General features: G+C 41.0%; 56 protein-coding genes, 1 other RNA gene and 5 pseudogenes (2 of these 62 running past the window's edge). 19 read left to right on the forward strand and 43 right to left on the reverse strand.

Annotated elements, in window-relative coordinates; genetic code table 11:
• Positions 1-807, forward strand: partial view of a M23 family metallopeptidase gene (locus NNJ85_RS07000; RefSeq protein ID WP_254474730.1) — the final stretch only. Its footprint begins 1,173 nt before the window's first position; only the last 807 of its 1,980 coding nucleotides appear in the window; the start codon falls outside the window, past its left edge; the stop codon is at positions 805-807.
• Positions 808-1,769: 962 nt separating this feature from the next.
• The gene (locus NNJ85_RS07005) at positions 1,770-2,960 is read left to right on the forward strand and encodes a metallophosphoesterase (protein ID WP_254474906.1); all 1,191 of its coding nucleotides are present in this window, start codon (positions 1,770-1,772) and stop codon (positions 2,958-2,960) included.
• A 500-nt stretch (positions 2,961-3,460) separates the two neighbouring features.
• Here NNJ85_RS07005 and NNJ85_RS07015 read toward each other — a convergent pair whose 3' ends face one another.
• From NNJ85_RS07015 to NNJ85_RS07025, 3 genes are all read right to left on the reverse strand, one after another.
• Entirely contained in the window at positions 3,461-4,885 is a 1,425-nt protein-coding gene (locus tag NNJ85_RS07015; RefSeq protein WP_254474732.1) for a sensor histidine kinase, read from the reverse strand.
• A 225-nt stretch (positions 4,886-5,110) separates the two neighbouring features.
• On the reverse strand, positions 5,111-5,665 hold the full coding sequence (locus NNJ85_RS07020; protein WP_254474734.1) for an RNA polymerase sigma factor: 555 nt from the start codon (positions 5,663-5,665) through the stop codon (positions 5,111-5,113).
• Positions 5,666-5,672: 7 nt separating this feature from the next.
• Positions 5,673-5,876 carry a NepR family anti-sigma factor gene (locus NNJ85_RS07025; protein ID WP_254474736.1) on the reverse strand — a complete coding sequence of 68 codons (204 nt, stop codon included), beginning with the start codon at positions 5,874-5,876 and terminating at the stop codon, positions 5,673-5,675.
• A 166-nt stretch (positions 5,877-6,042) separates the two neighbouring features.
• On the opposite strand from NNJ85_RS07025, the gene NNJ85_RS07030 reads away from it, so the two are divergent.
• From NNJ85_RS07030 to NNJ85_RS07045, 4 genes are all read left to right on the forward strand, one after another.
• Positions 6,043-6,837, forward strand: a complete 795-nt coding sequence (locus NNJ85_RS07030; RefSeq protein WP_254474737.1) for a response regulator — start codon at positions 6,043-6,045, stop codon at positions 6,835-6,837.
• A gap of 22 nt (positions 6,838-6,859) precedes the next feature.
• Positions 6,860-7,873: a sensor histidine kinase gene (locus NNJ85_RS07035; RefSeq protein WP_254474739.1), complete on the forward strand. Its 1,014-nt coding sequence runs from the start codon at positions 6,860-6,862 to the stop codon at positions 7,871-7,873.
• 909 nt (positions 7,874-8,782) lie between these two features.
• The gene (locus NNJ85_RS07040; RefSeq protein WP_254474741.1) at positions 8,783-9,148 is read left to right on the forward strand and encodes a hypothetical protein; all 366 of its coding nucleotides are present in this window, start codon (positions 8,783-8,785) and stop codon (positions 9,146-9,148) included.
• A gap of 36 nt (positions 9,149-9,184) precedes the next feature.
• On the forward strand, positions 9,185-9,643 hold the full coding sequence (locus NNJ85_RS07045; RefSeq protein WP_254474743.1) for a hypothetical protein: 459 nt from the start codon (positions 9,185-9,187) through the stop codon (positions 9,641-9,643).
• An 847-nt stretch (positions 9,644-10,490) separates the two neighbouring features.
• Here NNJ85_RS07045 and NNJ85_RS07050 read toward each other — a convergent pair.
• The 18 genes from NNJ85_RS07050 to NNJ85_RS07135 all read right to left on the reverse strand — a co-directional run bounded on the left by NNJ85_RS07050 (position 10,491) and on the right by NNJ85_RS07135 (position 29,654).
• Entirely contained in the window at positions 10,491-11,273 is a 783-nt protein-coding gene (locus NNJ85_RS07050) for a DUF4167 domain-containing protein (protein WP_254474746.1), read from the reverse strand.
• Between the two features lie 1,791 nt (positions 11,274-13,064).
• Positions 13,065-13,508, reverse strand: coding sequence for a hypothetical protein (locus NNJ85_RS07055; protein ID WP_254474748.1), 444 nt, complete (start codon positions 13,506-13,508; stop codon positions 13,065-13,067).
• A 2,167-nt stretch (positions 13,509-15,675) separates the two neighbouring features.
• Complete coding sequence (locus NNJ85_RS07060) at positions 15,676-15,876, reverse strand: hypothetical protein (RefSeq protein WP_254474750.1); 201 nt, start codon at positions 15,874-15,876, stop codon at positions 15,676-15,678.
• A 924-nt stretch (positions 15,877-16,800) separates the two neighbouring features.
• The gene (locus NNJ85_RS07065) at positions 16,801-17,805 is read right to left on the reverse strand and encodes a phage tail protein (RefSeq protein ID WP_254474752.1); all 1,005 of its coding nucleotides are present in this window, start codon (positions 17,803-17,805) and stop codon (positions 16,801-16,803) included.
• Entirely contained in the window at positions 17,802-18,935 is a 1,134-nt protein-coding gene (locus NNJ85_RS07070; protein ID WP_254474754.1) for a tail fiber domain-containing protein, read from the reverse strand. The genes NNJ85_RS07065 and NNJ85_RS07070 overlap by 4 nt, the downstream gene beginning before the upstream one ends.
• Positions 18,932-19,423, reverse strand: a complete 492-nt coding sequence (locus tag NNJ85_RS07075) for a hypothetical protein (RefSeq protein WP_254474756.1) — start codon at positions 19,421-19,423, stop codon at positions 18,932-18,934. Before NNJ85_RS07075 ends, NNJ85_RS07070 begins: the two co-directional genes overlap by 4 nt.
• Positions 19,424-19,698: 275 nt before the next feature.
• Positions 19,699-21,162 carry a hypothetical protein gene (locus NNJ85_RS07080; RefSeq protein WP_254474757.1) on the reverse strand — a complete coding sequence of 488 codons (1,464 nt, stop codon included), beginning with the start codon at positions 21,160-21,162 and terminating at the stop codon, positions 19,699-19,701.
• A 73-nt stretch (positions 21,163-21,235) separates the two neighbouring features.
• Entirely contained in the window at positions 21,236-21,421 is a 186-nt protein-coding gene (locus NNJ85_RS07085) for a hypothetical protein (RefSeq protein WP_254474759.1), read from the reverse strand.
• A gap of 348 nt (positions 21,422-21,769) precedes the next feature.
• The gene (locus NNJ85_RS07090; protein ID WP_254474761.1) at positions 21,770-22,465 is read right to left on the reverse strand and encodes a hypothetical protein; all 696 of its coding nucleotides are present in this window, start codon (positions 22,463-22,465) and stop codon (positions 21,770-21,772) included.
• Between the two features lie 83 nt (positions 22,466-22,548).
• Positions 22,549-23,667, reverse strand: a complete 1,119-nt coding sequence (locus NNJ85_RS07095; RefSeq protein ID WP_254474763.1) for a N4-gp56 family major capsid protein — start codon at positions 23,665-23,667, stop codon at positions 22,549-22,551.
• Positions 23,668-24,090: 423 nt separating this feature from the next.
• Positions 24,091-24,864, reverse strand: coding sequence for a hypothetical protein (locus NNJ85_RS07100; RefSeq protein WP_254474766.1), 774 nt, complete (start codon positions 24,862-24,864; stop codon positions 24,091-24,093).
• Positions 24,865-24,982: 118 nt separating this feature from the next.
• Complete coding sequence (locus NNJ85_RS07105) at positions 24,983-25,195, reverse strand: hypothetical protein (protein WP_254474768.1); 213 nt, start codon at positions 25,193-25,195, stop codon at positions 24,983-24,985.
• Positions 25,196-25,206: 11 nt separating this feature from the next.
• Positions 25,207-27,072 carry a portal protein gene (locus NNJ85_RS07110; protein WP_371923330.1) on the reverse strand — a complete coding sequence of 622 codons (1,866 nt, stop codon included), beginning with the start codon at positions 27,070-27,072 and terminating at the stop codon, positions 25,207-25,209.
• The gene (locus NNJ85_RS07115; protein WP_254474771.1) at positions 27,057-28,418 is read right to left on the reverse strand and encodes a PBSX family phage terminase large subunit; all 1,362 of its coding nucleotides are present in this window, start codon (positions 28,416-28,418) and stop codon (positions 27,057-27,059) included. Before NNJ85_RS07115 ends, NNJ85_RS07110 begins: the two co-directional genes overlap by 16 nt.
• Positions 28,419-28,541: 123 nt before the next feature.
• Positions 28,542-28,763: a hypothetical protein gene (locus NNJ85_RS07120; protein ID WP_254474772.1), complete on the reverse strand. Its 222-nt coding sequence runs from the start codon at positions 28,761-28,763 to the stop codon at positions 28,542-28,544.
• A gap of 95 nt (positions 28,764-28,858) precedes the next feature.
• A complete protein-coding gene (locus tag NNJ85_RS07125; RefSeq protein WP_254474773.1) occupies positions 28,859-29,038 on the reverse strand; it encodes a hypothetical protein in 180 nt (59 codons plus the stop codon).
• A 90-nt stretch (positions 29,039-29,128) separates the two neighbouring features.
• A complete protein-coding gene (locus tag NNJ85_RS07130; protein ID WP_254474928.1) occupies positions 29,129-29,350 on the reverse strand; it encodes a hypothetical protein in 222 nt (73 codons plus the stop codon).
• A complete protein-coding gene (locus NNJ85_RS07135) occupies positions 29,340-29,654 on the reverse strand; it encodes a hypothetical protein (RefSeq protein WP_254474774.1) in 315 nt (104 codons plus the stop codon). Before NNJ85_RS07135 ends, NNJ85_RS07130 begins: the two co-directional genes overlap by 11 nt.
• A 592-nt stretch (positions 29,655-30,246) precedes the next feature.
• Between NNJ85_RS07135 and NNJ85_RS07140 the strand changes: the two genes are divergently transcribed.
• The 3 genes and pseudogenes from NNJ85_RS07140 (at position 30,247) to NNJ85_RS07150 (ending at position 31,908) form a co-directional block, all read left to right on the forward strand.
• On the forward strand, positions 30,247-30,609 hold the full coding sequence (locus NNJ85_RS07140) for a helix-turn-helix domain-containing protein (RefSeq protein WP_254474776.1): 363 nt from the start codon (positions 30,247-30,249) through the stop codon (positions 30,607-30,609).
• Positions 30,610-31,099: 490 nt separating this feature from the next.
• Positions 31,100-31,267, forward strand: a pseudogene (locus NNJ85_RS07145) (transcriptional regulator); the annotation flags it as partial.
• Positions 31,268-31,545: 278 nt separating this feature from the next.
• Positions 31,546-31,908: a helix-turn-helix domain-containing protein gene (locus tag NNJ85_RS07150; RefSeq protein WP_254474776.1), complete on the forward strand. Its 363-nt coding sequence runs from the start codon at positions 31,546-31,548 to the stop codon at positions 31,906-31,908.
• On the opposite strand, the gene NNJ85_RS07155 is transcribed toward NNJ85_RS07150, so the two are convergent.
• The 8 genes and pseudogenes from NNJ85_RS07155 to NNJ85_RS07185 all read right to left on the reverse strand — a co-directional run bounded on the left by NNJ85_RS07155 (position 31,905) and on the right by NNJ85_RS07185 (position 39,255).
• Positions 31,905-32,168, reverse strand: a complete 264-nt coding sequence (locus NNJ85_RS07155; RefSeq protein ID WP_254474777.1) for a hypothetical protein — start codon at positions 32,166-32,168, stop codon at positions 31,905-31,907. The two genes, NNJ85_RS07150 and NNJ85_RS07155, sit on opposite strands and share 4 nt — an antisense overlap.
• Before the next feature lie 249 nt (positions 32,169-32,417).
• On the reverse strand, positions 32,418-32,630 hold the full coding sequence (locus NNJ85_RS07160; protein ID WP_254474778.1) for a hypothetical protein: 213 nt from the start codon (positions 32,628-32,630) through the stop codon (positions 32,418-32,420).
• Positions 32,602-32,730 carry a hypothetical protein gene (locus NNJ85_RS09670; protein ID WP_256481088.1) on the reverse strand — a complete coding sequence of 43 codons (129 nt, stop codon included), beginning with the start codon at positions 32,728-32,730 and terminating at the stop codon, positions 32,602-32,604. Before NNJ85_RS09670 ends, NNJ85_RS07160 begins: the two co-directional genes overlap by 29 nt.
• 237 nt (positions 32,731-32,967) lie before the next feature.
• Positions 32,968-33,108, reverse strand: coding sequence for a hypothetical protein (locus tag NNJ85_RS07165; RefSeq protein ID WP_254474780.1), 141 nt, complete (start codon positions 33,106-33,108; stop codon positions 32,968-32,970).
• Positions 33,109-33,296: 188 nt separating this feature from the next.
• The gene (locus NNJ85_RS07170; protein WP_254474780.1) at positions 33,297-33,437 is read right to left on the reverse strand and encodes a hypothetical protein; all 141 of its coding nucleotides are present in this window, start codon (positions 33,435-33,437) and stop codon (positions 33,297-33,299) included.
• A 225-nt stretch (positions 33,438-33,662) separates the two neighbouring features.
• Positions 33,663-36,242 (reverse strand): ATP-dependent chaperone ClpB, encoded by a 2,580-nt coding sequence (clpB, locus tag NNJ85_RS07175; protein ID WP_254474782.1) that lies wholly within the window; start codon positions 36,240-36,242, stop codon positions 33,663-33,665.
• 304 nt (positions 36,243-36,546) lie between these two features.
• Complete coding sequence (locus NNJ85_RS07180) at positions 36,547-36,804, reverse strand: hypothetical protein (RefSeq protein WP_254474784.1); 258 nt, start codon at positions 36,802-36,804, stop codon at positions 36,547-36,549.
• Between the two features lie 1,214 nt (positions 36,805-38,018).
• Positions 38,019-39,255 (reverse strand): annotated as a pseudogene (locus tag NNJ85_RS07185) (MFS transporter).
• A gap of 1,050 nt (positions 39,256-40,305) precedes the next feature.
• On the opposite strand from NNJ85_RS07185, the gene NNJ85_RS07190 reads away from it, so the two are divergent.
• Positions 40,306-40,674, forward strand: coding sequence for a helix-turn-helix domain-containing protein (locus NNJ85_RS07190; RefSeq protein WP_254474788.1), 369 nt, complete (start codon positions 40,306-40,308; stop codon positions 40,672-40,674).
• A gap of 192 nt (positions 40,675-40,866) precedes the next feature.
• On the opposite strand, the gene NNJ85_RS07195 is transcribed toward NNJ85_RS07190, so the two are convergent.
• Together NNJ85_RS07195 and NNJ85_RS07200 are read right to left on the reverse strand one after the other, a co-directional pair.
• A complete protein-coding gene (locus tag NNJ85_RS07195) occupies positions 40,867-41,265 on the reverse strand; it encodes a type II toxin-antitoxin system VapC family toxin (RefSeq protein ID WP_005774742.1) in 399 nt (132 codons plus the stop codon).
• The gene (locus NNJ85_RS07200) at positions 41,262-41,513 is read right to left on the reverse strand and encodes a DNA-binding protein (RefSeq protein ID WP_005774741.1); all 252 of its coding nucleotides are present in this window, start codon (positions 41,511-41,513) and stop codon (positions 41,262-41,264) included. Before NNJ85_RS07200 ends, NNJ85_RS07195 begins: the two co-directional genes overlap by 4 nt.
• Before the next feature lie 777 nt (positions 41,514-42,290).
• Here NNJ85_RS07200 and NNJ85_RS07205 point away from each other — a divergent pair.
• Positions 42,291-42,659 carry a helix-turn-helix domain-containing protein gene (locus NNJ85_RS07205; protein ID WP_254474908.1) on the forward strand — a complete coding sequence of 123 codons (369 nt, stop codon included), beginning with the start codon at positions 42,291-42,293 and terminating at the stop codon, positions 42,657-42,659.
• Between the two features lie 321 nt (positions 42,660-42,980).
• Here NNJ85_RS07205 and NNJ85_RS07210 read toward each other — a convergent pair whose 3' ends face one another.
• The 7 genes and pseudogenes from NNJ85_RS07210 to NNJ85_RS07240 all read right to left on the reverse strand — a co-directional run bounded on the left by NNJ85_RS07210 (position 42,981) and on the right by NNJ85_RS07240 (position 46,532).
• Entirely contained in the window at positions 42,981-43,370 is a 390-nt protein-coding gene (locus NNJ85_RS07210) for a hypothetical protein (protein WP_254474797.1), read from the reverse strand.
• Positions 43,371-43,888: 518 nt separating this feature from the next.
• Positions 43,889-44,011 carry a DNA gyrase inhibitor YacG gene (gene yacG, locus NNJ85_RS07215; protein WP_371923331.1) on the reverse strand — a complete coding sequence of 41 codons (123 nt, stop codon included), beginning with the start codon at positions 44,009-44,011 and terminating at the stop codon, positions 43,889-43,891.
• An 89-nt stretch (positions 44,012-44,100) separates the two neighbouring features.
• Positions 44,101-44,235, reverse strand: a pseudogene (yacG, locus tag NNJ85_RS07220) (DNA gyrase inhibitor YacG); the annotation flags it as partial.
• A gap of 77 nt (positions 44,236-44,312) precedes the next feature.
• Positions 44,313-44,642, reverse strand: coding sequence for a DNA gyrase inhibitor YacG (gene yacG / locus NNJ85_RS07225; protein ID WP_254474799.1), 330 nt, complete (start codon positions 44,640-44,642; stop codon positions 44,313-44,315).
• A 21-nt stretch (positions 44,643-44,663) separates the two neighbouring features.
• Positions 44,664-45,434, reverse strand: coding sequence for a Maf family nucleotide pyrophosphatase (locus tag NNJ85_RS07230; protein WP_254474918.1), 771 nt, complete (start codon positions 45,432-45,434; stop codon positions 44,664-44,666).
• A gap of 239 nt (positions 45,435-45,673) precedes the next feature.
• On the reverse strand, positions 45,674-45,892 hold the full coding sequence (infA, locus tag NNJ85_RS07235) for a translation initiation factor IF-1 (protein WP_004857577.1): 219 nt from the start codon (positions 45,890-45,892) through the stop codon (positions 45,674-45,676).
• Positions 45,893-46,364: 472 nt separating this feature from the next.
• Entirely contained in the window at positions 46,365-46,532 is a 168-nt protein-coding gene (locus tag NNJ85_RS07240) for a hypothetical protein (RefSeq protein WP_254474801.1), read from the reverse strand.
• Positions 46,533-47,100: 568 nt separating this feature from the next.
• Between NNJ85_RS07240 and NNJ85_RS07245 the strand changes: the two are divergent.
• A pseudogene (locus NNJ85_RS07245) lies at positions 47,101-47,470 on the forward strand (helix-turn-helix domain-containing protein).
• 433 nt (positions 47,471-47,903) lie between these two features.
• Positions 47,904-48,294, forward strand: a pseudogene (locus tag NNJ85_RS07250) (helix-turn-helix domain-containing protein).
• Between the two features lie 1,701 nt (positions 48,295-49,995).
• Here NNJ85_RS07250 and NNJ85_RS07255 read toward each other — a convergent pair.
• Positions 49,996-50,571: a disulfide bond formation protein B gene (locus NNJ85_RS07255; RefSeq protein ID WP_254474803.1), complete on the reverse strand. Its 576-nt coding sequence runs from the start codon at positions 50,569-50,571 to the stop codon at positions 49,996-49,998.
• Positions 50,572-50,581: 10 nt separating this feature from the next.
• Entirely contained in the window at positions 50,582-50,734 is a 153-nt protein-coding gene (locus tag NNJ85_RS07260; protein ID WP_012232294.1) for a DUF5993 family protein, read from the reverse strand.
• An 834-nt stretch (positions 50,735-51,568) separates the two neighbouring features.
• On the opposite strand from NNJ85_RS07260, the gene purE reads away from it, so the two are divergent.
• Positions 51,569-52,066, forward strand: a complete 498-nt coding sequence (gene purE, locus NNJ85_RS07265; RefSeq protein ID WP_254474805.1) for a 5-(carboxyamino)imidazole ribonucleotide mutase — start codon at positions 51,569-51,571, stop codon at positions 52,064-52,066.
• Here purE and NNJ85_RS07270 read toward each other — a convergent pair.
• Positions 52,043-52,417 (reverse strand): pentapeptide repeat-containing protein, encoded by a 375-nt coding sequence (locus tag NNJ85_RS07270; protein ID WP_371923332.1) that lies wholly within the window; start codon positions 52,415-52,417, stop codon positions 52,043-52,045. The genes purE and NNJ85_RS07270 overlap by 24 nt on opposite strands.
• The gene (locus NNJ85_RS07275; RefSeq protein ID WP_254474809.1) at positions 52,371-52,532 is read right to left on the reverse strand and encodes a hypothetical protein; all 162 of its coding nucleotides are present in this window, start codon (positions 52,530-52,532) and stop codon (positions 52,371-52,373) included. Before NNJ85_RS07275 ends, NNJ85_RS07270 begins: the two co-directional genes overlap by 47 nt.
• Positions 52,533-52,637: 105 nt before the next feature.
• On the opposite strand from NNJ85_RS07275, the gene NNJ85_RS07280 reads away from it, so the two are divergent.
• The 3 genes from NNJ85_RS07280 to NNJ85_RS07290 all read left to right on the forward strand — a co-directional run bounded on the left by NNJ85_RS07280 (position 52,638) and on the right by NNJ85_RS07290 (position 55,931).
• On the forward strand, positions 52,638-53,666 hold the full coding sequence (locus NNJ85_RS07280) for a 5-(carboxyamino)imidazole ribonucleotide synthase (RefSeq protein ID WP_254474811.1): 1,029 nt from the start codon (positions 52,638-52,640) through the stop codon (positions 53,664-53,666).
• A gap of 1,209 nt (positions 53,667-54,875) precedes the next feature.
• A complete protein-coding gene (ykgO, locus tag NNJ85_RS07285; RefSeq protein WP_013545486.1) occupies positions 54,876-55,001 on the forward strand; it encodes a type B 50S ribosomal protein L36 in 126 nt (41 codons plus the stop codon).
• A gap of 144 nt (positions 55,002-55,145) precedes the next feature.
• Complete coding sequence (locus NNJ85_RS07290) at positions 55,146-55,931, forward strand: M48 family metallopeptidase (protein ID WP_254474818.1); 786 nt, start codon at positions 55,146-55,148, stop codon at positions 55,929-55,931.
• Between the two features lie 37 nt (positions 55,932-55,968).
• On the opposite strand, the gene NNJ85_RS07295 is transcribed toward NNJ85_RS07290, so the two are convergent.
• Entirely contained in the window at positions 55,969-56,640 is a 672-nt protein-coding gene (locus NNJ85_RS07295; RefSeq protein ID WP_254474820.1) for a pentapeptide repeat-containing protein, read from the reverse strand.
• Between the two features lie 253 nt (positions 56,641-56,893).
• On the opposite strand from NNJ85_RS07295, the gene ssrS reads away from it, so the two are divergent.
• Both ssrS and NNJ85_RS07305 read left to right on the forward strand, forming a co-directional pair.
• Positions 56,894-57,054: non-coding RNA, 6S RNA (gene ssrS, locus NNJ85_RS07300), on the forward strand.
• 376 nt (positions 57,055-57,430) lie between these two features.
• Positions 57,431-57,671: the 5' end (the start) of a 5-formyltetrahydrofolate cyclo-ligase gene (locus NNJ85_RS07305; RefSeq protein ID WP_254474822.1), read on the forward strand. The gene runs 365 nt beyond the window's last position; only the first 241 of its 606 coding nucleotides appear in the window; the start codon lies at positions 57,431-57,433; its stop codon lies beyond the right edge, outside the window.

Below are 57,671 nucleotides of genomic sequence, written 5' to 3' on the forward strand. Positions count from 1 at the left end.
AGTGCTTTACTCAGCCACAATATATCACAATCGCTTTCTTATCGTCTTATTCGTCTGCTTGCCACCAATATTGATATGAAAAGCCGAATAACTCCCAATGATCAAATCGCAATATTTTATGCCATCCCCCAAAGCGATAAAGAAAACCAAAACGGCAAAAAAAAAGCAAAAGAACCCGCTCAAAGAACTGATCCAGAAATTCGTTATATTAGTGCAACTTTTGGCAATACAACTTATAAATATTACCGTTATCAATTAAAAGACGGAAGCGTTGATTATTATGATTCTGAAGGAAAGAGTTCAAAGCCTTTCTTACTGCGTAAACCCACGCCCAATGGCATTTTCGGTTCCCCCTTTGGTCCACGCAAACATCCTATTTTAGGCTATGTGCGCATGCATACAGGGGTTGATTGGGTGGCACCAAAAGGCTCTCCTATTATTGCTGTAGGAGATGGTATTGTTACAAAAGTAGGCGTCACAGGCGGCTATGGAAACCATACGGAAATTCAACATGCGAATGGATATGTCAGCAGTTATTCACACCAAAGCCGTTATGCACCAGATATAAAACCAGGCGTGAAAGTACGACAAGGACAAGTCATTGGCTATGTTGGAACAACAGGGATGGCAACCGGCCCCCATTGTCATTTTGAAATCATTGTCAATGGCGTCAAAGTTGATCCCATGCGCATCCGTATACCTGATAGCAAAGCCTTAACCAATCAAGATCTGCAAACATTCCTACAAGAAAAAAACAATATCGATTCCTTAATCAACAGCCCGATAAGCCCCTCTGAAGAGACTTAAAACATGAAAAGCACCGTGTAAGTGTCTTTCTCACAAAAGCTTATCAACATTTTCAAAGTCTTTCAAAAAATATCCTAGAGTTTAAACGACCTCAAAGGGATTTCCGCGCTTAAGAATATTTTAAAGGAGACGGATACACAAAAAAATAGAGCAATGTTTAAAAATAGGCATAGCCTCTATTGCCTTATCAAGACCTAAAGGTGAAATTATAAAAAAGAAAAAATCGTGACTCTTTTCTTATATGTTCTATCAAGAATCTGAAAATCGCGTTCTTCCCTATCTCTAAAAAATCCATAATCAATAATAACTTTCTATAAAATAATAAATAATATTTGCATTCAAATAAAAATACAAATCGTAAAATACTTGATTAAAAAAAGCATTATAAGGAGTTATTTTAGCAAATAAGATGACCATAAAACTATTTTTATTAAATTTACGTCTTTTTTTCAGCCTAAATTTTAATTTTAACTTGGAAGTTAAATAAATATAAAGTATAATGTAAAATTCAAATTGAAAAAATAATTTTATCTTTTACAACATAAAGGTAAAAATACTTAAAAGGGGATAAACTTATGATATATTCAACTATAAATATAAGTATTGTGATAGGCTTGAGTATTTTTCTTATCTCGGAAAAAGCAATAGCGACACCTTATCACACGCAAAATGGAATAACAGCATCAAAAACGCAATCGAAAAAGTTGCAAAATTATTCAGCAAAGAAGAAAAGCATCAATAGAGCTAAAAAACTAAGAAATCTTCGTATGTCAATTAAGACAAAACAGAAAGGAAATGCACAATGGAAAAAGAAATCTTTAACCATAAAAAAATTGGATCAAGCAACAAGTAAAAAGCTCAAATCAAGAATTTCTCTTATAAACGAGAAAAAGTTGACAAACGAAAAAACAAACATTGAGAGAAGCAGGGGTCTTTCCAACATCCAACAGATTGATCACTTAATGCTTATCCTAAAACTTCTTTCAAGGTACGATGATCGTTCTTCTAAAATACAGCAACCTCAAGAAAATAATCCTTTACAAGAGATAGAGCAGCCTCAAAATCAGTCTCAGTCTTACCTTTCCAATGTTCAAAAGCCTGAGCAATCCAAAATTCTTTCAAGCAACGATGATCGTTCTTCTAAAACACAGCAACCTCAAAATCAATCTCGATCTCACAAGGGCTACACCGTCATTATCGCAGCTGACCCCCAGCCATGGCGTTTAACAACCGGAGATCCGAATTCAATAAACAATAGAGATCCATGGATCAGAGAAAATAAAAAAGTTGCACGAGCACTAAAATCACATAAGGCAGATTTTATCATTGTGAATGGTGACTTAACAGAATATGGTCGAAAAGAAACATATGATAGCTATGCCAATATCTATAAAAACCTTGGTGTTCCTGTTTATGAGGGGCTAGGAAATCACGATTACGCAAATAATGCTCATGATTGTATAATTCCTTGGAAATTCAATTTTTTCGCCGATGCCTGTGCGATAAGTGCTGTTGAAAGAATGATCGCAGAAATGAAAAAATATAAGAAGAGTCTATCAAACTTTTCTCAAGATCTCACAGAGCAGTGGCTTTTTTTAGGCACTCACCTAATAAAAGGAAGTTTGAGTTATTCATGGGATCATGGCGATATTCACTATGTACAACTTCACAATTATCCACTCTATGAAGTGTACTTAAAAGACTATACAACGTCAATAAATATTACGAACTCTTTGAATTGGCTAAAAAAAGATTTAGAAGCTGCTGATAAAAGAGGGAAAGTTACAATTCTCAACTTTCACGATGCGCGTCCCTATTTTAGAGATAAAAATTCTCATTTTCTTCATCCTCAAAATGCTCAAAATCTCGCTATATTTAAATCCATCATTACCGCCCATAATGTCAAAGCAATCTTTGTTGGACACGTACATAGTCGATTCTATTGCCGCGCACAGGATGATAAAGTCTTTGGAAACATTCCAGTCTATACAGCAGGAGCACTCTTTAGAGGCAACTATTACCTCATAAAAGTAGAGGGAAAAAATATCCATGTTGAAGCTTATAATGAAAGTAACGGAAAACCGATTTTATACGAAGATCTTGGTCTCATAGGAAATGATACAAAATTCTCTGAAAGTTGTAGTCATTTATAAAGGCATTTTTTCTTTTCAATCTCAACAAATAAAAAGGAATCTCAAACAGAGCTTTATGAGAACAGTATATCCTTTTCACCACCTATATTGAGTTTTGGCAAAGGAATGACAATTTTTGTCTCTCCCTAAAGAAGATGTTTCAAAAGCAAATTTTTTACCAAATTGCATACGAAAGCTGTTCTACCACCACATGGACCAAGGCCAGTTTTTGCTTTGAAGTTTGATTTTTCATGCCCTCGATCATCTTCTACAATTTCTACAATGCGTATCAATTATCTATTGGATTTAAATAAAAAAGAGAAATCAATACAGTTCACCCTTTAATCAGGAAAGATGTGCTTTAAGGAATTGGTGAGTAATCCACCCAAGATAATTCCAAGGGTTGTAGCATCTTTTGAAGACAAGCAACACTTTCATGAAGAGTGATGATTTTGCAAAACCATCTTTTATTTTCTTGTTTTAAAAACGAGCAAACAGAGAAAATTTACGCCTTTTAAAAATCAGTCAGAGATTTTTTTTGCACTCTTCGTACTGAGTTTTGGCAAAGGAATGACAATCTTTGTTCCTCCTAAAGAAGACGTTTCAAAAAGTGGTTTTTCACCAAATTGCATACAAAGCTGTTCCACCACCACACGTCCCAGTCCTGTCTTTTGTTCTAAAGTTTGATTTTTCATCCCCACGCCATCATCTTCGACAACGAGCATCAATTGTCCATTGGCTTGAGGACCAAAGGAAATATAAATATGCCCCTCCCGTTGATCAGGAAAAGCATGTTTTAAGGAATTGGTCAGCAATTCACCAAGGATAATTCCAAGGGTTGTGGCATCTCTTGAAGACAAACGACAATCTTTAAAGTCCGTGTGAATGGTAATGTTTTCACGCAATTCAAAAGGGACCGCCAATTCGACATCATGCACAACAGAACTGAGAAAATCCGCCAAGAGAGTCGTTTCCATATCATCACTCAAGCGCAAACGACGATGGGCTGTGGAAATTGTCTGAATACGATCCCGTGCGGCTCCTAAAACAGAACGGACTTCTTCATTTTTACTCCGACTTAATTGAAGCCCCAGCAAAGAAGATACCGTCCCAAGAGAATTACCAATACGATGACTTGCATCCTGCAACAATATTTCAACCCGTTGGCGTTCTTTTTCGGCGTGATTGCGCGCTTTTTCTAATTCTTGGGTTCTTTCTTTCACACGGGCTTCAAGCGCGGCATTTTCGCTATGAAGCAGCAATTGATACAATTTTAAAGAACGTACATCACGATGAAAACGATTAATCACAAAATAGGCAGAAATAAAAGTACTCACAACCGAAACAATCGCCGCCAATGTTAAAGCAGCCCGCATCAATGCGATTCCCTCACGTTGTTTTTGTCGCACCACATCATCGCCATTAATAAAACTTGTCATCAATTGCGCTAAACGAGCCACGGGAATCCTCGAGACATCCAACGACACAGAAGGTTGAGAAGATTGATCAGGAAGTGTATCAAGCGCCTGCATATGGGCATTCATAAATGCTTTTCGTGCTTCAACTTCTTTTTTAAAAGCCTTAAACCATTCATCCCATTGCGGATGCGCATAAACAATAAGTTCGATATAATCGAGAATATCTCCCAATTCCCGCTCTGCATTTTCAAAGCGTATTTTATCTTCTGGCTTTCGGGTTTTTGCATAGCTGCGATCAGCAACAGCCATATCAATCAGGCTGATCAGCACCAAATCAGCCTGTTCGCGCAATTCTGAACTCGTATTTAACTGGGCAACTTCTCGATCAACGGCATTGGAAAGCAACATAATAAAAACCGATGCTAAAAGAGCCATCACAAGGGAAACAACAATCGCTGCCCATCGCCAGCGTGATATCGTTGCATCAGAAGAAGGCATTTGAGGCAGCAAATTTGTTTTTGTTGTCATAGAATTTCCATTGGCGAACTTGAAAGTCGTCATTTTTCAGTACAAAGGAAGGCAACCTTATGGAACAAACACCAAAAACCCATGAGAGTATTTCATACGGGCTTTTTTTGTGTTCCGAAGAGATACACGTCAAACATTCTGAATTTCCTCAGATACTGACTTTACTGTAATAGCTATAACGGGAATAAAAAAAACAAGGCTATCCATCATAATTATTATGCTTTTTTAGCCGTTAAATGAACACAATGTACTTCCAGCAGAATAAGAATCAGGTCCATAATCGGATTCACCATCGACATGAAGAATCTCCTGTAATCGATGACGCGCCCTGCTCACACGGCTTTTAATGGTTCCAACAGCACAGCCACAAATAGCCGCTGCATCTTCATAAGAAAACCCCGATGCCCCAATGAGAATAATGGCTTCTCTTTGATCGGCTGAAAGCAGATTTAAGGCTTTTTTAAAATCTTGCAAATCAAGTGTTCCATATTGAGAAGGATGAACCGCAACATTTTGGGTAAATACGCCATCGGTATCTTGAACTTCTCTTCCCTTTTTGCGCATTTGACTATAAAATTCATTGCGCAGAATTGTAAAAAGCCACGCTTTGAGATTGGTTCCCATCTCAAAGGAATCTTGTTTAGCCCATGCTTTCATCACCGTATCTTGGACCAAATCTTCGGCTTTATCATGCTTTCCACTTAAAGAAACAGCAAAAGCACGCAGAGCCGGCAACACCAAAAGGAGTTCTTGTTTAAAGTTTTTCGCGCATTTTGACATAAAGGGTTCAAACCTTTTCCACATTATTTAAAGCAAATTGCTCTGCACGCTCCAACTTCTCTAAAAGCTCGAGCAAACGCCGTGGTAGTGCTTCTTCTTGAATTTCCATGTAAAATTGGCGTAATTTCCGTGCTATCTCACTGTTAACCCCGAGAAGATCATCTCCAACTTTAAAGGGTGTAGTGAGATTTTTTTCATCACGGTCGTTCATTTTTCATCCCCCTAATCCATATAATATCAATAGCACCGCGAAGAATTTTTCGCCTTATGGTTGTAAATATAGCTATGGGTAAAAAGTTCCATACAAATCGGAACTTTTTTATCTGTTGAGAATTTCAACCAACAAAATGCTTGAAAGGTCAAAGGAGTTATAAATTATGTCATTATCCACGCGCATTGCCCCGCATCTTCCCTATCTTCGGCGTTTTGCCCGTTCTGTCACCGGGAGCCAATCCTCTGGCGATGCTTATGTATCAGCGATGTTGGAAGCGCTCATAGCCGACATTTCTATTTTTCCCAAAGCATCCAGTGACCGGATTGGGACCTATTGGCTTTTTTGCCATCTTTTTGACCAAACCACTCCGAATATCCCTGAACCCCTGCCACAATTTGGAATTGAACAAAAAACCAGTGCCAAATTATCCTATCTGACACCCCGTGCCCGCCAAGCATTTTTGCTCATTGCCGTTGAAGGATTTAATGAACAAGAAGCCAGCGAAATCATGGATCTAGATACCAAAGAGTTTCGCAAGCTTCTCAACCAAGCCTCGATTGATATTTCTCAACAAATTGCCACGCACGTGATGATTATTGAAGATGAACCTCTTATTGCGCTCGATATTGAGCAAATGGTAGAAAGCTTAGGTCATCATGTTGTCGGCATAGCGCGCACGCGTGATGAAGCTGTCATCATGTATCATAAGAAAAAGCCGCGGTTGATTTTAGCGGATATTCAGTTAGCCGATAACAGTTCAGGCATTGATGCGGTCAATGAGATTTTGAAAAATGATCGTATACCGGTGATTTTCATCACGGCTTTTCCGGAAAGGTTATTGACCGGCGAGCGTCCAGAACCGACTTTTTTAGTAACCAAACCTTTTAACCCAGATATGGTGAAAGCGCTTATTTCGCAGGCTTTATTTTTTCAAGAGAATGCTTCTAAAGCGGCTTAGAGCAAAGTAAACCTTTTCCATTATGATCGTTACGCCTCTTTCCAAGCGTCCTATAGACAGATCTCATATAAGCGCGCTCATGCAAGCGATTCGTGGTGCTGATATTTGTGTTCTCTATCAGGCAACAAATCTGGTTTATTTATGGGCTGAAAACTTACCACAACACCTGCACGATAAATGGCAGGTTGGATGTCGTGACAGCGACTTTTTTTCGCTTGACCTTGCAGACAATATGGAAACCATTAAATTGCAGGTTTTAGCCAGTGGCAAAATGCAAACCGTTGAAGCACGTTTTGAAGATACGAGCAAACAAGAGATTTGGTATAAATTTTCTATTGATTGCCACCGCAATGACAACGGAGACATCATTGGTATTATTACCACCGGTGTTAATATTTCCGGTTTACGCCGCCGTGAACAAGTGCTTAAAATTCTTCTACGCGAAGTCAGCCACCGTTCTAAAAATCTTCTAGCGATCATTCAAAGTATTGCCAGCCAAACGGCCCGCTATACTGAAACGCTTCAGGTTTTCTTACGCAAATTTCAAGGTCGTCTTCATTCTCTTTCTCATTCTCAAGATCTTATCACCGATTCCGATTGGCGTGGCGCCCAATTTCGTGAATTGGTCCAAACGCAAGCGTTTGGCTATTTAATGAAAGAAACAGAACGTTTTTCACTTGAAGGTGTTGATCCTTATCTTTTTCCCAATGCTGCTTTGCATATTGGTTTGGCTTTTCATGAATTGATTGTCAATTCTCTTTCTTTTGGAGCCCTTTCCCAAGAAAAGGGCCACGTCTATGTACGCTGTGAAATCAAAACACAACTGAATGGCAAAACGCATCTACGCATCACTTGGAATGAACACTTTGAATCCGGAACCCTTCCGGCAAATGATAAAAAAGCTTGTTTTGGCAGTACTGTTCTCGAAAAAATTGTTCCCATTTCTGTCAACGGTTCAGCTTCCTTCAAATGGACAAAAGAAGGGATTGTTTATTGCCTTTCTGTTCCTGATACGTATTTTGATATTTTTTCTTAAAAGAGCCTTTTAAACCATAAATTCCTCTCTTCAGGAAAATTTCTAACCTGTTCAACATAAAGATATTTTTCTCCTCGCAAAAAATCGTAACAATGAAAATGCTCCAGTCAACGCCCTTCCCGCTGTCCATCAACGACCATCCCTTGCCATATATTTTAAGACAAAACCCCAAAGGCTGAAGTGAAGAGCAAGATGTTTCAGCTTTTATATACCCAATCAAAGTGTACCTATTCTCCATCATTTTTTGTGTAATTTTTACACTGCGCAAACCTTTTCATTTTGGAAAAATGATGATTTTAAGGATTAAAGCCAACCATTACGCTTCAGAGCTTTACAGGGCTTAAGGCATCTATGACAAAATCAATAAACCAATAAAAATGACACAATTTTAATGCTTTTATTGATTGCATTCTGTATCCTCCTCTTCACACAAAAGACAACATTCAAAACAACAGATCCCTTTTCCCTTCATGCACTTTTTTAATATTTCTCAGTACCTTCAAGCGCATTTCAAAACAGCGCCTGCAAATAGGCTCCTCTCCCCCGTAAAGTGAACCATCAAGCCCTTGCATACCCCTTACGCGCTAAAAGCAGCCGTTGGGCACCATTATACCCAGCGATACAACAAACCCCCATTATATTTCCCCGTACAACAAACCTTTGACATGAGAGAGCATTCACAAGCGCTATTTTGAGTGTTTTTTTCTCAAATAATCCTCCTACCACTTTTCTCCAAAAGCTTGGCTTTTATGAAGTGCAAGCCAATGATTTTGAGTGATTCAATCTAGAAGATTCTTGGGGTGCAGAACCCCTTGGAACGAACAAACTTTAAAAACGTTTAATAACGAAGAAACCCTAGGCTGACGAATTGGAGCCTACGCTGTCAACCGCTCATTTGGAAGATATTTTATGAATCCCCTTATTTTTATTCTCTTATTGGTTTCATGTACAGATGATTTTAACAGTTGCTATTCCAATAATACCATGGCTAAAATCTACCCAACGGCTCAAGCCTGTGAACAAGCCATGGTGTCATCCATAAAAAAGTCTGCATTTTATGGACAACAAATTTTTGCCCAATGTATAAACATACACCCTCATGGACATCAACAAAAAGTAAAATTGATCTGGTCTGTAACAAACCACGGAAATTTCCTGCTTAAAAGCCAAAATGTCAATGACAAGAGATCGACAGTCCCCAAAGAAGACATTTTACCAACATTGCCTTCTCTTCTGCGTTCTTCTTCCACAAACCTCTTGCACAAAAAACTTTAAACGCATAAACCCATCAGAAAATAATCAATAGAAGACATGATGGATAATAAGCCAATGCCCTCCTCAAAAGCCCCTCACACAGAGCAAAATCCTCTGCCCCAAGATCTCCCCTTAGATCCTGCTGTAGAACGAGTGAGAAAAAAACTGATGGGTTTAATGATGATTTCCGTTTTAATAACGCTCTTCCTCATTCTAACGGTCCTGTTTTTAATCGTTTATAAAGTTACAACGGGATCAGCGCCAAAACAAACAGAGCTCTCTTCCTCCCACAGCAAAAATCCACACGTTATCCACCACACGCTCTCCCTACCGAAAAAAACACAGATTTTGTCGCAAAGCCTCTCAGAAGACAATATTGTTCTGAAGACGTTAACCCCTGAGGGACAAACAAAATTTATGATTTACAATTATCATACCGGTGCACTGATTGCCGTTCTTTCTATTGAAACAACAGAAGAAATATCAACGGCAATACCTCATGAAGCAAGTCAATAACATCACCGGCTGACAAAACCATTCTTGGGGTTTAAACATTTTCCTCAGCTTCAAGATGGGGGCACTTCAAGATAGGATTGCTTGAGCAGATGGTGGTTTTTCTCCGTCTCCTCTCACCTCATCGAGATAAAGGAGCTACTTTTCAAGTCAATGCATTCCCATTTTTAAGAAAATGGATATTGCCTGTAAAAACTCAAATGAAAGTGCAAGAAATACACCTTCTTGAGGACGAAAATTCAACCTATTGATTTATAATAACCCTTTATTTTTGCATGCCAAACGAGTGCTTCAAATACCTTAAGATTCTCTCATTCCAACGCTCTTCATGATGAAGCTTATCAAAAGCATTTCCTCACACATCACAACAAAGAAGCCTATGCATAAAAAGCTCTTTATGAACTGCTTCAAAAGCCAAAGGAAAAGGCCGCAGCAACATTGAGAATAAAAGCAAGAATGCCCAGTTTGCACCTTTTATTTAGCAAAAGCGATTGATGGCTTTCACAGTGCAGCTTCCGGGTAGTAAAATAGGCTGAGCAGATTGAGAAAGATTAAACACCACACGCGCATCAACAAAGCAATCTATTCTTTATAAAAGAACGGCCTCTTAAAATACACAAACTAAAATACACAAACGCAGATTTTCTCCATGCCCCTCATCTCTTCCAAGCCGCCCCACGCCAAGCCGAAGAGATAATCTTCTTGGCGGCGTCTCCTCTATTGGTATTGGCGAATGTTATTCATAAAAACGTAAAGAATGAAAACTCAAAGAAAGTGCAAAAAACCGCACCTGTACACATTCTTACAGCAAAAGCACCATTAAACACTTAACATAGCTTACTTGAAGAATTTAAACATTTTCCTCTGCTTCAAGATTGACCACACGGCGACGGCGGGTTTTTCTCTGTATTCCCTCACTTAATCCCGTCAAAGCAGAGACCTCTTCTGTTGAAGTTGACACATCGCCATTTTCAGAATTTTCTGTTGTAGTCAATGAAAACTCAAGGGATGCTTGCTCTTTAGTCCGTACCGTACGCCGGCGGGGAGAACGACGTGTTTTTTTAACCGGTTCACCATTTTCCTCAGAGCAACCATTCTCCTGATCTGTTTTCTCATCCGGTAGAGCCTCGACAGCACTTTCACGCGCATTACCATTTTGTGCTTCGACATATGATGAATCATGACCATTTTTTTGCGACTTTTTCTGCAATCCATCAGTGTCCTGCAATCCATCTGTGTCCTGTAATCCATCTGCGTCACACGCGATAGCCTCTGTTTTTTGCCCTTCAGGATCACTTTCATTGCATTCTTGTCCGTTGTTTTCATCACCACGCGTTTCATCACGTCGAACCGATTGAGCCATTTGCCCAGCTGCGGCTAAAATAATCCGCAAATAGTGCTCGGCATGTTGTAAATAATTCTCGGACATCACGCGATCCCCTGCCCCTTGTGCATCCCGCGCAAGGCTGATGTATTTATCGGCAATTTGCTGAGCATTTCCGCGAATTTTAACATCCGGACCGCTACTTTCATAATTGCGAGACAACGGATTAGGACCGCGACGATTATTATTGTTATTACCATTATTGTTATTATTGCGACCGCGTACCCGTCTATTTTGTTGTGGCCTCATCTTTATCCCTTTATTGGAGTGTGTGTCTTAATTGACTCTTCTTCACTGCATTATTTTCATTGCATTATTTCTTGATCATGCTGCTCATGTTTAACATACGGTTATCAAGCTATCCGCATTTTATTTCACTCAAACAAACCCTACTGATATTGATAAAAGCACATGTTTTCTTGAAAACCACACAGCAGCAGGGAAACTATAAATCAAAAATTCCCTCTTTCTCTGTCAACCAGCAGAAACCTAGTGATGTTCACATAAAATGCCAAGTGTTTTTTTTAAAATAAACCATATTTCACTAAAAAAATAATTACCTTGTGGAAAACAAAAAGGAGAACACATATAGAACATACCTGACAAGGAACAAATTCACAAAGAACACACTCCTGTCAGAGAACATGGGAAACTTCCCTTTTTCTGCCCTAAAACCACTTTTTGCTCTAAAACCACCGCTCCTAAAAACGCCGATATTCCTTCCCCCCTCGAGCCTTAAACTCATAAGCACTTCTGCCCTAACGAGTCACTGCGCGAACCTCTTTATTTTATGAATATAGCCTTTCTTCACCGCTAAAGCAACCCCTTGCGAGCGATAACTCACGATCGCTTCACAAAATCTCTTAAGAGTCTTATAGATAGATTAATATGAAAGATTATTCAAGCCCTATAATCACCAAAAGACCACTCTTCTTTCTCAAACATGCCAACGATCCTCTTAATTTCTATTTTAATCTCATAGATTTTTAAGTTAATCCCCCTTCCTCATTGATAACAAATTGAGCCAAAAAATAAACAGTTAAATACAAAAAATATCAAATTATTTAAAAAAGAGACCAATATGTTACACTTTCTTAAAAATCGGCTTCTTCTTAAAAAAAAATGCATCTTCAAAGTCTATCCATAAGAATAATATCACGCATTTCTTCTCTTATCCTTATCTTATCAAGAAAACTGGGGGAGATAGAATAAGCTCCATGGCAAAACCCCATAGAGCGCTTTACGCATGAAACAACCTTGAAGTTTATACCCTCTCAAAGAAAGAAATGTTTTTACTCAGTTTTGTCATATCTATTGCCCCCTTTGTTATCCCTGTTGGCTTATGCCCCCTCAAAGGAAGCGGATTCTTTCTCCACACCAATCTGTATAATCTGAACTTTTTTAAAATTCATACAAATAAATTGATTTATAAAGATCATTCATTTTTTTTGTTTTAAATTTTTGTATTGAGTCAAAAACCTTCATACTATAGGTTTTTTTCATCCTCAATCTGCTTCCTATTCAATCAATCAAAATTCATTGCCTTGCACGTTACACGCGAAGGAGAGCCTGCACAGAGTAAAAATGATAAAAAAGACTCAAAATGCCTCTTATGAACTGTCTCTAAAGCTCAAAGGCTGTCCGTAACCTTGGAGTGCTAAATATATGAGAGCGTGAGCCTGCACTTTTATGAAACAAAAAGAGAGGGGACTTATAAGTTTTATACACTCCATAAACGTTTTATATATTTCATGAGCGCCTTCCTCATTTATGCAGCATCGTTGCAAAATGGGCTTCCCACGCTGTTCTTTCCCTTAAATGAAACGCACACAAAAGTTCCCTGAAAACGCACCATGCCCCTTAAAATACTTTAAAGGATCCTCCATAGCTTATACGATCACACCTTAAATGGACCAATGCTTGTACAAAATAAATACATTTTAGTGGTATGGAGGGTATTGGTACAGAGGCAGAGAGCAATGGGGTTGTCTTTTATCTTTGCATCAAAATTCGCATTCTGTTAACTTTCCGTGTAACAGCCTAAAAGTAATTGCGTTTTCTGCCTTTTTCACTTTCTTTTTCATTGAGAAAACAATCTCGTAAGAGAAAATAATTTCCATCCCCCGGTCGAACCCTTGTCAAACATTGTTTTTTTGCCGTATCAGAAAGCTTATCCCACATTTCACGAATAGAAAAATAGGCTTCACTTTCCAAATTAAGACAATGCTGATAGACTTCTTTTTGCATATCGGGCATCACGGAAGCAGAAATTTCCTTGCAATACACGCGCAGATCAAAAACAGGCATAGCCAATTCAACAGACGCTTGTTGTATTATTTTTTTGTGAGAAGAAAAATAACTGACCGCCTTTGCAAAAACAAAAAGCAAAATCACGATACAAAAGAGTATCACGCAAACAAAAGCAATCTTGCGATATAACCTTTTGAAATAAGCCTTTTGTCTTGCGCGGATTCTTTTTTCCATAAAGACTATACCTTAAAATATACCAAGAGAAGCTTTTTACAGCAAAAAAAGATAGAAGTGTCTTTTTACATAATACAGGGTATAATAGCAAACGATCAATACGCTTAAAGACTCTTTTTTCTCTGTATTGTTAATGTTTTTACTGTTTTTTATCGTATAAAATTCTTGTGAAAAATCTTTTTCCTTTATAAAGAAGCAGAGATTATCATTTTTCACAGCAGCTTAAAAGACAAAGATTCTTCATCCAGCCCACTCTGTAAACAATTCATTTTCGTTAAGACAGATCTCGTTGATTGATAAAAAATGTTCATTATTTTTTATGTTGCATGAGTAATCCAGCGACCATAAAATTCATTTTGCACCTTCATCTTTACACTTATGAAGAAGCAAGCCGGCATTATTACACTATTTTCCAGCTCTAAAATGTTTTAACAACCCTTGACGCTTGAGATACTCCACTAAGAGGCATGTCTTTCTTGAACCGTTTTTACCCTACACGCCAATCCCGCTTATACGATGCAAACAAATGATTTTGATTGATTGAAGCTAAACAGGTTTGAAATGAGAGAACCTTACGATACTCAGGGTTTTAAATTCAGATTGCATCATGCTAAATTATTATAAATAAATAGGTTAACCAGATAAAAAAGGAATAAAGATCCCCTCCTCTTCAGCAACCTTGAAGACAATCAATGCAAAGAAACAAAACCCAGCATTTTCACTTTAAATGCCCCCTATTGAGATAAAAATGCAAAAGAATTTAGAGATTTCATGACAAAAGAACATCACAAAATACCATGATAAGAATCATGAGAAAAATATCCAAAGCTCTCTCAAAAACAGAGATCAAGAGCTCCACCTGTGAGGCAATAAAAAAAGCCGCACCATTTACATGGTGCGGCTTATGAATAGAGATATAATTTAAATAACATAAAAAAGAAATCAATAACCAATACTTATACACAAAATGTATAGTATTGCAAGATTTTTAATTATATTTATAAAACTTATCCAAAGATAAGTATTACGTATAAAGAATGAGCGATGAACGCACTTTTTTATCGCATTCATCAGAATGAAAAAAGCCCGTTGTCTCTCTTCTTGTTCTAACCATATGAAGAATAATATCTTTTTATTGACGGGGGCCGTTTACAGTAACGCATACTTAAAAAACAAAATAGATTTAATAAATAAAATTTGTAAGGATGGTATTTTACGACATCAGCAAGATACGACAAACAAACAACTGCTTCCCTATAAGTATACCCTATCTTATACGGCATTATCGATAGGAAAAAACACAAGCCTTCTCCAATTACACAGCCTTTCTGTTCCTGATAAGAAAAGACACAATGCCACGCATTTTTTTATTGATAATTTTCTCTGCACTGATTTTTTGGTAATTTAAAAATTCTTTTTATAGGATTTTTAACCAACTAAAATTGCCACAAATTGATATTTTTTCTTTGAAAAGAGCATAAAAACAGCAAATTTTTATAGATGTAAAACCATGGCAAGCTCTATTGCCAAGATGTTTCAAACAGCTGCAAGAACTTTTTTTGCAAACTTTTTTGCCATTGTTTTTTGTTTGGGTAAGGCTTTTTTTCTCTGTGGACTCCAAAGCCTTGCCTATAAGACTTGCCTATGTATCCTCATCATACACTCTTACCTTTTCAAAAATATCATGATAAACTTTCCCAAAACAAAGCTTTTCTTTTTGAAGATGCACGCTCTATCAATTTTGACATTTTAAAAAACATTTCAAACGCATAGAAATTGCATGTCTCCGCGAAAATAGAAACAAGGTTTTTCTTTATCGATACCTTCAACGCAGGCATATCATTATGAACACTCTTTTCTATTTTTGCTTTTTGAAAAAAGAAGGAATACCCTTAAAAGGCTAAAAAGAAGTCCCTTTAGAACCCAATAGGGATGTTTTATCAATACGCCTGTGCATTTCTCGCGGCTTATGTGTTGTAATTTCTGAAACAAAAGAGCTGTGATCTTTTGACGTCTTCGGTATTGTCAATTAAAAAACAAAATGGCTTTTATCACCAGATGGTTCTAATTTAATTTCCGGTGCATTCATTTTAGTCTCTGGTAAGATTATTCCACCGTTTACAATCCTGTTCATAATGCTTTGATCATTTTCTTTCACATTTTATTTCTATTTGACATTGTCAAGATCGAGAGTCTTTAACTTTTTTTCTAAAGCATCCATACGCTCTGAAATTTTTGTCATATCTTCATATGCTTTTTTCAACAATGCGTTCAAAGGAGCATGGCCCATTCTCCCGCTGGCATAAAGCACCACACGAATACATTCAGGATCATCAATATCGGCAATAGAAAATGGAAAAAGTGCCATTATATCCCCCTTTTTGAACAGCTCCATGAAGCCTTTGAGTCTCTTTTCGCTTTGCACGGTTCTTTCATTTTTTATACAACCGCGTAATAGGCTTTTCTTTATCGAAAATTTTTACAAAATATTTTTTTAGATTAGTTCTGTTTTCCACTTAAAATGATGATTTTACCTCCTCCCCCCCCCAAAAAATGCATAACGACATGGCATACTTTGTCGACTTCTCCCAACAGAACAAAGCAAACCTCAATCGCTCTTTCAACAATTCTCATCGATAAACAATAGTCTGGAAACAATACAGCTTTTTGCCAAGCGCAATTCTGCTTGGATTTCTCCTTCAAATGCTTTCTATTCCTAAAGCTCAAAGGAGAGGATTTCATAAAAGCGCTACGAGCAAATCCTACTCTGAAGATTTGCTCATATCTTCAATACTGAATGGATCAAGCGATCTGACGAGATATCATCACCTTCAATGACAGTGTTTTAATGATGATCTTTTACGACATTATAAAAATAAAACTATCCCTGCGCTCTTTATCATCGCCCATCAAAGCATTAAACTGAAGCACTCTCAACAATGGATCACGACACCACAAGAGAAAGAGAGATTGAATAAAACCTTTGACTTTTTAGACCAAAACTCTATGAACGAAGGAGGATTTTCTTCTCTCTTTTAGCCCCTCACCTCAATGATCCCCTCACCTCAATGATCATTGCCTTGATCCTCTAAAGAACAAGAGGCAAAAAGACCTTTATCTCCAATAAAGGTGCGACAAAAAGTAAAATCATCAAGAGGGTTTAAGGAAGCATTTTTTTCAGGAGCGCCTCAAAACTTTCTGCACGATAGATTCGATAAGTTTTTTTTCATCATAAAGATTTTGCAACCATTTTGCTCTCTCTTTTATCTCTCATATCTCTCAGCTTTCATTTTCAGGCTTTGATCGCATAAACCACCGCCATATTGACGGGGCGTGTTTCATCCCCCCCTGTTTTTTGCAATAAGACCTTATGTTCATGCTCTCCTGCAGGATCTGTCAACCAATCTTTTTTGAGCATTACAGATACAGACTCTTCAGTATTATCCCAACCGTGGGTTATACGATAGTTTTCAAACATGGGATAACTATGCTGGTGTTTGCCTGTTGAATCTGTTTTCCCTTCATGGGTATGGGCTTTAAAAGATTCTTCTTGTTGAGTTCCTAAAAGACGTCCTTTATCAATGTTTTTTCCACTATCGAGCCCCCGTAAAAACATTCCCCGCAAATCGGGAACATTAAATGTTGTTTTCCCATCTCCTTTTCCCCATATTTCCCCCAAAACAGCAAAGAGATTGGCATAGCTCTTTCGCGAATATTCTCTCCCATCACACAACAGCCACCCAGAGGGTATTTTTTCACTCGCAAAAGTTCCAATAAACCCAGGTGAAAAAGATTCCGGCAAAGGAGGAAAAGGCGGAATTTCAGGAAGTTTTATAGTAGGATTGGTTAAAAACCAGCCATTAGCATTTTTCCCAGCAATATCATGCGTATAGACGATTTCATAAAGCCCTCCCTTTTGGATTTCTCCCCCTTTTAAAGGCATAATCCCCTCTGGCGTTGCCATATAAGTTGGTCTTGGAGGCAATTGATTTAAAGAAACATTTGTTATTCCTCTATTGACGCCTTGTGCTTTAAAACGCACCACAATGCCATCCATATAGGTCTCAAAAAAAGATTTTGTCGCCAAACGAAGAGATGTTCTCTTGTTCTCGTTATCAACCGTAAACTGTGTTTCAATCACGCCCCCATTATCCAACAAATATTCTTTGATACGTTGCATCATAGCGCGTGCACTATCATTGACTGAACTTGGCGGTTGCCCTTCAGCCCAGTTTATATTTTCATCGACATAAGCATTTTCTGATGCGATGATTGACCAATCATAAATCGAACTCATAGGAGACACTCTTTTTGCAAAAAGGAAAGACGCGCAAAAACGGAAGAAAAGAAAGCCAGAATTTTATTTTTAGAAGCCGGTGTTTCCTTCATTTTCTTCATTTTCAGCCCTATTTTGTCATAATCCACATGCAGTAATTTTGTTTTCGCATTGACAAAAACAGCTTCAGGTTTCACACGCAACACGTCTTGCGCCAGAACGCCCTGATACCGTTGTGGATTTCCTTTATAATTAAAGTTATAAAGAGGATATCCTTTTTTCTTTCCCACAAGGGTAATATTTTCTTTTGCTCTCACATCACAAAGTCCTAGAATTCCTCCGACCAATCCCAGCACTTGCTGGGCATCACGCAATGGATCTTTTGTCACAGAAGGGATTATTGTAGATTTTCCGGAAGTTGTTCCGTAATTTCCAGCCGCCTGTGTTCCAACCTGTAATAAGCGTTCCAATCGGTTCCAATCTTGATTATCTTTTTCTGACCATTTTTGGTGCTCCGCATCTAAGATATTTTGTCGATTGAGATCTTGAATCATCCCCCCTTTCAGAGCATTTCCTTGTACATTACTCTGCCCTTGATAATAGGCGTTTGCCGCATTCACTTGATCATGCTGCGCGCGATCAATCATCTGGTTTGCATTCATCATATTGTTAATATCTTGATTATACTGCTGTGCTGCCGCATTTGTAGCCAAGGCGCCCAGTTCATCGGCGAGCACGCCGGTATGGGCTCCAGAACCATAACGCCCCGCCCCAGACATCGATTGATTAATGGCATCGGAGGTTTTATTCAGGGCATTTTGCAATGCCATATTAAATTTACTATTATTTCCAATCCAATTTCCCTTCGCCATACCGGCAAGATTTATAGCACTGTTGGTTGGTGCATTTAACCACTGCGTGAGTGTAGGATTGTTATAAAGCCCTGCAGCTTGTTGTAAACCGGCCAGCGCATTTTGTGTCATATCGCTAAGACCCGCAACGCGCTCTCCCTGATAAACATTTCCACCAATTCCTTTTTTATAAAGCCCCTGTGCCTCTGCACTGGCTTGTTTCAGAATATCCGCTGCCCAAGCGGGGGGTGCATTTGTTTGTGTTGTCGTTTGCACTTGAGGTGTTTTTTTTCTACTCATGGACCCAGAACCTTTCTATATTGAATAAGATTACGAGAATATCCGTGATGAGCGAGCCTTTTCGCCCATCCAACTCTTCCAAACATGTGTATTTCTTCAGCTTTGATTGTTCGCGCCCATTTTTCAACCTCATCAATCAATTTGACCAATTTCAGTCCTCCCTCTCCAGCCAAATCTGAGAGAACGACGCATTTTTTCCCCGTATGGATACTTTCAATTTTAGTGATTGCAAAAGCACTAAATTGGGTTTTATTTTTTAAGACCAGCCACAATTGAGCTTGTCCTATAGCAATTTCTTCAGCAATTTTTTCCAGACAAACATCATCTGGAAAGCGCTGAGCATATTTTTTCAATGCTGCATTAAGAGGCTCTTGATAGGGCGCTATTTTTTTCCATGACCAGTGCTGTGTTAGGTGAGCAGAATAGACATCTTGATGCTCTTTCATCATGATTTTAGCTTTCTTAATTTTTTTACGCACACCAAACATCCCCCTTGCGCCCTCCACGCGCTCCTGTTTACCGCACAGCTTTCAAAAGGAAGCCTCCGCCATCCCTTGTGTCATAAGATTAAGAGAGCGCTTTTTTTATCACAAACCATGGGACAAACTCTTTCCGATCATAAAGAAACATCAACCCCCCCTTATTCCTTTAATGATAAGGACATCCCCCTCTGTCCTTTGATGATCATAGCTTGGCTATCGCATGCTTTTTTTTTATAATAAAGGCTTAGCTATCGCATACATTTTTGATTATAGAGGCATGCCTATCGCATGCCGGCTGGCATCAATTCCACATCAAATCCCGTGACATGAGTCCAATTCATTCCCTCAGGAATACGCAATTTAAAGCGATAAAATCGTGCCCTTGCGCGACAATGAATTTGTCCAGTATTATGAGAAGGCTGTTTTTCTGGCAACCAAACGGTTTCCTCTTCAAGAGATTGTCGAAAGCGCATTCCCACAGACAAATAAAACTTTCCACTATTGACTTGAGGCATAATATTTTTCACCCGTGTTATCATGCCATTTGTCTGCCCCATTTCTTGTGAAGTGACCACACAAGCCATAGGAGCCCCAGAAAACGACCCCAATCTTCCCTGTTGATCAAATGCTCCCAGAATAGGTGATTCATTTTTCCAAGCTTTACTATCGAGAGAAAAGGACAAATCATCAATATTCTTAGCCACAAAATCAAGACCTTCTAGCGTTGTTCCGGTCAAGAAAATGGGGAGGATCATTTTGATATCCACGAGAGCTTTTGTCCATTTTTGCAACCCCCAATCATAAATGAGCAAGATCCGTTTATGAAGGTTTTCATCGCTATCGACCATCCAATAAACACGATTATACACGCCATCGATCGCCGCAGACATGGTATACAGATTACTCTGTCTTGATTTTGCAGTCATAGTTCGATCAACTTTTTCAAAGCCAATGGGGATAATCTGTCCGTCATTTGCTATTTGATAAAAACCGCCCTCATCGGCAAAGAAAGCCAAGTCACCGCGACAAACAATCGATTCAGCATTTTTTGCGCCTCTTTTATCGTGGATTTTTTGGAAACTAAAAATAATCTTAGAGCCTGGAATAAAAGAGCCGGCATAGATTGCAGAACGCATAAAGATAATGGGATTTGTTGCCTCTGTTGCCCCTTGCACAAAACCGCCATCAGGAAAATCTTGATAATCGCAGCTTTTTTTCCCTACAGTCCAAAATTCTGCATCATTCAATCCTGACCAATGAACCCGTCTTGGATGCTCGGTTAATTTCATCAAACAAACGAAATCTCCCCAGACGCGAACGATCCCCGCTTGTGGTGGATTTCCCCCTAAATTTCTAAATGTTTTATCATGAATAATATCGATCACTTGTGGTTTATCATTAGCATTTACCGCAATAATAAAATCACCAAACAAAGCAAAAGACCACGGCGCATCGATATTCGCCATATAAGCCTTTCCTTTTTGGCTAATATCTTTCCACTTCATTGTTGTATTATCAAGCAAGAAGATTTTTTCTCTTGTCCCGACAAGAATTGAAACGCCATTTTTTGTTTTAACCGCAAGAGCGCCTAAAATGGGCTCTGGACATGGCTCTGACAAAGGTTCAAAATTTGGCATAGGGATATAAGAGCCATCCGCCGGGAGCACATTGACAAGTTCATCGGTAAAAATTCCATTGATATCCGCCACATCGGGTCGATAATCAGCGATTGGGAAAAAAGCCATCAAGCCCCCCTAAAATGTTTCAAGCACCCAGTGCCAAAACACCAAGGCTTGCTCATTGAAACCAAAAAAGCCCCTAGAATGAAACTCTAAGGACATAAAATTGCATAAAGATACAGCTATAAGTTGCTAAACCATCGAGAAAAATGATCCCACCCATCATGGCAAACCCACTGCCGCTACCTGCGGGTCCAGCAAAATCACCCGCCAGCACTTTCCAATACCAGGCGCCAATACCAGCCACCCCAATACCAACCACCAATGCCAGCACTTCTTCAGTATTGAGAAAAAACCTTCATAAAATCTTTGAAGAACCCAGTGCCAAGAGATCAGTCCCCTTCAAAAAACCAAGGTTGATGGGGTTAAAACCACAAAAGCTCTTAAAACGAGAGCAAAAAAAACACACCGAAACAACCTACAGTTGATTTTACTTTCAAAATATCCACGTCCACAAGCCCCCCCCAACAGCGGCTTACCTTCACCCCCCCAAGCCAATCCAGACTCCAACACGGATTAAAGCTCCATTAAAGCCCCAAAGCGACTCTTAAACATAAGCATTGCTCTAGGTCTCAAGAGCACCCTTAAGTATAAAAATTGAAAAGATGTTTTTTTAAAAAGTCATTGGCTGAATCTTTGAGAAATCTTTTCTGCGTGATGTTTCAATGCGTAAAGCTTGAAGCTGTTCTTGAAAATCTCTAAAAGAAACGGCAGCATATTCAGGATCTTTAAGAATATTTTTATAAAGTTCATATTTTGCTCGGGCTTTAATGAGATCAAAAGCATAAATCAACCAAGGATTATTGTCCTCTTTAAGCTGTTCATCGGCTAAATGGGCAGGCGTATAAGAAAGCTGTACGGTTTCGACATTTTCTGGCGTTGGAAAGAGTGCTATTTTTTGATCACGGATGGTATAAAAGAATGGTGTTCCCAACTCAGGATGCATCCCATATTGTTGATGGAGTGCTTCCAAGGGCTTAAAGAACAACTTTGTTGGTGTTGCATTCTTTGTTGCTAAAAAGACGTCAGCCAAGCTTTTTTCTGATTCAATAAAAACCCCTTCTTCTCGTCCATACCATGTTTTCCCACTTTGTGTGTTAAACGTGCTTTTTTTCCTTTCATTAAAGAAAAAGGGTTCGCGTTCACACAAACGCAAAGCTGTAACAATTGAATCTTGAATTTGCTGTGAATATTCCGCTGTTGTATCGTCAATTTCATCTTGAATAAGCGCGACCATAGAAGCAAAAGTTTGCGAACGATCTGAATGTTTAAGATCGCCCGTGTTAGGATCATCGGGTAGAGTGGTCATAAGCCTGTCCTTTTTTTGGAAGTATTTTAAATTTTTCCCCCAACAGAATCCTCTTGTTGGGGGGAAAGAAGGAAGCATTTGCTTTAAGCAGGTGCTCCATAAGTTGGAATGACGATTGTTCCAAAATCTTGAGCCCCTTGCGTACTTCCTGGCAAGGTAAAGCAGGTTTTTTTCATCCCCATAATGGTTTTTGCTGCGACTCCGAATTCTCTTTCATAGTCGAAGAGTTCTTCCACCAATTTATAGCGTGTTGCGCCTCGATCTTTTCCAAAAGCGATTACAGCACTTTGTGCTCCAAGAAGCACCGCACGACGCACATTAGGGACAGCTTTGTTTGCTGTTCCCGACTCAACCCCTTCGGTAATATGTTCAGCTTCGCGTAAAACGACACCATTATACATGCCCAAAGATCCATCATAGAGCGGATTTTTGATCCGGCTTCCACTATAGATTGCCTTGGTAATGTCGAGCCATTGCCCGGCATCGGTATTGGTTCGCAATTGCGTCACTTGGGTTGGATGAAGATAAAGCACATAGACATTTTCCCCATCAATCCGTACGGGACGAATTTTAGGATTAGCTAATTTAGCGCGTTCAACCGCTTTATCGATCAGTTTAAGATTAAACACATCGTTTTCTTTTAAATCTTCATCTTTTGTTTTATCATTCGGACGCACCACGCGTTTATCGGTTGGTGCCGTTGGGGCATTAAAGCCATAATGAACGGGTTTGAGTGTAATAGATCGTCCTTCAAAGTTAATGGATTTTGCGGTATATCCGCACACTTGAATGAAGAACATCATACTCAGACGATCCGCATACCAATCGACCAAACCATTTTTTGCTTCCGTGCGCAAATCGTGGAGAATGCGTTGCTGATCAATGGTGCCTTCATTTTTGACCCGCACCGCATGAACGAGTTCATTAATCGCCAAGCGATCATTGAGAAACTGTAGAGCTTCTTCATTGCCTTCCAACGTTTGCCCTTCACTGACCCCATCACCGTGCAACTGCACACGCAAATTAAAGCTAATGGCATCGCCACTTGCTTTTGTGGTTTCATCCTTTAACTGTACGATACTGTTTGAATCATTTCCAATTAACGGTGCAATCGGGATTGCTTTTGAGACTTCTTGATTTAAGAGTTTAGACCATGTGCGCACTGCCATTGGGTCATTGAGTCCGATATAAGTTACAGTCATTTTGTCCTCTAAAAGTTTATTGACATAAAAAACCCGGCAAAACGCCGGGCGCTCAAAACACCACATTTCATTTCAAATGGTGGCTTAAGTTGTTCTTGTGTGTTTTGTTTCTGTTAGCCTCTCGCCTCCCCCTAATAGAGCACTCCTCACGCCGTCTGTACTTTGAGAACGCCCCCCGCAAGCCTCAAGCCCACGCGTATCCCCTCGCATTTCATGCGCGAAAAAGCCTCTCACGTATTCAGAAAAAAAATAGCCCCCGCATTCCCAGCGTCATCCCCCCACGCACGTGTCCAGCTAAAAAACATCCCCCCGCATTTCACGCACCAGAAACCCTCTCATGGATCCCACAAAAGAACATCCCCCACAATATCCCTGCTGCACCAGAAGTTTCCTCACATTTTCGCGTAAACACTATTCTTGTGATTAAAATTCTCTTCCCCCCATTAAACGATTAAAAGCAGCTTTATTTTTAGGATCAGCAACCCAAGTGCTAAATTCTGCTTCTGACATTTTATCCAGCATATCCAAAGAAATCGGCTCACTGGGTGTCAAACCGTTATAAGCAGCAAGAGTCCGTGCAGAATTGTGTCTTTCCTGCAAATTTTCCCCCATGGTACTCTGAACATTAGTATAGCCAAATTTTTGTGCAATCGTGTAAATCACTTCAGCCGGATTTTGATTTTTTTGCGCACAATCGCGCAAGATCTGCTTCAATTCATCACCAATCCTTGCATCAATATTTTGGGGATCGGCCATCTCAGGATAGAGCGGCGCAAAAGCTGCCAACTGTTTCGCGCGCGTTTCATAAATAAAATCGGCAGCTTGATCAAAATCATGGTGCTTTTGTTTAACACTTGCCACAGACTGCTGATAAAACGCCTGCAGCTGTTCTGCTTCACGCGCCAAGGAAGGTTGTTGTTTTTCCTGTAACAGCCCTTGTTTTTGCAGTGTTTTTCCCAACCATTGCATATAACCCATAAAGTCCTTTTGCGGATCTGGTGGTGTATTTTCTTCCCCCTGCATCTCTTTTCCGCCTTCTTGAGAAGATAGCTGTTGTTGAAATCTTTGTCCTTGAAAATTTTCTTCCAAAGTTTTTTCTTCTCTTCCACTTTCACCCTCTTCTCCCTCTTGTGTTGAGACAAGAAAATCCTGTTTCAAATGGTTTTGTTCTGCCGGCGTTAAGTGTTCTTGATCCATGACATTAGCCTTTTCTTTTTTAAAAACAATACAATGAAATTTTTCCAATAAAACAGCCTGCGAGCCACGCTTCCTGCTAACCTTGATCCCCAGGCTCTCTAACCACTTGGGCTCCAGCCTATCGAGACACCCTGCCCGCCCACCATGAACAACGAGGCTCTATCGAACATTTTCCCCAACATGCCCTATCCACAAAACAACGCTTCTCAAGATAAAGAGAGGCGCCATTGCGCGGTATCAGCAACACTAAAGATGGAAATTTATAGACACCCTTCACTTGATCACTGCACTTGATCAAATGCATCCAACATTGCGCATTATAAAGCGCCATTATAAAGCGTTCTATTGTTGCGCATTTGCTCTTTGCAACATCTGCATGATCTGCTCTGCTCCGACATTACGCCCCATTTGCGCAGAAACATTTTGCTCTTCTTGAAGAGCATTTTGCGCCTTTATCGCAATTTTATGAATCAGTGAGGCTGGTAAAGGCGAATAGCGTAAGAGATCGAGCATAATCTCTGGTGTTGCAAAATTTTGCATCAAAGGCAGCAATTGCATGATGAGAGCAAAAGTCCGCTCTTTTTCATTAAGACTTGTTGGTGCATCATCCACAACAATATCATATTCCAAACTGGTCACCATTTCGCGTGTTAAGGGAACATATTGAGCATTTTCATCCCCGGCAATACGCACCAACCGCCCATCGGAGAGATAATTTTGAATAAGATAGAGAATAATTTTTCCCTGTCGTTGCCGATATCGACGCAAAGCATCAAAAAAGGAAGCCAAAAGATTAAGGGAGGATTGGCGTCGTTGTTGTTCCAGAATACCAGGCTGATTAACCGCTCTTGTTCCAATAAATTCAGAAGACAAGCCCGTCACCTGTTCGAGAGCGCTCTTTGCTTCATTAAACAATTGGAAAAATCCTTGGGGAAATTGTGCCACCGGTTTAGGCTGGATTCTGCCCCCAGAGACAGCCCCACTTTTCAACCAAGTAATACTATCGGCTCTAGCCCAGCTCTCGAGGGCTTGTCGATCATCATCAAAAGCATCGCGTTCAGCCATAATACCGCCTTTTGATTGGCTATTGAGCAAATGCATCACTTGACTAAAATATTTATTTGCCCATCGTTGCGGATCTTTTGTAGGGCGCACAAGTCCGTAAAAGTGCCGGCTTAATTTATCAAAAGTACCGGTAATACATTCCCATCCCAATTGACCTGCTGGAACCAAAGGCTTATCAGGAGTTTCGAGCAACTTTCTGCCCAAAAATGCCCGTTTGACAATTTTTCTGGTCAACCTTGTTGCTTGAAGATCTGGAAATTCTTTCCTTAAACTTTGAAAATCCTGCTCCAAATAGTCGATAAACTTTCCACTTTGCGGCTCAAGTACTTTATAGACCACCTCGCGTTCAAACCAGCGACATTCAACCAATGTCACCATTTTAGGCTGTTGATAACCGCCAGCCTCTATCCCCTCTTCCAGATAGGCTTCTTCTCCCTGATAGCTTTTCGTTATCCCATTGCTGGTTGAGTGTAAAAACCCCTGATGTTTCACCCAATCGGCATGAAGATCGCTCCAATGCACATGAGGGAACATTTCTTGCGCCACAGCCAAAGGCTTTTCATCAATATACCATAAGCGTTGTGCATCAATAAGATTAGGCTTAACAGCACTAGCATCCCAGACCATTTTCATAGGATCGAGCCGCGAAATGATGGGTTTTCCTTGTGGATCTTCTTCATAATCAAGGCGTGTATCTGTCCACCCCATACCGCAAATGATGGCATCTTGAAAAGCATCGGAATCTTCATATTCCCCATCAGCTTCATCGCGAAACCATTCAGCCGCCCCTGTCAAGATCTGGTTTGCAAAGGCTGCGCCTTCTTGTCGTGGAATAAATTGCACTTGTCGTTTATTATTGCGCTCTGCCCCAATAACAGCATTAATCAGCGGGGCAATACGGTTAAAAGTCATCACCGGTCTATTTTGTTCGTTCAAGACAGCCAAGTCTTGTTCATTCCATTGCCGCCCATTATAAAAATCGTAGTCTTCTTGAGCGTTTTTTCGCCATTTTTCGACATGAGCAATATCATCTTGATACCATCCGACAAGTTTTTTTAAAAGCGCTTGCTGTTCGAGTGTTTCGATTTGATCGAAAGAAGAAAAAGAAGAATCTGTAGACATATTCATTAAAAAGCCATCCATGAAGTTTGAGAATGGAGAGAAGAGTGATAAGTTTTTTTTCGTGGTCTCGCATGGGGCTGTTCATAAGCCACACACATGAGTCCAAAGGCATCAGCCCCATGGCTTGCCCAATCATGTTCAGCGCCAAGACCAATATTGCGTTGTTCATCACGCTTTTCATGATACCAAGCGAGTGCTTTTCTCCCCGTAGCTGTTGTGTCACGATTAAACCATAGAGCAGGAAACAAACGCCTTACGGCTTCGATACGCATTTTCACCGCGCCTATTCCCTGATGAGGAATGATTTTGGTTTGAAAACCAGCTTGTTGGAGAGCGCTTTCAAAACTGACATTATAGACACGATCTTTTGTCGCGCCATCATGAGGCAAGACCATGAGGGACTTTTCATATCCCCTTTGAAAAACCCACCCCACATGCTCTGAGAGTGGTTGACCTTGTGCTTCATAATAATCGAGTACTCTGATTTCGCGTCCTACAAATTGCGCGACCCACAAGGCGGTTGCATCGGCTTTGGCTCCTGTTCCCCCGATATCCCAAAAGATTTTCACCTGCATCAAAGGATCCCGTGGAACGGTGGTAATCCGCCCTTCCATCTCAGCTTCCAAAAGACATCTTTGATAATAAGCCCCTTGCACAGCTTGGAGATATTCGCCTTCCCAAATATGGTTATATTGTTCTGGTCTTTGCTGCAAATCGCTCAATCGATCTCGATTAAGCTTTTCGGGAAATTGCGGATTATCGCGCCAATTAATTTCTGCGCCTTTGATATTGGGATTATTGACATTTCGAAAACGTTTTTCCACGGGAGCATTTTCATGATATGGGTTCCAAGTGACCCATAATTCTGCATTCCAATCGTCTCCCTCTTCACGCAAAGTTGGGATAAGGGTTTGCCAAGCGGTCTCAGTGACCGGCTCCGCCTCATCGACCCAGCAAAGGAACACCCGCCCCATAGACTTAATACTCGCGATATTTCGATCAAGCCCCGCAAACACATAGACGATGCGTCCATCTTTTGATTTAATATATTTATCGCCGATTTCATAATAATCTTGCAGAAAAGGGTAAGCTTCAATTGCGCGTTTAATTTCTTCCAAAGAGCTCTCATTGAGAGAATTTTGAAACTGTCTGGCACAAAGGATAATCCCGCGTTCTCCTGCCATTCCATGGCGATATCCCACCACCGCTGTCATCAGAGCAAAAGAGCGTGTTTTTCCAGAGCCTCGTCCGCCCCAAGCGGCTCGGACATCCGCTTTTCCGGTAAAGACAGGAATAAGCTTTGGAATAAGAGCCACTTGAGCGGTTTTCTGCCCTATTTTTTGAGAAATTTTCTGAACCGTTGTCATGATAAATTTTTATACTTTAGCAACAATTGAGCTCCACATTTTTGATGATTTCAATTTGATGATTCCAAGTTTCATGATTCCAGAACCATTGAAGGAAAAACGCTTATCTCAAAAGCGCTCTGTTCATCCTGATACGCGATACATCACGCTTTTTGGGCATTCCTTTTTGCATGCGCCCCTCTTGGCACCCCAAACGCCCCCTCCCTCGAAGCCGCGAGCCCACCCCTTGAAACACCGCACCCTGTCCCCCACAAAAGCACGGTATTTCCCCCGAATTTCACCGATCCTTACAAAAGCCCCTAAAAGCTCAACACCATGCCACGCCCCATCCCCAAGCCTTAACACGTGATCAATCTCCTTCAAAGATCCTCGACCAAAGCATGACCAGCCGCCCAGCATAAGATCGAACGTGTCACACTCCTTCAACCATCAAAACAGTATTATCTCACATTTCGCCAATCCCCCTGCACCAAAGCCTCTGTGCCCCACGACACCTTTATGGCATCATTCACCAAACCCCCTCCAGCACACACCCTTGACGCCTCACCCCTCTCCACCGAACACCTTCCAGTATCACAAGCGGCCACCAGCTCGATAACCTCTAAACGCCCTTGACCCATCGTCCCTCAAAACAGCGCGCCCTTCCAAGACGACTTATTCCCTCATCCGCCTCATATTTTCCGATATCACACGTTTGAATTTCCTTAAGATCACGCTTCAAGATCACGCTTTTCCGATTGGGTCTCTTTTGACTTCACGGGAACAATCTCAATCCGCGAAATTGTTTTGACATTTCCTTCTCCTGTCACCTGCAGAGGCAAAACTTTTGCTAACAGCGAAAAAAAGCGTACCCTTCCAAGACGACTTATTCTCTCACCCGCCTCATATTTTCCGATATCACACGCTTGAATTTCCTTAAGATCACGCTTCAAGATCACGCTTTTCCGATTGGGTCTCTTTTGACTTCACGGGAACAATCTCAATCCGCGAAATTGTTTTGACATTTCCTTCTCCTGTCACCTGCAGAGGCAAAACTTTTGCCAACAACGAAAAAAAAGGCACAGGATTATTCAGGGCATGATATTGCAGATAAGACACCAGTCCTTCTTCTCCATACTGAGATCCAGCCTGTTCAGCGGCTGTAAGTAAGGCTTCATTAAACCGCTTTGTTATTTTATTCAAAGTCCCTTTTTTGCGTTCTCTTCGACGTAAGGGAAGACAATTTTTCTCAGCCATCATCATGTTCCTTTCAATCAAGAAAAACCCATTCCACGCCATAACAAAAAGCCCAAATAACACATCAATTCTCCGCTTTCTTTTACAGATCCACGTTTTTACGCGTTACCATCTTTACAGAAAAATCCTCCAAACCAACACCCCACACTACTTTAGTCAACACTGGTCTATTAACAATCGGGCTTCTTATGGAGCAAAATATCCCCTACGAACTTCAGATCATCACCCTTCAAACAGATAGTCCTTCATAAAGCACACCTTATCCCGAATATTTCTGCTCTCTTCACCACACCTCAAAACAACACTCTTTTATGAGTGTGCAGCATAGCCAATGTTTTAATTTTTCTTGCCAATCTTTTGAAATTACTTTATTGATAAGCCCGTGTTTTTGATCGTCCACGCAACGGTCAAATAGGGAGTTGGATTCCTTAAAACTTAACACATAAACAATTATGGCTATCCCGGAAATTCCGGGGGCTTTTGTTATGTCCAAGTGCTATAAGCACTAAAAACAAGAGACTGTTTAAGTTCAGTGAATCCAACCTCCCGGAATACCAATGCGAGGGCGCTCGCAACCGGCGGGGGGCTTGAAGTGCAAACCAAAAATTCACATTTTAATGATATTTCTATTGGCAAAAGAATTCGTCACAGAAGAATTTCAATGAGGCTTTCTCAAAAGGAATTAGGAAGCCACTTAGGAGTGAGTTTTCAACAAATCCAAAAATACGAAAAAGGCTTCAATCGTGTAAGCGCAGGGCGGTTACAGGAAATTGCCAACCTACTGGAGGTTCCCATTACCTTTTTTTATGCGGATATTTCAAAAGAAGACATTCCAGAAAATCATTCCCACTACGACCAAGAAACCTATAGCGAAAAGGAACACGCTCTTGTAAAAAATTTTAGAGAGCTCCACCCTAAAAAACAAAAAGCAATTTGGTGGTTAATTTCCGATTAGATAAAAACGCCCACAAAACCTCAATCCTTTGCTTCATTTTTACAGATCCACGTTTTTACGCGTTACCATCTTTACAGAAAAATCCTCCAAACCAACACCCCACACTACTTTAGTCAACACTGGTCTATTAACAACACAGCTTCTGGTTCTAGCAAAATATCCCCTACGAACTTCAGATCATCACCCTTCAAACAGATAGTCCTTCATAAAGCACACCTTATCCCGAATATTTCTGCTCTCTTCACCACACCTCAAAACAACACTCTTTTATGAGTGTGCAGCATAGCCAATGTTTTAATTTTTCTTGCCAATCTTTTGAAATTACTTTATTGATAAGCCCGTGTTTTTGATCGTCCACGCAACGGTCAAATAGGGAGTTGGATTCCTTAAAACTTAACACATAAACAATTATGGCTATCCCGGAAATTCCGGGGGCTTTTGTTATGTCCAAGTGCTATAAGCACTAAAAACAAGAGACTGTTTAAGTTCAGTGAATCCAACCTCCCGGAATACCAATGCGAGGGCGCTCGCAACCGGCGGGGGGCTTGAAGTGCAAACCAAAAATTCACATTTTAATGATATTTCTATTGGCAAAAGAATTCGTCACAGAAGAATTTCAATGAGGCTTTCTCAAAAGGAATTAGGAAGCCACTTAGGAGCATAGCCAATGTTTTAATTTTTCTTGCCAATCTTTTGAAATTACTTTATTGATGAGCTCGTGTTTTTGATCGTCTACGCAACGGTCAAATAGGGAGTTGAAAACCCGAACGCTCAGTACATAAATTTGTCCCACTATGTGGGTATCCCGGGATTCCGGGAGTTTTTGCTATGTCCAGGTGCTTACCAGCACTAAAAGCAAAAAGCTGACTGAGCTCAGTATTTTCAACCTCCCGGAATACCAATGCGAGGGCGCTCGCAACCGGCGGGGGGCTTGAAGTGCAAACCAAAAATTCACATTTTAATGATATTTCTATTGGCAAAAGAATTCGTCACAGAAGAATTTCAATGAGGCTTTCTCAAAAGGAATTAGGAAGCCACTTAGGAGTGAGTTTTCAACAAATCCAAAAATACGAAAAAGGCTTCAATCGTGTAAGCGCAGGGCGGTTACAGGAAATTGCCAACCTACTGGAGGTTCCCATTACCTTTTTTTATGCGGATATTTCAAAAGAAGACATTCCAGAAAATCATTCCCACTACGACCAAGAAACCTATAGCGAAAAGGAACACGCTCTTGTAAAAAATTTTAGAGAGCTCCACCCTAAAAAACAAAAAGCAATTTGGTGGTTAATTTCCGATTAGATAAAACGCCCACAAACATTATTCGTCGCTCTCCCCCTGCACCTAAAGCTTTTGATATCGGATATCGCCCGCCTCCAATAATGTACAGCAGCCTCCCAATGGAGAAGGACATCCCTCCACTTCAAACAACACCCCTCTTGCAATACCGCCCCTTGTTCAGCCCCCCTTGACAGCATCGGATTCAACAGCAACAAGCAATAAAGCAACAAAATCTTGGAAAAAGACCTTGAGCATCCACACCCCATTCTCTTCTCACCCATCGTCTTCCCAATAGCTTTTATGGAGGGGCTCTTATCTGCTCTGGTTTAAAGATACAATTCCGATTGTGTCATTATGATACCTTTTTACATTAACCTTGTCAAGTTTTATATTGTTCTTTTAATATTTTGTGTCATTCTTTCTCATAATCATCTCTCATGCAACCAGAATGCCCAAAACATAAAGCACAAAATAAACCATCATGATGTTGCTCATTCACGCGTTTTTGAAAAAATTTGAAAAAACATGCCTTACTGCTTTCGCCATTTCACGACAGTGCACTGCAAAATAACGCTCCATACCTTGTGATCATAAAAACCAACCTTTCCCCCTTCACTCTCTCCTCCCTCTCTTATAGCAACCACGCCCCCTTCATCCCATTCTCTCCCATTTCGACACTCTCTCCTCCCTCTCTCTGCTTCCTCTTCTCTCCCATCAACGCATCCATACGCCCCCCTCTTCATCACAACGTGTTCCTCCATTGACAAACGCTTCCTCTTCGCCTTCCAATCCTCTCCACCCCATAACAAAAGCTTCACCCGCCCCAAAGCACACACAACGCATAAATCCCCCCACGCTCTTGAACGTTCACTTCATTTTCACAGATACACATTTTTACGCTTTTACAGAAATAAGCCAAATGAAACGTCCAAACCAACCACCACACACCACTCTATAAACAATAATGTGAGCGTAAATAATCCAAACGCTTTCCTAGCAGATTTTCACCATTGTCCACTAAAGCAGAGCAGCACACCATAAGCGCCCCTAAAAACAACGGCGCTTTATGGCATAAGAGGATTATTGCCCCTCCTCTTCGCCCTCCAAATCCTCTCTCCCCTCTCCACGCCATGACAAAAGCCCCAATACGCCCCAAAGCACACACAACGCATAAATCCCCCCACGCTCTTGAACGTTCACTTCATTTTCACAGATACACATTTTTACGCTTTTACAGAAATAAGCCAAATGAAACGTCCAAACCAACCACCACACACCACTCTATAAACAATAATGTGAGCGTAAATAATCCAAACGCTTTCCTAGCAGATTTTCACCATTGTCCACTAAAGCAGAGCAGCACACCATAAGCGCCCCTAAAAACAACGGCGCTTTATGGCATAAGAGGATTATTGCCCCTCCTCTTCGCCCTCCAAATCCTCTCTCCCCTCTCCACGCCATGACAAAAGCCCCAATACGCCCCAAAGCACACACAACGCATAAATCCCCCCACGCTCTTGAACGTTCACTTCATTTTCACAGATACACATTTTTACGCTTTTACAGAAATAAGCCAAATGAAACGTCCAAACCAACCACCACACACCACTCTATAAACAATAATGTGAGCGTAAATAATCCAAACGCTTTCCTAGCAGATTTTCACCATTGTCCACTAAAGCAGAGCAGCACACCATAAGCGCCCCTAAAAACAACGGCGCTTTATGGCATAAGAGGATTATTGCCCCCTTCTATCCCATGGAATTTCCCCCCACTTATGCTTCAGGCGAAAAATCCAAGCGATCTCCTTGTTTTGTAACTGTCACCGCCGTCTCATCGTGAATTTCTCCAAACAAGATTTTTTCTGCGAGCGGATCTTGAATTTCCTTTTGGATAATCCGTTTAAGGGGGCGTGCCCCATAAAGGGGGTCATAACCTTTATCGGCAAGGAACTGTCGGACTTCTGGTTTGATATGCAAGGTTATGTTGCGTTCATTGAGCAAATTTTGCAAATGTTGTATCTGAATATCAACAATCGCCTCCATATCTTTGCGTTGCAACCGCTGAAAGAGAATAATCTCATCGATACGGTTTAAAAACTCCGGACGGAAAGCGGCTTTGACAACATTCATCACATCGTCTTTTGCTTGATCAACCGTTTGCCCTTCCGGCAAAGCGGTTAAAAATTCAGCACCAAGATTGGAAGTCATAATCAACAAAGTATTACGAAAATCGACTGTTCTTCCTTGACTATCGGTCAAGCGCCCTTCATCCAACACTTGCAGCAGCAGATTAAAGATATCCGGATGCGCCTTTTCAATTTCATCAAAGAGAATAACTTGATAAGGTCTTCTTCGCACGGACTCCGTCAGTACGCCCCCTTCTTCATATCCGACATATCCGGGCGGCGCCCCAATGAGCCGCGCCCCAGCATGCTTTTCCATATATTCCGACATATCAATACGCAACATAGCATTGGGATCTTGAAAAAGAAACGCCGCCAAAGCTTTGGTGAGTTCTGTTTTTCCCACACCGGTAGGTCCCAAGAACATAAAGGAGCCGAGGGGACGATTAGGATCTTGCAACCCAGCCCGTGCCCTCCGGACAGCTCGCGCCACCGCTTGCACCGCTTCACCCTGTCCCACGACACGGGTAGCAATTTCATCTTCCATGCGCAAGAGCGCTTCGCGTTCTGCTTCCAACATCCGATCAACAGGAATACCGGTCCAGCGAGAAATGATCCGTGCGACATGTTCAGCGGTCACCGTTTCTTCAACGAGATGATTTTGTTGGTCATCATTTTCGGCTAAGGTCAATTGTTTTTCGAGTTCCGGAATAACACTATAAGCCAATTCCCCAGCGCGTTGGAATTGTCCATCCCGCTGTGCAATTGCCAAAGCATTGCGCGCTTCTTCGAGTTGTTTTTTCAAATCAGCCGCATGCCCTAATTTTTGTTTTTCAGCCTGCCAAGCCGTTGTCATCTCGGCGGACTGTTGTTCCAATATTTTGAGTTCTTCCTGCACATTTTTCAAACGTTCTTTTGCTGTAGGTTCAACATCTGTTTTCAAGGCCTCCCGTTCGATTTTCAACTGTAAAATGCGCCGATCGAGAGCATCTAATTCTTCGGGCTTTGAATCAACCTGCATACGCAAGCGTGCAGCGGCTTCATCGATCAGATCAATAGCTTTATCGGGCAAGAAACGATCAGTAATATAACGAGAAGAAAGTCGTGCAGCAGCAATCAAAGCACTATCTGCTAAACGCACTTTGTGGTGCTGTTCATATTTTTCTTTAATCCCACGCAAAATAGAAATCGTATCTTCCAAAGAGGGCTCAGGTACGAAGACCGGTTGAAAGCGGCGGGCAAGAGCTGCATCTTTTTCGACATATTTTCGATATTCATCCAAAGTTGTAGCGCCCACACAATGGAGTTCTCCACGGGCAAGAGCCGGCTTTAACAAGTTGGAAGCATCCATCGGACCATCAGATTTTCCAGCCCCCACAAGGTTATGCAATTCATCAATAAAGAGAATAATTTGCCCATTTTCGGCTTGCACTTCCGCCAGAACGGCTTTAAGGCGTTCTTCAAATTCCCCGCGGTATTTTGCACCGGCAATAAGCGCACCCATATCCAACGCATAGAGTTGTTTATCGCGCAAAGTTTCTGGAACATCGCCATTGATAATGCGCAGCGCCAACCCTTCAACAATAGCGGTTTTTCCGACCCCTGGCTCTCCGATCAGCACAGGATTATTTTTCGTCCGCCGTGAGAGCACCTGAATGGTGCGTCGAATTTCTTCTTCTCGCCCAATGACAGGGTCGAGTTTTCCTTCGCGTGCATCTTTTGTGAGATCACGTGCATATTTTTGCAAGGCATCATATTGACCTTCGGCATGGGGGCTTGTGGCTGTTTTTCCTTTGCGCAGATCATTAATTGCCTGATTAAGCGCCTGCGGGGTCAAGCCCGCCTTTGTGAGAATATCGGCTGTTTTTGCAGATTTTTCCATCAACAGCGCTTGCAACATGCGCTCGACAGTAACAAATTGATCACCGGCTTTTTGTGCGAGCTCCTCTGCGGCTGCGAAGACTTTTGCCACCGGCTGCGAGAGATAGAGTTGTCCATTTCCCCCTTGCACTTTTGGCAAAACTTCGAGTGCTTCTTTAAGTGCCTTTTGAATAAGCTTCAGATCTCCCCCTGCTTTTTGGATCAGCGATGCAGCCAATCCTTGTGGATCATCTAACAACACTTTCAAGAAATGCTCTGGCATAAACTGCTGATGATCAGAAGCCAGCGCGTTATTTTGTGCTGATTGTAAAAAGCCCTGCACGCGTTCGCTATATTTTTCCAAGTGCATTTTTTTCCTTTCTTGAGGCAACTCTTTAGGCATTTTTTTTAGTCATCGCCCCAGCCCTTTTGTTTTCTCAAAACACTAAACCAAAAGCTCTCCCCCGCATGTCATAAAGACCGCCCCACCACACGAACACCAGAAACGTTGAAGCATGAAGAACTGTCGTGTTAAAATGAATATGGGTTATGATCTAAACGAGTGCAAGAGCAAAACATGAAAGAAAAAATAAAGACAAGAAACGCGTGCAAAAAAGCATCATAAAACCAGAAGATAAAAGGTTTTGCAAAACAGCGCCCCCAAAAAAATGACCTCATTCCTTGCGACCAATGACACATCCCCATCCCCTAAAAACATTCAGGAGAGCGCCCTCAAGAAAAACATGAAAGCCCCCCCTAGAAAAATTGACTTTACCCCGCCATGCGCGCGCCTCTTCCTCCAACACACATCCAACATAAATCTTCCTCCCCCCTTCTATCAACGCCCCAACATCCTTAGCGCACCTTTTTCCTCTCAAGCTTATCTCCCTACTGACAGCCTCTCTCCTCCAGTCACGCCCCTTCCATCCCACTCTCTCCTTCCTCTCTCTGTTTCCTCTTCTCTCCGCTCAACGCACCAATACGCGCGTCCCTTCTCCATCTCAACTCACCCTCCATTAATAAAATCTTCAGCTCCAAATCCTCTCTCCCCATTCCACACTATGGCAAAAACCACTCCCCACCCCAAAGCTTGCACAAAGCATAAAACCCTCCACGTCCTTGAACCTCCCCTTTCTTTTTCACAGATCCACATTTTCACGCTTTCCCATTTTCACTCAAAAGCAGCCAAAGAACTTCAAAACCACCCCACTCCCCCTTCAAAAAGCAAATTCCCCTCAAAGGACAAAATGCTCCCCCACTCTATAAACAACAATCCCAATAAACAACAATCCAACCTCTTGCCCCACGCCTCCACAGATCAAACGCCCTTCTCCATCTCAACTTACCCTCCAATTAATAAGATCTTCAGCTCCAAATCCTCTCTCCCCATTCCACACTATGGCAAAAACCACTCCCCACCCCAAAGCTTGCACAAAGCATAAAACCCTCCACGTCCTTGAACCTCCCCTTTCTTTTTCACAGATCCACATTTTCACGCTTTCCCATTTTCACTCAAAAGCAGCCAAAGAACTTCAAAACCACCCCACTCCCCCTTCAAAAAGCAAATTCCCCTCAAAGGACAAAATGCTCCCCCACTCTATAAACAACAATCCCAATAAACAACAATCCAACCTCTTGCCCCACGCCTCCACAGATCAAACGCCCTTCTCCATCTCAACTTACCCTCCAATTAATAAGATCTTCAGCTCCAAATCCTCTCTCCCCATTCCACACTATGGCAAAAACCACTCCCCACCCCAAAGCTTGCACAAAGCATAAAACCCTCCACGTCCTTGAACCTCCCCTTTCTTTTTCACAGATCCACATTTTTACGCTTTCCCATTTTCACTCAAAAGCAGCCAACCAAAGGCTCACACTCCTGCGCTCCTCAGTACACAGCCACTTTGTAAACAACACAACAGTTTAGCAACGCTCCTATCTTGAGATCACCGCCCTTGGGGAGCGGTGCGACAAAAGGCGCGACAAGCAAGCTCCACAATCCACACACACAAAAAAAGCGCCTTAAATGTATAAAGCGATAAAGCTGATATCACCACAATTCAAAGATCAGTGTTTTACGCCATGATAGGATCATGAACGCACTGTCTTTTTTAAAAAAAGAAACGGCATGGAGATCTCAAATCGCTCAATGATCATTCTCGACTGTCATGTGAAGGGGGTATTAACGTTTTACTTTTTTTAATTTTTATAACACCAGTCATTCCAGTGGCAATAATAAAGGCAGACATCGCTAAAAAAGAGCCCATTAATCCGACGAGTGCAAAAAGTCCAGCAATAAGGCCAGACACGGCTTCCGCAGAGTTTGCTAGGGTTGAAAAGGTTCCAAAACTCTTTCCAAAATCTTCACGATGAGAATATAATTGAAGCGCTGAGACTAAACTAATATCCACAAATGCACCCGTAAAGCCTAAAACAAAGGCGAATACGAGAAGGAGTTTTAAAGAAAGGATTGAAATTAAAGGCATAACAAATAAAACGCCCCCATAAAGAAGCCAAAAGATCATAAGCTTTAATGATGTAACATTGACGATCATTTTATGATAGAACAAACTGCCGACAATCGTTCCCACAGCCATGAGAGAAAAAAGTGAACTCACAAAGCTTTCCTCTGCCCCTATAGAGAGAACAAAAGCTGGAATTAAAAATCTTAAAATTGCCCCCGTAAAGAGAATAGCAAACGCCGATCCAATGAGCGTAACCAATAAGTTATTATTTTCAGTAGAAATAGTTTTAAGATAAGAAGCTGTTTCCCGATAAATTTTTATAAAATTGAATGATTGAGTCTCACTTGAATTTAAACTCATGAGATTCAATAACAGGATAATAGAGATAAAGTAGGTAAAAAAATCAAAAATGAGGACGGTGGATTTATTGGCTAAAAACAGCAGGAGGGAACAAACTAAAGGACCAATGACGGCGGCAATTTCATTGATAATTTGTGCAAGACTATTTGCCTTTGTCAGATCCTTGATTGCAAACATTCTAGGAATAGCAGCTTGAAAGCTTGGTTGAAAAATACTTCTTCCGATTGTTGTACCTATTGCTGCCAAAATAAGCACAATAATATGGTCAGTCCCTGTTATAGTGGTTATGAACACGAAGAATGCAGCGAATAATCTCACCACTTCACTGCAGATCATATTTTTCTTCAAAGAAAAATTATCTGCGAACCAACCGCCTATAGGTCCAAAAAAGAGAAAAGGGATAAATCGAAAAAAATATACAAGACCGATCAAAAAGGCATTATCTGTGACTTCTAAGACAAGTAAAACGAAAACGACTTCATAAGCATAATCACCAACTTTAGAAATAAACAGAGAAGAAAAAAGAGCGAAGAGACTCTTTTTTAAAAATAACTTCATATCACCCACCCGATATTCAACTTTTTTACAGTTAAAATTCCCCGCCCTTTCATACAATTGATGATATGAACTTCAAAGGAACGCCCAATTCGTTGTTAAAATATCCCCGCTAAGTATTCCATACCTGATATCGACCTCAAAGAACATTTTTTCACAAAAAAGAGGATAATTCTTGAACTCCAAAAAATATTTTACCTTTTCAATATCTTCATTTTTCTTGCCAATCTTTTGAAATTGCCTTATGAATGAATACTGTAATTTTGGTCGCTTACGCAACGATCAATAGGGATTTGAAAACCCCGAAACTTGACACATAAATTTATCCCGCTTTGCTGGTATTTCCCGGGTTTCCGGGAGCTTTTGCTATGTCCAGGTGCTTACCAGCACTAAAAGCAAAAGGCTGGCTGAGCTCAGTGCTTTCAAACTCCCGGAATACCAATGCGAGGGCGCTCGCACTAGGCGGGGAAACAGAGTGCAAACCAAAAATTCACAGTTTCAAACCAAAAACCCACATTTTATTGATATTTCTAATTAGACAAAAGCACCCTCAAACATTATCCGTTAATCCCCCTAAAATACAAGATTCAGATCACGCCCCCTCAAAGGACGAAGGACCGTATTTCAAAAAGCTTACCAAACAAGCCTTCCCTTAAATATTCAACACGCACAAAAACACCTAAATTGTAAATTCATATACCCAATATCGAATCTTAAAGAGTGTTTTTGACAGCATAAGAGGATAATGAGATAATTCTTGAGCTTCAAAAAATATTTTTACCTTCCCAATATCTTCATTTTTCTTGCCAATCTTTTGAAATTCCTTTATTAGTTAAAAGATATTTTGATCGTCTACGCACCGATCAAGAGGGAAAACAAGCCCTAAATCCGAGCGTACAATTATGCCTACTCTTGTGGGTGTCCCGGGATTCCGGGAGATTTTGCTATGTCCAGGTGCTTATCAGCACTAAAAGCAAAAAGCTGACTCGGATTCAGTACTTGTTACTCCCGGAATACCAATGCGAGGGCGCTCGCAACCGGAGGGGAAACAAAGTGCAGACCAAAAACCCACATTTTATTGATATTTCAATCGGCAAAAGAATTCGTCAAAGACGCATTGCCATGGGGCTTACTCAAAAGGCATTAGGAAGCTTTTTAGGGGTGAGTTTCCAACAAATTCAAAAATATGAAAAAGGTTTAAACCGTGTAAGCGCAAGCTGTTTACTAGAAATCACCAATATACTACAAGTTCCAATAAGCTTTTTTTATGCGGATCTTTTAACAAAGGATATTGTTACAAAAGAAAATCTCTCAAACCCTGATCAATACATCTATAGCGAAAAAGAATTTTCCCTTTTAAAAAACTTTAGAGAGCTTCCCCGCAAAAAACAGCAGGCGATTTGGTGTCTAATCTCTGATTAGACCAAAGCGCACAGCAACATTCTTCGCGCATATCCCTCCCCCCAGCTTAAGATTTCCCCATCCCCCAAAAAGAGCAGTGTTTTAGGGCATGATAGTATAAATTTATCATAGAAGAGAAAAATGCGCTAAGCTTAAAAAGTAAGCCCCATTATTCCTATAACAATGACACCATCACGATCTTAACTGACAAGGTTAAGAAAGGAGTCTTGCTGAGAGCCCATTTTGCGTTAGCAGGTCTATTGCTAATTTATCAAATGAAACAAAGGTTTCACCACCTAGCCAATGTCCCTCATAAGATATAATTCCATCAGCAAAATCTCCACCAGCCTCAAGCATAGCAAGCCCTGCTTCAACAGCTGGTCGATTCATGACGACATTACGCGTTGCAAGAAGATCACGAACCATCAAAGCAATCTCTTCTTTTGATAATTTTGCCCCGCGGCGGAGTATCCAAATCAGTTCGCAAAGACAAGGCAGAGAAATAGCGATGAGAGAAGCTTCTCTTAAGATCTTACTTGCTATTTCACCTTGCTTTTTATCATCTTGTAAAACAGCGCGGGCTAGAACATTTGTATCGACAGAAATCTTCACTTTTTCCCCGCCCAACCAGAGGCAGCAATTTCGTTCATTTCTTCCACAGTCAGTGTTTTTTTAACTTTTCCGGCAAATCGTCCGATAAAGCTATCAATTGTGCTTGTAGGCTGTGCTGCTTTTATACGAAGTTCACCACCTGGTAACTTATCAAAGTTGATGCGCTCCCCTGGTTTAACACCAAGGTGCTGGAGTAAATCCCGCTTCAGCGTCACTTGTCCTTTTGCTGTAACAGTTAGTGAAGGCATAGAAAAATCCCCTTAATATAGATATCGTTATTGAGTATATATAAAAAAATAATGAAAAATTCAATTACTTTTTAAAAATTGCCAAAGCGCTATAGGGCAGATCCTGAACATGAGGAATTGTAAGATATATTCGTTTTCATACCGGCAATACCTGATTATCCCCGAAAAATAGGAGACCTTGAACTCCTCACAGCGTTAAACAACGGTGCTTTATAGCATAGAAGAATGTGTAGAATTGAAGATAATCATGTTTCATCTATCCACTGACACAAATGCGATCAATAGGAAAAGCTTTTAAAGCAGAAAAACACGCACCATTGAAAAAAAAATGATGTGGCCGTAGGTTTTACGCATCCTCCACCTTTTGCTAAAAACAGCAAAGGAACGCCCAATTCGTTGTCAAAATATCTCCGCTAAGTATTCCATACCCTAATATCGACCTCAAAGAACATTTTTTCACAAAAAAGAGGATAATTCTTGAACTCCAAAAAATATTTTACCTTTTCAATATCTTCATTTTTCTTGCCAATCTTTTGAAATTGCCTTATGAATGAATACTGTAATTTTGGTCGCTTACGCAACGATCAATAGGGATTTGAAAACCCCGAAAACTTGACACATAAATTTATCCCGCTTTGCGGGTATCCCGGAATTCCGGGAGTTTTTGCTATGTCCAGGTGCTTACCAGCACTAAAAGCAAAAAAGCTGAGTCAAGTCAGTGTTTTCAGCTCCCGGAATACCAATGCGAGGGCGCTCGCAACTGGAGGGGGGCTTAAAGTGCAGACCAAAAACCCACATTTTATTGATATTTCAATCGGCAAAAGGATTCGTCAAAGACGCATTGCCATGGGGCTTACTCAAAAGGCTTTAGGGAATTCTTTAGGGGTGAGTTTCCAACAAATTCAAAAATATGAAAAAGGTTTAAACCGTGTAAGCACAAGCTGTTTACTGGAAATCGCTACAAAACTGCAAGTTCCAATAAGCTTTTTTTATGCGGATCTTTTAACAAAGGATATTGTTACAAAAGAAAATCCCTCAAACCCTGATCAATACATCTATAGCGAAAAAGAATTTTCCCTTTTGAAAAACTTTAGAGAGCTTCCCCGCAAAAAACAGCAGGCGATTTGGTGTCTAATCTCTGATTAGACCAAAGCGCACAGCAACATTCTTCGCGCATATCCCTCCCCCCAGCTTAAGATTTCCCCATGCTTAATATCACCAAATCCCAAATGATGATATTTTACAACATTGTAGGATATAACCAGACCTCAAACGACGCTGTTTTACGGTCTCATAGAGGAACATCCCTCCTAAGAATAACCAACATCAAAGTCTAGAGAAGACCTTTCACTATTCTCAGCAGAATTTTATCTGATTGGACAGGTCTATAGTTTCACTTCTTAAGGCGATTTTTCTGCCAACATTTCTTTATTATCTCCTTCTTTTAGACAAACCGCCAAAGGGATTTCATCTCTTATAAGTACGGACATAATAACGTGTTACTCCAGCCTCATCATAATAGACAGTAGACAGGATACCTATATTTGTTGGCATTATTTGATAAGTCAAAACGACACCATTTTGCTGTTTATTTGGTTGATCTGTATAGATCACGCGATATCCATTGCGTTGCAACAGATCGATAAATAAAGGTGCAAAATCGTCTTCTCTTTTACTTTTTTTCACAATAAGTGTTGTTTGAGCTGGCAATAAAGATTGTTTAAGATTGTGAACAAAATCATGAGCAATTAATTTTATATCAGAGTTGGTAATATTTCGATCAACATAATTTGCATGATTCATAGATGCGCAACCAGCCACCAACACAAGTGGTAACGGTAATAAATATCTTGACATCTTAACCCCCTCTCAATTGTATTTTCTCTTAAGAAGCTCCTACACCAAAAGTTAAGAGCACCTTTGCTAAAAAGCAATGTTAACAATGTATTGGTTTGTAATCAAGGAATGGTACATCAATTTTTCACGCGTCAAAGAGACGGTGGCTTGATAGCCCTCAAAACTTATCCTTAACCTATAGTGATACTTCAGATACAAAATATATATGTTAAACGTCAACAAAACACATGGAAGGCATAGCGTAAACATATCCTATATGGACACTTACTTTCATGCTATTCTGCATCAATACAGCCTCCACAAAGCATAAAACCCTCCACGTCCTTGAACTTTCCTTCTTTTCTTACGATTTTACGATTTAACGTTTTTACGCTTTACCATCTTTACTAAAAAGCAACCCAATGAAACTTTCCCCTATTCCCCTTCAAAAAGCAAATTCCCCCAAAGAACAAACCCTCCCCCCAAGCTTTGCCCCAATACGCAAAACTCACACAACCTCCACCATAGGAATCCGCCCTTTATTCTTCTTCATCGCTAACCTGTGGAGGTGGAGGAAGGATATAAGCCCCCGAAAGCCAGCGATTGAGATCAATGGCGCGGCATCGGGGTGAACAAAAAGGATACGCAAACTTTTGAGACATTGGACCACAAACGAGAAAATGACCCTATTCCCCTAAGCTTTGCCCCAACACGCAAAACTCACACAACCTCCACCATAGGAATCCGCCCTTTATTCTTCTTCATCGCTAACCTGTGGAGGTGGAGGAAGGATATAAGCCCCCGAAAGCCAGCGATTGAGATCAATGGCGCGGCATCGGGGTGAACAAAAAGGATACGCAAACTTTTGAGACATTGGACCACAAACGAGAAAATGACCCTATTCCCCTAAGCTTTGCCCCAACACGCAAAACTCACACAACCTCCACCATAGGAATCCGCCCTTTATTCTTCTTCATCGCTAACCTGTGGAGGTGGAAGAAGGATATAAGCCCCCGAAAGCCAGCGATTGAGATCAATGGCGCGGCATCGGGGTGAACAAAAAGGATACGCAGACTTTTGAGACATTTGACCACAAATAGGACAAGGATGCGGAGGACGAGTCTCTTTTGGTAAATTGGGCTCTTGTTGCTCAGAGCGTTCTTTTTGGCTATGGAATTTCTTTTGACTTTGAAACGTCTGCGCCTCTTTCATTAAATTTTCTTCTGTTTTTCTTTTTTCATTTTGCCTTGTTTTATTTTTGCTTTGCACTTTTTGCTGCCTTTCACCCTGCATAGCTCTTACCTTCAAATTTTTCTACGGCATCTCTTCAGTCCACTGAGCGTAAAGTGGATAGTGATAAGCAGTCAAGAGATCGGCAGTTTCAGCCAAAGGCAATCCCACGACATTCGAATAAGAGCCTGCGATATAGACCACAAAAGCCCCTGCTTTTCCTTGGATAGCATAGCCACCCGCTTTCCCTTGCCATTCTCCGCAAGCAAGGTAAGCCTTCATCATAAAAGAGGTTAAGCGTCTAAAACGGACACGCGTTTCAACCAATTTTACGGTTATTTTTCCTTGTTCATTCAAGGCACAAATGGCGCCATAAACCTTGTGCGCCCTTCCAGAAAGGAAACGCAAACATTCATAAGCCTCATCCTCCCCTTCTGGTTTGGGAAGAATGGTGCGCCCCACCGCCACCACCGTATCAGCCGCCAAGATAATCGTTTTCTGCCCAGATAATTTTTTTGGAACGTTTTGCAATTTTTCTTGAGGGTTTTGATTTTCTTGGGCAGAGTTTTGATTTTCTTGGGATTTTTGAGCGTACCAGCGCAAGCTCTCTTGCGCTTTGAGTGCTTTTTCTTTTGCCAAACGTTTGGCAAGGCTTGCGGGATGTTCTTTTAATTTTGGTGTTTCATCAATATCGCTTGCATAAACCTGTTGGGGCTCAATGCCCATTTGCGCTAAGAGCATTAAACGCCGTGGCGAAGCGGAGGCAAGCACCAAATGAATTTCTTCTCCCAAATGCATTTTCCCCCCAAGAGTTTGTGCCCAACGTTTTTTCCCCCACTCTTTTATAATTTTCATTTCCACCCCTTTTACAATCGGCTTATTTTTTCCCCCATATTTAAGCGCCATGGGTCTCCTTATTCTTTTTGTGCACTGCCCTTAATTCTTTTTGTATACTTTCCGCACTGATTTTACACTTTTTCAAGGTCATTTTAAACATTGCTCTTTTCTGACGCAGAGAAAGTCCCTTCAAGGACTGTTAAAAATCACAGAAAGAATATTGTGACTTTTACAAAAAAGCGCCCCCCTCCATAAGGCTACTTATAGCGGTATGTAATGCGTCCTTTTGTCAAATCATAAGGGGTCATTTCGACCATGATTTTATCACCGGCTAACACGCGAATACGATTTTTTCGCATTCTTCCAGCGGTATGTGCAATAATTTCATGATCATTTTCGAGTTTTACACGAAACATCGCATTTGGTAAGAGTTCGGTAACGATACCCGAAAATTCTAAAACTTCTTCTTTTGACATAAACAATCATTTCCTTTACAATGCACATATTTTGTTAAGCTGTGCGTTATTTTCCAGCGTTCATATCCTATTTTCTCAAATTTGTGAATAAAAATTCAACAAAAAGGGAAAGGTTTTTCCAGTTTTCTCTTTTCTGTTCTCAAAAAACCTCACCCTCCATTTTGAGCATTCCAATTTCATTCCCTCAAATTTTACCTGCCAATTTTTTTCAATTTTTAGAATGATATTGGTTTCAGCATGACAAGAAATGACATTCAATCCCCCCAATTTTTCTCTCCCTCTCTCTCGTCCTCCCACACACACTTACCTCTCCCTCTCCTTCCCAACTTATCCCCCTTCAATCATACCACTCCTCTCCATCCTAATTTGCTCCTCCACTCACAAGACGCTCTTCCCAGTCACATCTCTCTTTTCACCCCAGCTTGTCCCTCCATTCACAAACTCTTCACCCCCAATTCTCTCCCCCCTCCAATCATGCCACAAGCCCAAACCACACCCCAAAGCTTGCACAATACATCAATCCTCCACGGCTTAAACGACCCTTATCTTTTTGCAGATACACGTTTTTACGCTTTACCATTTTTAAAGAAATCTGTAGACTAAACTGCCGATAACAAGACCGATTGACTTGCCCCCACAAGACAAAACTTCCCTCCCCACACCACTGCGAAAACAAAAGTTTACAAACGACAATCCAACCTCTTGCCCCCGTGCGCTATCCCAAATCACCTCTTTAAAAACATGGAACAGACAGGACCAAACAAGCCTCATTCCCCATGCTGATCACTTCATGTGGTCCAGATCACTCCCTCTCAGCGAGAATACTTCATAAAATACGCCTTGCTCTATCCCGAATGACTCTCTTCACCACTCCGTAAAGAGTGTGTTTTTAGGGCATAAGAGTATAATTCTTGAGCTCCAAAAAATATTTTCACCTTCCCAATATTTTCATTTTTCTTGCCAATTTTTTGAAATTCCTTTATTATTTAAAAGATATTTTGATCGTCTACGCACCGATCAAGAGGGAACTAAAAGCCCTAAACCCTAGCGTATAATTGAACCCACTCTTGTGGGTATCCTGGGATTCCGGGAGATTTTGCACTGTCCAGGTGCTTACCAGCACTAAAAGCAAAAAGTTGATTAAGCTCAGTACTTTTAGACTCCCGGAATACTAACGTGAGGGCGCTCGCACGAGGTGGGGGCTTAACATGCAAACCAAAAACCCACATTTTATTGATATTTCAATCGGCAAAAGAATTCGTCAAAGAAGAATTGCCATAGGGCTTTCTCAAAAGGCATTAGGAAGCCTTTTAGGGGTGAGTTTCCAACAAATTCAAAAATATGAAAAAGGTTTAAACCGTGTAAGCGCCAAATGTTTACTGGAAATCGCTACAAAACTACAAGTTCCAATAAGCTTTTTTTATGCGGATATTGTAACAAAAGATATTATCTCAAAAGATCATCACGCACACGATGATCAATATACCTATAGTGCAAAAGAACACGCTCTTTTAAAAAAATTTCAGAGAGCTGCAACCCAAAAAACAGCAGGCAATTTTTTGGCTCATTTCTGATTAGACAAAAGCGCACAGAAACATTCTTCGCTCATACTATCCTTTTCAGTAAAATTATACCACGCATCAAAGGATGAAATTTCATCAGACTTGACCAAACTATCCCGAATATTCCTGCTCTTTTTCCCTTCTGAAACAACATTGCTTTACAACCATAACAAACAAAAAATGTTTTGATTGTTCTTGCTAATCTTTTGAAATTCCTTTATTGATTAAAGTGTGTTTTTGATCGTCCACGCAACGGTCAAATAGGGAGCTAAAAGCCCGAACGCTCAGTACATAAATTTATCCCGCTTTGCGGGTATCCCGGGATTCCGGGAGATTTTGTTATGTCCAGGTGCTTACCAGCACTAAAAGCAAAAAGCTGACTGAGCTCAGTACTTTTAGCCTCCCGGAATACCAAATGCGAGGGCGCTCGCAACCGGAGGGAAAACAGAGTGCAAACCAAAAATTCACAGTTTCAAACCAAAAACCCACATTTTATTGATATTTCAATCGGCAAAAGAATTCGTCAAAGAAGAATTGCCATAGGGCTTTCTCAAAAGGCATTAGGAAGCCTTTTAGGGGTGAGTTTCCAACAAATTCAAAAATATGAAAAAGGTTTAAACCGTGTAAGCGCCAAATGTTTACTGGAAATCGCTACAAAACTACAAGTTCCAATAAGCTTTTTTTATGCGGATATTGTAACAAAAGATATTATCTCAAAAGATCATCACGCACACGATGATCAATATACCTATAGTGCAAAAGAACACGCTCTTTTAAAAAAATTTCAGAGAGCTGCAACCCAAAAAACAGCAGGCAATTTTTTGGCTCATTTCTGATTAGACAAAAGCACACAGAAACATTCTTCGCTCATACTATCCTTTTCAGTAAAATTTATGCACCTCTCAAAGAGAGTGTTTCATAAAACACGACAGATAATGCCACTCTAAAATATTCTTAATTTCTACGCACTTTCAAAAAAGTTCCCAACCATCATTGCTCCACAAAGCACCAAATAATCCCGCTTCTCCCCCCCCACACACACAAGACAAAACTGCCACCCCGAGCACTTCTGTAAACAAAGATCTGCAAACGACAATTCAGCCTCTTGCCCCGCGCGCTATCCCAAATCGCCCCCTCAAAAACATGGAACAGACAAGACCAAACAATCCCTATCCTCCACGCTTTTTCATGCATCCTTTCGCACCACCGCTTTTTTGTATACAACCATCCTAACTACCCATACGCACTTTCCTCCTCCTCCCTTCCATCCTCTCATCCCCCACACTTACCTCTTCCTCTCCTTCCCAACTTCTCCCCCCTCCAATCATGCTACCCCTCTCCATCCCATCTTGCCCTTCCACTCACAAGACGCTCTTCTCCAGTCACGCCTCCCCTTTTCATCCCAGCTTGTCTCTCCAATCACAAACTCTTCACCCCAATTTTCTCCCTCCTATTTCACACCATGCCACAAGCCCAAACCACGCCCCAAAAGCTTGCACAACACATCAATCCTCTACTCTTTTTTGCACATTTCTGTTTTCACGCTTTTACAGATTTACAGAAATATCTGTACAAAATGATGATACGACCACGTTTTTTTAAATGCCTTTAAAATCTTGTACCTATTTTCACGTCAATCTCCTACTTTAATTTCGATTCCCCTTTAATTTCAATCATAGAGATAAACCGGTTTATTATTTTATTGACCAGCGCAAAATCTTACACACCCATTTGGGTGATCAAAAGGGGTCATAAAAAGCATTTTTACAATTTTTGAGAGAATTCTGCCCCACAAGCGGTGCTTTTTTAGAATGAACAAAAATCCATTGAATGGCTTTACTCTCAGAAAGTTATACATGAGAAAACTTTTTGATTTTCGCCTTCAATATTCACAACGATAAATTGTTTTTCTACGTCAATGTTTTTTTGTAAGGAGCATCATCATCAAAGTGCTCATGCTTTTCTAAAACAAAGACTTCACAGAAAAAACATCGAAAAAGCAGATTAAAAAAAAAGGTTCGTCTCTTATAAACAAACCTCAGAGAAAATTATTGAGATAACTTTCAAAATTTTAAACTACTCCCTCTAAAAGTATCTAAAATACTTTAGAAGCACCAAAATGAATACAAAGAATCATCTAGCACAGAGCGAAAAAAAATCAAGAACAAAAAATTTTTATCGTTAATGCACCCTTAACAAACGTGGGCTTTTTTTATCCCCACCACCGCTCGACAATCCAACGGCTCGCCCCCTCTTCGAGCGAATCCCTCCACAGCGTTTAAAAATAGTGCGGATTTTAAAAAAACTTACAAGACCCAAAAGACAACAAACCAAGTCTTTTTTTAACAGATCAATCACAAATAGGCATAAAAGCCAATTTCTCGATACAAGATCGCTTTGAGGAGATCAAAAATCTTGATGAACATCACCCCAGTACACTTGATGAATTATCCCCCGAGTAAGAAAGAAGCGGATTTTTTTTAACATCTCCGCCTCTTTAACCGTAAAATTATGATGAGGGATAATTAAAAAAATTTAAGACTATGAAGGGAACCAATTTGATAACAATTCATATCTTACAGGGTCATCAGCGCATTGTCCGCCACCACATTCCAATATGGTCGAAATCAAATTTGCCGCGATTAAAAACACAAATAAGAAACTTGCCGTTTTACTTAAGATTGGCAAAGGAGAAAATTCTTTAAACTTGTGTGCCAATTCGCCTAAAATCATGACGAATGCCACAGCAAAGATACAAAGGACAGAAATAATGAAAGCCCAAGTATAAAAATGCAATCCAAAGAACGTTGAACCATATCCCAGATCATCAGGTGTGATATGCAAAAATACCTGCCGAGCAGCAACAGCACTGGTAACCATACAACCGATAATAACCATCCCATAATGGGTATTTTTCACCCTATGGTGAATATTGAGCAAGAACCCACATCCAGCCAGCATCAATCCAACGCGTTGCAGTAGACAAAGGGGACAAGGTAACTCAAATTTCACCAATTGATAATAAAAAGCGACCACCAAGACAATGGACAATCCAATCAGTCCTAGTGTATTCATAAAAATGACGAAATGAGGATTTTTTTGTTCAACATTTTCCATGGCTATTCTCTCAAAAAGATAAATTCAAAGTAGAAGTTGCGTGATGATTAAAAGTTAGAAGAATAACAACGAACAAAATAGCCCACAAAGCATAACTTATATTTTTTTTGCCATACACCGTTGTTATTGCAGTGCCTAAAGCGATTAAAAATGGAAAAAACATAACTTTTAAATCTCCTTTCTTAATATCCGGTGTTTAACTGTTCTTTCTTATTATGAGCGTTCATACATATTAAAAAATTGGGCAAAAAAGAGACCATGGATTTATTATTCACAATTCATCCTTCACTTTGTAGTGCCGTTATCTTTATGGTCTTATCGTTACATTTATATGAAGAAATGATGAAAGAGATAATCGCCTAAAAGCGCCTCTGAACAAAAATTAAAGCGTTGATTATTTGCGTTTTTTGATCTCAACAATGATTGAAAAAGCCTCTCCCCCTATACTTAAACCGCAAAATAAAAAGCCTTTGAAAGACAAGATATTCCTTTGTACTTTTTCTAAAAAAATATCCTTATTTACAACGCAGTTCTGCCATAAAAATCTCTTTTTATCATAAACAGTGTTTCAAATTGCACCATATTGTAAAGTATATGGGAACGGTATTCATTTTAGCAACAAAAAATGAGATATTTTCTAAAACCCCTATAGTTTTCAAAGATTTTTCCAGAATATATTTTCAGCCTGTATTTTTTGCTTTTTGCTTCAAAGTACATTTTCTTTAAAGTACAAAAGCATTCTTAAAGTAAAAGCCGCTCTCGCTGGTTTTAGCTCTCCCCCTCCAACATATTGAACAGCAAAAAGCTCAAAGGACAGTATTTTATGAGCTTGAAGAGGGTATTTTTGAACTTCTGTATTTGCCCTTTAAATTTTAACCTTTCAATCTTATTTTAAAAAAACTGTTTCTCTACCATCAATTGGCTTTGCAAAGAGATTATAAAACTCTTACAAAACGAATGATAAAGAATCGCCTTGAACCTTTGAAAAGGACGAAGAATGATGAAGAAATCATGTGATGTCGGGATTTTAATGGGGAGCCAATCGGATTGGCAAACGATGTGCCATAGTGCCGATATTTTGACGGCTCTTGGCATTTCTCATAGTTCGCATATTGTCTCAGCCCACCGCACTCCTGAACGCCTTTATCAATTTGCCAAAGAAGCAAAATCGGCAGGTTTTAAAATTTTAATTGCTGGTGCTGGGGGGGCAGCCCATCTTCCTGGAATGCTGGCAGCGCTTACGCCGCTTCCTGTTTTTGGCGTTCCAGTGCATTCACAATCTCTCTCTGGTCAAGACTCTTTACTTTCAATCGTGCAAATGCCAGCAGGCATACCGGTTGGCACGTTAGCCATTGGCAAAGCAGGGGCAATTAATGCCGCCCTTTTAGCTGCCGCTGTCATGGCGGTTTATGATCCTGATCTTGCCCAACGCTTAGAAGATTGGCGTCAGCAACAAACCACCAATGTCGCGCTAACGCCTGTAACGGAGGCTTAAAATGGCACTGTCTTCCAGCATGCCCTCCAACGCCATACCCTCCAACACCGCGCCCTCCAACACCGCGCCCTCCAACACCGCGCCCTCCAACACCGCGCCCTCCAACACCGCGCCCTCCAACACCACACCCTCCAACGCCACACCCTCCAACGCCACCCTCCAACACCACACCCTCCAACACCACACCCTCCAACACCACACCCTCCAACACCGCGCCCTCCAACACCGCGCCCTCCAACCCGCGCCCTCCAGCACCGCGCCCTCCAACACCGCGCCCTCCAGCACCGCGCCCTCCAACACCACCTCAACGCCAACCCTCCAACACCACACCCTCCAACGCCACACCTCCACGCCACACCCTCCAACACCACACCCTCCAACACCGCGCCCTCCAACGCCACCCCTCCAACACCGCGCCCTCAACACCTCCTCCCACCCCCTCCAACGCCACACCCTCCAACGCCACCCCCAACACCCCTCCAACGCCACATCCTCTAACGCACCGGCCTCTTCCAACACGCTCTCTCCAGGCAGTGTCATTGGTTTAATCGGCGGCGGACAATTAGCACGCATGCTCGCCATAGCGGCAGCAGAATTAGGATTTCGAACGGTTATTTTTTGCCCTGAATCTGATTGCCCAGCCGCTCAAACAGCCAATAAGCATATTGTTTCCTCCTATGATGATACATCAGCCTTAGATGAATTGATTGCGCAGTGTGATGTTGTCAGTTATGAATTTGAAAATCTTTCGCTTGAAACGGTTCAATATGTAGAGGAAAGCAAGCCTGTTTATCCTTCTTCTAAAGCCTTAGAGATCGCACAAGACCGACTTTTTGAGAAACAATTTTTACGGGATCAAGGGATCAACACCGCCTCATGGCATGCTGTTGACGATTTTTCTTCTCTTATTTCTGCTCTTGATGCCTTAGGTAAACGTGGTCTTTTAAAGACACGTCGTTTTGGTTATGATGGAAAAAATCAGATCAAGCTTGATCATCCCGATGAACAAACCTGTAAAGAAGCCTTAAAAACTTTTCAAGGACAGCCTTGTATTTTGGAAGAGATCGTTCCTTTTTTATCGGAAATTTCGGTTCTCTCGGCGCGGACAAAAGAAGGGACGCATATTTTTTATGATTGTCCTGAAAACCAGCATCAAAACGGCATTCTTCATAAATCCTTTGTTCCCTCTCATATTCCCCTTGAAGTGCAAAAAGCCGCGCAAAACATCGGCCTTACCGTAATGGATGCTCTTAATTATGTAGGTGTTCTTTGCATTGAATTTTTTGTCTTAACGGATGGTCGTCTTTTAGTGAATGAATTAGCCCCGCGTGTACATAATTCTGGTCATTGGACGCAAAAAGCCTGCATCACCTCACAATTTGAGCAGCATATACGTGCGATTTGTGGTCTGCCCTTAGGCAGCTCCTATCGCCATAGTGATTGCCAAATGACCAATCTTCTTGGGAACAATTTGAACACTTTAAAATATTTTCTCACGCAAGAGCGCACTTCGATCCATTTATATGGCAAACGCACTGTCCAACCCTATCGCAAAATGGGCCACGTCATTCAATTAACGGGACCAGCGAGAAAATCTTAACCCCCCTATACAAACTTTTTCCCATTTTTCCGAAGTAAAAAAACAAAAACCTCCGCGCGCACCGCGATCCAACGGCTCAGCAGCAATGCCTCTAACCCTTGTCCCCCTCACGGCTTTCTCTCCTCAAAATTCCCTTCTCCTCCATGCCTCCCTCTAAAAAAAACAAAAAAATGTACCATTCAACAATCCAACAGTCCTTCCCTTTTCAAAAATATCCCTCCACGACTTAAAACCATCCACTACCCCACTCAGTTTTGCCTTTTCTCCACCTTTTCCAACATCATTTTTCCCCCATCCATAGCCTTTTCATTCCAACCTTTAAGGAATAGACTTACCGCTTGCGCCCATAGCAAAAGCACTCTTACAATGCGCTCTTCTTGTCTCACGCCCCCCAGCTTTTTTTAGTATTTTTCCATCTTTTCTTTAAGTTTGTTCAGACAATGAATAATCATGAAATGATAAGACGCCTCAGGAACCGTGAATATCCATTGATTTTATACCCTATTTTATGGCATTTTGTACAAAGCCTCCCCTTATCGTAAGCCTCCTTTGTTTATGCAATAGGCTTGTCACATATAAGAAACTATTTTCTCTCTCTTATCTCAGCAATATCATTCATCAAGCCCTTCAAAACAGCGCTTTACAAAGCAGCAAATTTTTCGCGCTTCAAGCATCTTTCAAGAGCCACGAACAGCGCCGCCACCCTTTAGCTCTCCTGTGTCTTACAAGCTTCATAGCCCTGCTCTTTTAAAAACATCACCACGCCCTTAAAAGCCCCCCACTATGGAACAATCCAATGGCGCAACAACGCGGCCCGAACTCTTCAACGCCCCCCTGACAGAGCTTATTTGTTCAAAGCTGAGAAGTTTTTAGCTTATTTTCACGCCTTATCCGTCTTTTGCTCAAATATTTTGTCCTTCAAAGCAAGCATCAAGCCCCTTTTTGTCGCAGAGAGACCCTTGACAAGAGTAAGTCTTCTTGTTAAATTCTCTATCACTTTTTTTGCAATTTTCACTTATTCATTGTGCTAATGAAGTGTATTGATGCGTGCCTTAAGGGTGCGTTTTTATTTTTATGATCACAGTGAAAAAGTGTAGAGTGTTGTATTATGATGCAATGATACGATCATAAGGCAATATTCATATGCCGTGTATTGTTTTATTGTTGTTATGATATTGTATTATATAAACTGTTTAAACGGTGAATAGGATGAAAATTAAAAATTCGCTTAAAGCACTCAAGGAACGCCATCGGAACAATCGTTTGGTGCGCCGTAAAGGGCGTATTTATATCCTCAATAAAACGAACCCACGTTTTAGAGCGCGTCAGGGCTGATTTTTTCAGAGTAAGTGTTTTTATGCCTACTTTTTGTAGGCATTTAAAATTTTCTCTTGAGATTTTTTAAGGAGTGTAAGTCTGTTGATGACGAGTCCAGTGTTTGAGAATATTTGGTGATTTATCTTTTGAGGGCTTGTTTTTATGGATTTTTCTATTTTAAGAGCTTTTCAATTTTTTCCGCGGTATTTTTTTTATCTTTTTCAGCGCGCTTTTTTTCTTTCTTTGATGGGTATTTTTTGTTTCATTTCTTCTAGCTATGGACAAAATCCCCCTTCACTTCCTGAAGATCGTCCTTCTCCACAGTCGCTTTTACCCTTAGATGATCTGATCCCCAATTCTCCTCCTCCCTCTTCCGCAACGTCCTCTGATTCTGATTCGTCAGTGATGATTCTTGAAGATTTCGACTCAGAGCAGCTTTCCTCTGTTGATAGAGTTAAGCAACGCAAAGAGGCAGAAATTTTACGTTTATTGAAAGAATTAAAATATTGCGCTGATGTTGCAAAAGCAAAAAAGATCAGTCAACAACTTCAACTTTTATGGTCCCAATCGGGGAGTGAGACGATTGATCTTTTAATGTTATGGGCTGAAAATGCGATCAATAATGATGATTATGGGCTTGCGCTTGATTATATTGATAATGCTCTTGCCCTTTTACCTCACCACGCTGAAGCTTGGATAAGACGTGCTTGGATTCACATTCAACTGAGTGATTTCAAACTTGCCATGCTTGATCTCAACCATGCTCTTGAACTTGAGCCGCGTAACTACATTGCCTTTTTTGAACTTGGAGTTACCATGGAAGCGACAGAGCGTCCAAAACTTGCTCTCAAAGCTTATGAAACGGCCTTAAGCATCTATCCACAAATGCAAAGGATTCAAAAGCGCATTGCAACTTTGTTAGACGAACAATCACCGCAAGCTCTTTGAATGGATCATACTTAAAACAAAACCCTTTAAGTCTATTTCAAGTTTGCATAAAACGCGCAGCCCCTTTCAAGCTGAATAAATGAACCCTGCTCCCTGCCACACACAAGCCCTCCACGCCCTCCAGCACCACGCCCTCCAACGCCACGCCCTCCAACGCCACGCCCTCCAGCACCACACCCTCCAGCACCACACCCTCCGGCACCACGCCCTCCAACGCCACGCCATCCAACGCCACGCCATCCAACGCCACGCCCTCCAGCACCACGCCCTCCAACGCCACGCCCTCCAACGCCACGCCCTCCAGCACCACACCCTCCGGCACCACGCCCTCCAGCACCACACCCTCCGGCACCACGCCCTCCAACGCCACGCCCTCCAGCACCACACCCTCCGGCACCACGCCATCCAACGCCACACTCTCCAACGCCACGCCATCCAGCACCACGCCATTCAGCACCGCCCCCTCCAGCACTATGCCATTGGCAATGTTTTTTTTTACAACCTTAGAAAATGATAAAAACGAAAGGCATCCCCTGCGTGCCCTCATAATTGAAAGCAGCCTTAAAATACACTTCATAAGACAAAAAACTTCAAAGGTGCTTCGTTTGAATTCAACAAACATCCTTGAATAAGAAATATTCCCCTTCAAGCTTTGCCGGCAAACATTTCCGTAAAACATCAAAATAAAGCCTTGCCTAGAAAGCGCCAATCAAGCTTTCCCCCGAAAAAGCAAAACGCCCATCAAACATTGCCAATGGAAAAAAGTTGCTTCATTCCCCCTCTTCCATCCAGTGTTTTTTTTGATTTTTATACTTTGAATAAGCCATCCATCCATTCTTCAGTGCTTCCCCGCCATCACCAGCGAGGGTGTAAAAAATCTCTTGTAAAACTTTATAAAAAATAAAACATTTGCGGTTATTTTATCTCTAGCAGAAGCTGTGAAATTGTTTTATATTAAAGAGGGTGTTCTGCGCTTCTCGACAGGAAATAACGTATTCCTGAGACCTTAGTGATCTCCAAGGGAGCTGTCCCTGATGAAGCCCGTGGGCTTTTTCATATGGCGCCCACCTATTTGTATAGGTTCCCGGGATCAACTTTTTCCATCGGCTGTTGTGGATCACCCTTTTTTGCATCATTTTCCCCCCCCTAAAACTTTTTTCCCCTACACTAAAATTGTTCATGTCCTTTTCTATTGAGATTCCCTTTTCTATAAATCAATAGCTTCTTTTTAAGCGATTAAAATGACGATAAGCTTTAACTTCATGAGATTTGCAACAGCTGATAAAAATAATATCCCCTATCAACTTCATCCCTTCGCGCGAAAGCACGCAAGAATGGTTTATCGCGTTGTGATGCTTTTTCACAAGAAGAGCCCGCCTTAATTTTCATAAAGCTTGACTTGTTCCACGCCCATGACTCTTATTCTGAGCAGCGGTTTACAAAATACAAACCATGGCTACAATGGAGACAAGACCAACCGCTAAACAAGTGACGAAACAATGCCCCAAGTTCCTCTCTGTGAAACAGCTTCATCCCTTCGCGCGAAAGCACGCAAGAATGGTTTATCACGTCGTGATGCCCTTTCAAAAGAAGAGCGCACGCTGTTTTCACAGCGTGCTTGTTGCCACTTTCTTGAATATCTTGAAAAAAAAGGGACAGATTTTTCACGCCTCATTTTAGCAGGCTATTTTCCCATTAAATCGGAAATTGACCCGCGCCCTCTCCTTGAGGCGATAGCCT

This window comes from Bartonella sp. B1098 (assembly GCF_944896145.1).
Classification (GTDB): domain Bacteria; phylum Pseudomonadota; class Alphaproteobacteria; order Rhizobiales; family Rhizobiaceae; genus Bartonella.

Bases quoted from the DNA above. Each gene is read 5' to 3' on its own strand.
- NNJ85_RS07005 (WP_254474906.1), top strand. From the start codon at position 1,770: ATGCTTATCCTAAAACTTCTTTCAAGGTACGATGATCGTTCTTCTAAA.
- NNJ85_RS07015 (WP_254474732.1), bottom strand. From the start codon at position 4,885: ATGACAACAAAAACAAATTTGCTGCCTCAAATGCCTTCTTCTGATGCA.
- NNJ85_RS07020 (WP_254474734.1), bottom strand. From the start codon at position 5,665: ATGTCAAAATGCGCGAAAAACTTTAAACAAGAACTCCTTTTGGTGTTG.
- NNJ85_RS07025 (WP_254474736.1), bottom strand. From the start codon at position 5,876: ATGAACGACCGTGATGAAAAAAATCTCACTACACCCTTTAAAGTTGGA.
- NNJ85_RS07030 (WP_254474737.1), top strand. From the start codon at position 6,043: ATGTCATTATCCACGCGCATTGCCCCGCATCTTCCCTATCTTCGGCGT.
- NNJ85_RS07035 (WP_254474739.1), top strand. From the start codon at position 6,860: ATGATCGTTACGCCTCTTTCCAAGCGTCCTATAGACAGATCTCATATA.
- NNJ85_RS07040 (WP_254474741.1), top strand. From the start codon at position 8,783: ATGAATCCCCTTATTTTTATTCTCTTATTGGTTTCATGTACAGATGAT.
- NNJ85_RS07045 (WP_254474743.1), top strand. From the start codon at position 9,185: ATGATGGATAATAAGCCAATGCCCTCCTCAAAAGCCCCTCACACAGAG.
- NNJ85_RS07050 (WP_254474746.1), bottom strand. From the start codon at position 11,273: ATGAGGCCACAACAAAATAGACGGGTACGCGGTCGCAATAATAACAAT.
- NNJ85_RS07055 (WP_254474748.1), bottom strand. From the start codon at position 13,508: ATGGAAAAAAGAATCCGCGCAAGACAAAAGGCTTATTTCAAAAGGTTA.
- NNJ85_RS07060 (WP_254474750.1), bottom strand. From the start codon at position 15,876: ATGGCACTTTTTCCATTTTCTATTGCCGATATTGATGATCCTGAATGT.
- NNJ85_RS07065 (WP_254474752.1), bottom strand. From the start codon at position 17,805: ATGAGTTCGATTTATGATTGGTCAATCATCGCATCAGAAAATGCTTAT.
- NNJ85_RS07070 (WP_254474754.1), bottom strand. From the start codon at position 18,935: ATGAGTAGAAAAAAAACACCTCAAGTGCAAACGACAACACAAACAAAT.
- NNJ85_RS07075 (WP_254474756.1), bottom strand. From the start codon at position 19,423: ATGTTTGGTGTGCGTAAAAAAATTAAGAAAGCTAAAATCATGATGAAA.
- NNJ85_RS07080 (WP_254474757.1), bottom strand. From the start codon at position 21,162: ATGGCTTTTTTCCCAATCGCTGATTATCGACCCGATGTGGCGGATATC.
- NNJ85_RS07090 (WP_254474761.1), bottom strand. From the start codon at position 22,465: ATGACCACTCTACCCGATGATCCTAACACGGGCGATCTTAAACATTCA.
- NNJ85_RS07095 (WP_254474763.1), bottom strand. From the start codon at position 23,667: ATGACTGTAACTTATATCGGACTCAATGACCCAATGGCAGTGCGCACA.
- NNJ85_RS07100 (WP_254474766.1), bottom strand. From the start codon at position 24,864: ATGGATCAAGAACACTTAACGCCGGCAGAACAAAACCATTTGAAACAG.
- NNJ85_RS07105 (WP_254474768.1), bottom strand. From the start codon at position 25,195: ATGGCGCTTTATAATGCGCAATGTTGGATGCATTTGATCAAGTGCAGT.
- NNJ85_RS07110 (WP_371923330.1), bottom strand. From the start codon at position 27,072: ATGGATGGCTTTTTAATGAATATGTCTACAGATTCTTCTTTTTCTTCT.
- NNJ85_RS07115 (WP_254474771.1), bottom strand. From the start codon at position 28,418: ATGACAACGGTTCAGAAAATTTCTCAAAAAATAGGGCAGAAAACCGCT.
- NNJ85_RS07125 (WP_254474773.1), bottom strand. From the start codon at position 29,038: ATGGGTCAAGGGCGTTTAGAGGTTATCGAGCTGGTGGCCGCTTGTGAT.
- NNJ85_RS07135 (WP_254474774.1), bottom strand. From the start codon at position 29,654: ATGGCTGAGAAAAATTGTCTTCCCTTACGTCGAAGAGAACGCAAAAAA.
- NNJ85_RS07155 (WP_254474777.1), bottom strand. From the start codon at position 32,168: ATGGGTGAGAAGAGAATGGGGTGTGGATGCTCAAGGTCTTTTTCCAAG.
- NNJ85_RS07160 (WP_254474778.1), bottom strand. From the start codon at position 32,630: ATGAAGAGGGGGGCGTATGGATGCGTTGATGGGAGAGAAGAGGAAGCA.
- NNJ85_RS09670 (WP_256481088.1), bottom strand. From the start codon at position 32,730: ATGCGTTGTGTGTGCTTTGGGGCGGGTGAAGCTTTTGTTATGGGGTGG.
- NNJ85_RS07165 (WP_254474780.1), bottom strand. From the start codon at position 33,108: ATGTGTATCTGTGAAAATGAAGTGAACGTTCAAGAGCGTGGGGGGATT.
- NNJ85_RS07170 (WP_254474780.1), bottom strand. From the start codon at position 33,437: ATGTGTATCTGTGAAAATGAAGTGAACGTTCAAGAGCGTGGGGGGATT.
- clpB (WP_254474782.1), bottom strand. From the start codon at position 36,242: ATGCACTTGGAAAAATATAGCGAACGCGTGCAGGGCTTTTTACAATCA.
- NNJ85_RS07200 (WP_005774741.1), bottom strand. From the start codon at position 41,513: ATGCCTTCACTAACTGTTACAGCAAAAGGACAAGTGACGCTGAAGCGG.
- NNJ85_RS07210 (WP_254474797.1), bottom strand. From the start codon at position 43,370: ATGTCAAGATATTTATTACCGTTACCACTTGTGTTGGTGGCTGGTTGC.
- yacG (WP_371923331.1), bottom strand. From the start codon at position 44,011: ATGTCTCAAAAGTTTGCGTATCCTTTTTGTTCACCCCGATGCCGCGCC.
- yacG (WP_254474799.1), bottom strand. From the start codon at position 44,642: ATGCAGGGTGAAAGGCAGCAAAAAGTGCAAAGCAAAAATAAAACAAGG.
- NNJ85_RS07230 (WP_254474918.1), bottom strand. From the start codon at position 45,434: ATGAAAATTATAAAAGAGTGGGGGAAAAAACGTTGGGCACAAACTCTT.
- infA (WP_004857577.1), bottom strand. From the start codon at position 45,892: ATGTCAAAAGAAGAAGTTTTAGAATTTTCGGGTATCGTTACCGAACTC.
- NNJ85_RS07255 (WP_254474803.1), bottom strand. From the start codon at position 50,571: ATGGAAAATGTTGAACAAAAAAATCCTCATTTCGTCATTTTTATGAAT.
- NNJ85_RS07260 (WP_012232294.1), bottom strand. From the start codon at position 50,734: ATGTTTTTTCCATTTTTAATCGCTTTAGGCACTGCAATAACAACGGTG.
- purE (WP_254474805.1), top strand. From the start codon at position 51,569: ATGATGAAGAAATCATGTGATGTCGGGATTTTAATGGGGAGCCAATCG.
- NNJ85_RS07280 (WP_254474811.1), top strand. From the start codon at position 52,638: ATGCTCGCCATAGCGGCAGCAGAATTAGGATTTCGAACGGTTATTTTT.
- ykgO (WP_013545486.1), top strand. From the start codon at position 54,876: ATGAAAATTAAAAATTCGCTTAAAGCACTCAAGGAACGCCATCGGAAC.
- NNJ85_RS07290 (WP_254474818.1), top strand. From the start codon at position 55,146: ATGGATTTTTCTATTTTAAGAGCTTTTCAATTTTTTCCGCGGTATTTT.